Origin of the sequence: Thalassospira sp. MCCC 1A03138 (assembly GCF_002115785.1) — a bacterium.
Lineage (GTDB): Bacteria > Pseudomonadota > Alphaproteobacteria > Rhodospirillales > Thalassospiraceae > Thalassospira.
Genome location: NZ_JFJY01000001.1, coordinates 921852 through 979522, shown reverse-complemented (window position 1 = coordinate 979522; position 57671 = coordinate 921852). Strand labels below are relative to the sequence as shown.

Genomic DNA, 57671 nt, shown 5'->3' with positions numbered 1-57671 from the left:
TCGTTGATCGCGCAGAAACGTAATATTTTCCGTCCGCGCTTCTGGCGGATGGTGCGTGATATTCTGCGATTTTATCGCGAAGCGCCGCTTGCACTTGAAACCGGGCAGGCGGAAACGCAAAGCCTTGGCGATTATCTGACGGCCAATCGTTATTCAAAATCCTTTATCAATGATCATCTGTTGCCGATGGGGGCCGCGATCTGGTCCACCCCCGTTGATACGATGATGGATTATCCGTTGGCGGCGTTTGTCCGGTTCTGTCAGAACCACGGGCTTTTGCAGATCAAGGATCGGCCGCAATGGCGCACTGTTGTTGGCGGGTCGCGCCAGTATGTCGGCAAGATGATCAAGGATATTTCCGGTGGCGTGATCCTTGATAGCGCCATTGCCCAGGTCGGACCGAACGGCAAGGGTGGGGTCTTTATCGAAAACCGTTACGGCGAGCGGACGGACTACGATCATGTTGTTCTGGCCTGTCATGGTGATCAGGCCCTTGCGCTTCAGGACAATCCGGCGCCCGCGGTGCGCGATCTTTTGTCAGCGTTTCAGTATGAACGCAATCTGGCGATCCTGCATGATGATGACAGCCTGATGCCGCAAACGCGCAAAGTCTGGTCAAGCTGGAACTACCTTGCCGAGGAGCATGACGGGGAACAGAAAGTCTGTGTAACTTACTGGATGAACCGGTTGCAGCATCTTGACGAAGGGCAGCCGCTTTTTGTGACCCTGAACCCGGCACGCCCGCCGCGCGAGGGCAGCGTTATTCGATCCTTCCTGTATGACCACCCGGTTTTTGATGCGGCGGCGATGGATGCCCAGAAACGGCTTTGGTCGATCCAGGGGCAGGATAACATCTGGTATTGCGGCAGTTATTTTGGCTATGGCTTCCACGAAGACGGCATTCAGTCGGGCCTTGCGGTGGCAGAAGCACTGGGCAATGTCCGGCGGCCATGGAACGTTGAAAATGAAAGCGGTCGTATTCATCTGGGGCCTATCAATATCGCGCAAAAAGAAGCTGCCGAATGACAGGTATATGGACATCCGCCCTGTTTGAAGGATCGGTGATGCATCATCGCCTTCGCCCGCGCGATCACAAATTGCGCTATCGGGTGTTTTCCTTTTTGTTCGATCTTGATGAAATCGATGGCTTGGCCGGGTCGCTGAAACTGTTTAGCCGCAACCGGTTCAACCTGTTTTCATTCCACGACCGCGACCATGCGGACCGCGATCATGGGGATATCCGCACACGCATCGAAGATATCCTGAATAAGCACGATCTGGGCGATTGTACGCACCGGATCGAATTGCTGTGTTATCCGCGGATTCTGGGCTTCGTTTTCAATCCGCTGTCGGTTTATTTCTGCCATCGTGCCGATGGGTCGGTGGGAGCGGTCCTGTATGAGGTTTCCAATACTTTCGGCGACCGGCACAGCTATCTGATCCCGGTCCGCCCGGATGCCATTGATGAAAAAGGCGTGCTGCGCCAGAGCTGTGCCAAGGGATTTTACGTTTCGCCCTTCATCGATATGCAGGCCGACTATCATTTCCGCATTTGCATGCCAGACGAAAAGGTCGCGGTGGCCATTCGTGAAACTGACAGGGACGGTGCATTTCTGAATGCGGCCTTTGTCGGTGATCGAACCGCGCTTTCTGATCGTAATCTGTTTATGGCTTTTGTTCGCTATCCGCTGATGACGATTAAGGTGGTGGCGGGCATTCATTACGAGGCGCTGCATCTGTGGCGCAAAGGCATGAAGTTCCATAAACGTCCAAAGCCGCCAGCTCATGATGTGACTTACGTGTTGGCAGCCAATAGCCAGACGGCCGAAGCCGCAAAAAGGTAATCAGGAAATGCCGGAACGCAATCGATCCTCTTCGACCATTGTTCGCCCGTTTCGTGACCGGTTCCTGCCCGTTATTGGTGGCATGACCGGAAGTCGCAACGTGCTGAAAATCATGCTGAAACGCATTCTGGCGCATTTGCATTATGGCCGGCTGACGATTGTTTTGCCCGACGGGGATACCTTGCAGTTTACCGGCGAGGAACAGACCGAAATCCGGGCCGTTTTGCATATTCATGACTGGAAGGCGATCCGCAGGCTTGCCACGGGTGGCGATGTTGCCTTTGCCGAGGCCTATATGGATGGCGCCTGGAGCAGCCCGGACCTGACCAAGGTGATGCGGGTGGCGATGCTGAACGAAAATATCGTTCGCGCCCGGCTGGCGGGTGGCATGATTTCGCGCGTGATTGCCCGGATCGGGCATCTTCGGAATGCCAATACGGTCGAAGGATCAAAACGCAATATTGCCTATCACTATGACCTTGGGAACCGGTTCTATCAGGAATGGCTTGATCCGGGGATGACCTATTCATCCGGTCTTTATCGCCGCAAGGACATGACACTTGAAGCCGCACAGGATGCCAAGTACCGCCGGATTTGCGACCTTGCATCCCTGCAACCAGGCGAACGGGTTCTGGAAGTCGGGTGCGGCTGGGGCGGTTTTGCCGAAATGGCGGCAGGCCAGCATCGTTGCCATGTTACGGGTTTGACGCTTTCGCGTGAACAGCATGCCTTTGCACGCAATCGCCTGCTGACACTTGGCCTTTCGGATCGCACCCAGATCGAGCTTCGCGATTATCGTCATCAGGACGGGCAGTTCGACAAGATCGTTTCAATCGAGATGTTCGAGGCCGTCGGTGAAGAACATTGGCCGATCTATTTCGATATGATCCGCAAGCGTTTGAAACCGGGCGGCAAGGCCGTGTTGCAAATCATCACCATCGATCATGACCGGTTCGAGGATTACCGTAAGGGTGCCGATTTTATCCAGCGCTATATCTTTCCGGGTGGTTTGCTGCCCTCGCCAGAGGCGTTGGGCAAGGCCATCGAAAAGGCCGGTCTTTCGCTGCGGCATTCGGAATTTTTCGGCAAATCCTATGCCCGCACACTGGCCGAATGGCAGCGCCGTTTCCAGCATGGCTGGGACAGCATTGCTGAGCAGGGATTTGATATCCGTTTCAAACGGATGTGGGAATATTACTTGTCCTATTGCGAAACCGGGTTTGACGAAGGGTCGATCAATGTCGGGTTCTTTGTGATCGAACATCCCGAAAATGCTGCAACCTGATCGCGCCCGCAAAACCGCCATTTACTATGCGCTACCAGCGATGGCAGCCGCGGTGCCGACGATTCCCGCCTATGTCCTGTTGCCCAGTTATTATGGCGATGACCTTGGCCTTGGGCTTGCCCTTACGGGGGCGATCCTTCTGGCAGTGCGGATCATCGATATGCTGACCGATCCGCTGGCCGGGTGGCTTTCGGATTATACCGGGCGTCGCAAAATCTGGGTCGGGTTCGGGGCGGTGATTGCCGGGATCGGGATCTGGCTGCTTTTTGTGCCGCCCGATCAGCCGGGTGGCTGGCATCTTTTCATGTCGGCAAGCATCCTTTTCCTTGGCTGGACGCTGTTTCAGGTGCCCTATCTGGCGTGGGGGGCGGACCTTTCGGGGGATTACCGGGAACGGACATTGATCACGTCCCTTCGTGAAGGGGCGGGGCTGATCGGTATTGTCATTGCCGGGGCAATCCCGGTCTTGATGATGAATGCATCCCGGGCCGATGAAATCCGGTCCCTTGCGGTCATGACCATCATTGCCGGGGCGGTTTTCGTTACCCTTATGATCATCAAGGTCCCCGATAGTGCGGCCCGTAACGGGCGGCGTGATATCCCAGATCAGACGGGGATTTCCCTTCGCACCCGGTTTGGCCAGTCACTGCGCAGCCTGCGTCAGAACCGGTTGTTCGTGCGGTTGCTTGCGGCATGGATGATCAATGGCCTTGCCGGTGGATTGCCCGCCGTCTGTTTCCCGCTTTTTGTGCGCTATTACCTGAAGCTTGATACCGATGCCGAAAACGCCCTGATCCTTTTGTATTTTGTTGCAGCCATCGTCGCCATTCCGCTTTGGGTGCTGCTGGCAGGGCGAACCAGCAAACACCGTGTCTGGTGCATGGCGATGATCATGGCGGTTTCGGCGTTTGCGTTTGTGCCGTTTCTGTCGACCGGCGACTGGATCGGGTTTGCGGTGATCTGTGTGGTTACCGGCGCGGCCTTGGGGGCGGATCTGGCGCTGCCACCCGCCATTCAGGCCGATGTCGATGACTGGGACCGGTACCGGTTTCATGCCAGCCGGACCGGTGTTCTGTTTGCGCTTTGGAACATGACCAACAAGCTTGCGATGGCGTTGGCGGCGGGCATTGCCCTGCCGATTTTGGGGGCTTTTGGCCTTACCGATGGGGGCACTGAAAATTCCGCGGCTTTGATCGCACTTGTCATGATCTATGCGGTGCTGCCCATCGTATTGAAAGCAGGAGCAATCGGGATGATGTGGCGTTTTCCATTGGATCGCGTGCATCAGGTTGCCATTCGTCGGCGTCTGGCTCGCCGCACCTTCTGATCCTTGTATCCTTTGCGGGAGAAAGCTGATGCTGCGATCTTTTACGGCGCTTGTGATGGTTTTGATACTTACCGGGTGTGGGTCAATGAAACCGCAGGATTTTGCGCAAAAAGAGCCCCGCTTCGATGTGTTTGAATACTTCGAAGGCAATAGTCGGGCCTGGGGAATTTTCGAGGACCGGTTCGGAAAGCTGCGCCGTCAGTTCACGGTCGATATCACCGGGACCATCGATGATGGCGTTCTGACACTGGAAGAGGATTTTCTGTATGACGATGGTGAACAGGACCGCCGTGTATGGACAATCCGGAAAACCGGTGAGCACAGCCTGAGCGGAGAAGCCGATGATATCATTGGCACGGCCGCGGGCGTGCAGTACGGCAATGCGCTGAACTGGAGCTATGAAATGGACCTGAAGGTCGGTGACGGTAGCTGGCGGGTCAGTTTCGATGACTGGATGTTTTTGCAGGGCGACGGGGTTCTTGTGAACCGGGCACGTGTGCGCAAATGGGGGTTCGAGATCGGTGAGGTCACCCTGTTCTTTACGAAGCAGCCATCCGTGCTGCGAGCCGCCGAATAAACCAGCCCAGCACCGGAATGCACGCATAAAAGGCCATCCCGGAATCCCAATGATCGACATGGGACGAAATGCGCGTGCCGTCATCGGAAAATGTCACGGCCGACATGCCGGTGACATCCCAGTTGCCCAGGACCGAAATGCCGGCTGTAAAGCGCCAGCGCAGAAAACCGAGATCGTTATCAACCGCGTGATGGGTGACGATGAATTGCGGATTTTCGGTATCGCGAAACATCTTGTCGAGATATGCGCAAACCCGATCCGGGCCGTTGATGGTGTTGAACGGATCGGTAAAGCTGTAATCGGGCGTGACGTGATGATGCAGGTTTTCAACCGTTTCCGGGCCCAGATTGGCAAAGTAATCGCCATAGGCTTTCAGCGTTTCAAGTTTGGCTGATTGCACATCATCCATCGGATTTTCCCATCACTTTGCGGATCAGTTTGAAGTAAAGCCCATAGGGCAGAATGCGGGCAAGTTTTAGCTGCCGGACGAAGGGCGGCGGAAAGGCGATTTCAAATCCGTTGCCGTGTGTGAGGCCGCGATAAACAAAGCCAGCGGCCTGTTCCGGGGTTTGCAGATAGGGCATGTCGAAATCGTTTTTGTCGGTCAACCGGGTTTTGACAAAGCCCGGATTGATCACCCGAAGGCAGACACCGGTTTCCTCCAGTTCGCCGCGCAGGGTTTCGCACAGATTGATCAGGGCGGCCTTGGTCGGGCCATAGGCCCCGGCCTTTGGCAGGCCGCGATAACCGGCGACCGAGGCGACAACCGCGATTTCGCCCGAACCGCGTTTGCGCATTTTCGGGATCAGGATTTCAAGACAATTGACCGTGCCAAAATAATTGACGTCGAAATGGTCGCGGATGGTTTTGGCCGAAAATTCATCGACCGGCATCGGGGAATAAATTCCGGCGGCCAGAACCACCAGATCAGGCAGGCCAAACCGGTCCTCGATCAGGGCAATTGCATCGCGAACCGCGTCGGGTTTGGTCACATCAAGCGGCACGGCATGGATGTTTTTAGACGATGCCGCCAGATCGGACAGCGCATCGGTAGAACGGGCCGATGCGATAATCGTCGTGTTTCCATCCGCGTCGGATTTGGCGAATTTTGCAACAAGTGCCGCCCCGATCCCGGCGGATGCGCCGACGATCCAGACCGTTTTGAAATGTTTGGTCATCCGCGATGGTCCTTTTGGGCATTGTCGGTCTGGCAGCTGGTGCAGCGATAGGTGATTTCCGAGCCATCCCGCGCCTTGAAGCGCAATCCGACCCAGCGACCATCGGCATCGTACCATGCATTGGTTTGAAGCTCGCCGTCATAGGTGAAGTGGGTCGCGTTGATCATGCCGTTGCCAACAGCCAGACGTTCGCCCCCCGTCTGGGATATGGTGACCGCGTTGGGATTGCCGGTCAGCGTATTAAGGACCTGATCGGTTTGCAAAACACCGCAATGCCAGTGATCGGTGGGGAAAATTCCGGGCGGCAGGGACTTTTGACCATCGGGGCCATCAACAACAAGCTGATCGTTTTCGCGCCGTGCCGAAATGCTGGTCTGATCACCGTCATCATCGACCTTGACCGATAGCGTCGATAATTGGCCATCCTGCCAGATGCTTTCGGATCGGTAGCGGAAGCTATAGGCATTGAAGCCCAGAAACGAGATATCGATATTGCTTTGGGCGACGACCTGAAGACCATCCTGGCCGCGATTGAAGCGCACGATATGCTGCCCGACCGGGGCATCGTTGCGGCGGATCTGAAACACCAGTTCATTGCCGTAACGCGCAATCGGATCGAAGTTTCGGCAGGCCGCACTGCGGTCAAGGCCATCGGATTGTGCGGGGGTAAGGGCCGATAATTCGCCGTTCTGCGCGATGGCAGAACCGGCATTCTGTGCCGCCAGAATGGCAAGAGTGGCAAGCAGATATTTAAAAGGTTTCGGGCGTGGCATGTGATGACGTACCCTGCTTTTGGCCCCGGCGAACAAAGCGCGTCAAAGCCGGATTGCGAAGAATGAATTCTGTGTTTCCTTACGCAGATGATTGCCATCTGGATCAGGTTTGGGGGCGGGGCCGGTTGCTGCGTGATTGCAGCATGTGTGGCTTTGCGGTAAAGCAGGGCCAACAATGAAAGGCCGACCATGCCCCATCCGATAGCCGAAGATCTGATCGCAAGCGTTCTGCATCGCGATTCAAATGTCATCGTTCTGAACAAGCCGCCGGGATTGGCGTCGCATGGCGGACCGAAAACCTATTTTCATGTCGATGCGTATCTGCCCGACCTTAAATTCGGCATTCAGCCCGAACCGACCCTGGCGCACCGGCTTGACCGCGATACGGCCGGGTGCCTGTTGCTGTGCCGGCATCCGAAATCATCGAAAAAGATCACCCGCCTGTTTACCGAAAAACTGATCGGCAAAACCTATTGGGCGGTGGTGCGCGGTGCGGTTGCCGATGATCACGGCTTTATCGATGCACCGATTGGCAAGACCAATGATGAAAGCGGCTGGCGGATGCTGGTCCATGAAGACGGGCAGCCGTCCAGGACCGAATATCAGGTGCTGGGGCGGGGCAAGGACGAAGCGGGCAATGATATCACCTGGCTTGCCTTAACGCCGCATACGGGCCGCACACATCAGCTTCGCGTGCATCTGGACCATATCGGTCATCCGGTTCTGGGCGATCCGTTTTATGGCCGGGGGGATGAACCGCCGATTTTTGGACAGCCGCCGACCCTGATGCTGCTGTCGCGCCAGATTGTTGTACCGTTCCATGCCGACCGCGACCCGGTGGTGGTCGATGCACCGCCGCCGGAGCTGATGCGGCCGGGGCTTTCGGCCTGCGGTTACGTGGGCGACTATGCCCCGCATGCGGCGTCAGTTGATGCTCAGTATGGCGGCGATGGCAGCGATGCTGAAGGCGGACAGGAGAGTTTCGAGGGTGATGATTGAGGCCATGGCTTCGGGGTCGCCATTAAGCTGTCGGGCGAGGATATAGGCGTTCCCCGCGCACGGCATCCCGGCATAAAGCACCCCCATCGCCAGAACCATGCCCTCCACCCCGGCCAGATGCAGCGCAATGCCGGTGATGACCGGCAGGATCGCAAGCTTGATCGTGGTTGAAAGCGCGATGGCACCCAATGCCTGTTTACTGAGGATAAAACGCAGTCCGGCCCCGACCGACAGCAGGCTGAGCGGCAGGGCTGCGGTTTTGAAAAGGGCTGCGGTATTTTCAATCGGCAGCGGCACGTGAATGTTGCTGATATTCAGAACCGCACCGGCCCCGGCGGCGATGATGATCGGGTTTTGCGCAAGCCCGATCATGATACGTTTAAAGCTGCCCTTGCCACCCGCAAAGGCATTCAGGACCACGACGCCCAGCATGTTGGTCGCAATCACCATCACCGCAACAAAGACAATCGCCAGTGCCAGACCTTCGCTACCATAAAGCGCATCGGCAACGGCGAGAAGGACATAGCTGTTATAACGAACCGATCCCTGAAAGATCGAGGTAAAGAGCGGTGTGTTGCTGGTAATCAGCGGCCGCAACAGCAGGAGTGCCGCTGCAAGGAAAAGGGTCGCGCCGAGTGTCACCATGACGGCAGTGCCGGCATGCCCGGAACTGAAATCGGCACGGTAAATTTCCACCATCAGAAGCGATGGTAACAGCAGGTAATAGGTCAGCCGGTCAATCCCGGCCCAGATGTCAGAACCGGTGATCAGATACCGTTTGAGTGCCGCCCCGACCAGAATGGCGGCGAAGATCGGAAAGATGGCGGCGATCAGGTCATAGGCGAGTTGCATGGGGCGGTCGCATCAGTTTGATGTGGGGTGGGCCAAGCCGGGTGGCAGAGCGGGCCGGGAGATGTCTCAAACCTTGCGGTTCTGGTATTCGGCAAAAACCTGTTCGGGGGAATGGCCGCGATATTGTTCGCAGATTTCCTCGAATTTCGGGTTGCTGATCAGAAGGTCGGCGGTGCTGCGGTTACATGCAATCGGCACTTCATACATGTTGGCCAGCCGGATCAGGGCGCGGACATCGACATCGTGGGGCTGGGGCGTCATCGGGTCGGTGAAGAAAAACATCGCCTGCAATTCGCCATGCGCAATCATCGAGCCGAGCTGCTGATCCCCGCCAAACGGGCCGCTTTTAAGGGCCACGATATCAAGATCGGGGAAGCGTTCCTGAAGCACGCGGCCGGTGGTGCCGGTGGCGAAAATCCGGGTGCCGGAAAACTGTGATTTGTGGGTTTCCAGCCAATCGGCCATTTCGCGTTTGCGACGGTCGTGGGCGACAAGTCCGATCGAAAGCGTCATGGGTGGTTTCTCCTGCGTCTTGATCCGGGCAATCCCGGCGGGTGATCTTAGCGGACCGGTCCTTCATAGGGCAATATGATGGCATAATTTATTGAGAATAAACGAGAATTTTTGCCGGAAACGGAAATCAAAGATTTCTGCAAAATGTTCTTGATTTGTTCTTTTATTTGTGGCATAAAGATAAAGTCAACAGGACAAATGGGTCCGGAGACAGAACCCGCCAAGCGTGATGCGCTTTGGCGGGTTTTTGCGTTTCCGGGGTCGGATTGTTTGTCAAAAGGAGGGGATGAAGTGATGAAAAAGCGACGATGTTGACGCGCATGGCGGAAGGTCGTCACCGCCAAGCGCGGAAGATCCGTGTGAAGCAAAGTCATTACAGAGGTGGTGCGTCCGGGCGTTGAAGCGGCCCGGAAACGGACGGCGTAAAGTTTGACGAAACGGAAAGGCAGAACGGGAGAGGTGCGCCTGCCGGGAGGGGCGCGGGCCAGATTTGGGCCGATGCGGAGCCGGATGCGGATCGAGCCGACGATTGGGCAGACCCGCAGCGGAGCAGGGGTGGTTCGGGTGCGATGTCATCACGCCCGTGCCGGGATCGGAGCGTGGGTCAAGACGGGTGAGTTCCGTTCAGGCCGCACCATTTGGCGAGAGTGGCGGCAGGAGTGATCAGCGAGTAGCCCAGTCGCCATCGGTGGGGAAGGTGAGCATCAGCAATAGCATCGGCCCGGTTGCCATCAGTGGCTCCAGCGCAAGGGTTGGCAAGATCGGGCAGCCCGACCTGAAATCCGGGTGGGTGATGCCTTTGGGGGGAAGGCAGGTTTCTGGTTTGGCGGCGCGATAAAGTCGTAGCCAATTTCCGAGCGGGGTGAAATCATCACCAATGCGATGGCCACCAGGCCGTCGAGTAGGTCTTTGAGAGGCGGTTTTCGTGATGGGTTATCTGAGACGGATGGCGATTGTCGGTGGGGTCGGAGCCATCCTCTGCGGTGTCTTTGGCCCGATGGTCAGTGCGGGCGAGGCTGTTTTGCGGCCCTTTCCACAGCATCAGGCGTATCAGCAGGGGGTGACGTTGCCGTCGCGCTGGTCGCCAGCGGAACGGGATGCGGATGTACGTGCCTTTTACCAGCAATGGAAGGCCGACTATCTGCGCAAGGTCGACAGTGGTGGTAACGGCGCGGATGTACAATATCGCGTGACATTCGGGCAGACCCAACCGGAACGCACCGTATCCGAAGGGCAGGGCTACGGGATGATGATGGCGGTCGTGATGGCCGGGGCCGACCCGGAGGCGAGGGCCATCTTTGATGGTTTGTGGCGCTTTGCCCGCCAATGGCCCAGTGACATTGATCCGAGATTGATGGGCTGGCAAATACCGCCATCGGAAGAGGGCAATGACAGTGCGTTTGACGGCGATGCCGATATCGCGTTTGCCCTGTTGATGGCCGCCGATCAGTGGGGGGATGAGGCCTATTTGGCAGCAGCGCGCGAGGTGATTGCCGGGATTGGCGAGAGCATGATCGGTCCGCAAAGCCGGTTGCCGTTGCTGGGCGATTGGGTGGACCCGGCCGGGGCGGAATATGACCAATGGGGCACGCGGCCATCCGATTTCATGCCGGAGCATTTCAGCGCCTTTGCGCGCGCCACCGGTGACCCGTTATGGGAGCAGGTACGCATCCGGGTTCTGGAAGTTGCGGAACGGTTGCAGCGCGATGTATCGCCCAGAACCGGACTGTTGCCCGATTTCGCTATTGTCGAGCCGGACGGAAAGGTCCATACCGCGCCGCCGAACTATCTGGAAGGCTATTACGATACAGCGTTTTATTTCAATGCGGCGCGGGTGCCGTGGCGGATGGCAAGCCATGCGGTGATGTCGGGCGACCCTGAGGCCGCCGCGATAGCCCGAAAAATGGCAGGCTGGATGCGGGGGCGGGCGGGCGGTGACCCGGCCGCGATCCAGTCGGGATATATGTTAAGCGGCCTGCCGTTACCCTATGAGGGCGAAAACAGCACATTGTTTGTTGCCCCGATGGCGGTGGCATCCATGCTGTTGGCCGGGGATGACGGGGGGCAGAAGTGGCTGGATGATCTGTATGCCAATATCCGTGATCGACACATGGATTATTACGAAGATAGCGTGACGTTGCTGTGCATGATGGTGCTGAGCGGGAATTTCTGGTCACCATCGGGTCGATAGGAAGTCCCGCAAAACAAAACGGCCGCCCCATTGGAGCGGCCGTTTCACGGATCGGGTTTTCCCAATCAGGATTACATGTGGATCGCGCGTTTGTCGGCGTCCAGGGCGGCTTCCTTGACGGATTCGCCAAGGGCCGGGTGGGCGTGGCAGGTGCGCGCGATGTCTTCGGCAGAGGCGCCGTATTCCATCGCAAGGACCACTTCGGCAATCAGATCGCCCGCAGCCGGGCCGACAATATGCGCGCCGACAACACGGTGCGTTTTATTGTCTTCGATGATCTTCACAAAGCCCTCGGTGCTTTCCATTGCCTTGGCACGACCGTTGGCGGTGAAGGGGAATTTGCCGACCTTGTAGTCTGCGCCTTCTTCCTTCAGCTGTTCTTCGGTCTTGCCAACAGCGGCAACTTCCGGCCAGGTGTAAACAACACCCGGGACCTTGCCGTAATCGACATGGCCTTCTTCGCCGGCGAGCATTTCAGCAAGGGCGACACCGTCTTCCTCGGCCTTGTGGGCGAGCATCGGACCGGCAATCGCATCGCCAATCGCAAAGATGCCCTGCACGTTGGTCTGGAAGTGTTCGTCGGTTTTAACCCGACCGCGTTCGTCAAGTTCGACGCCTGCCTTGTCAAGGCCAAGGCCGGTGACAAACGGACGGCGACCAATGGCGACCAGAACGACGTCAGCCTTGATTTCCTCGGCATCGCCGCCCTTGGACGGTTCAACCGTGAGGGTCACGCCAGACTTGCCCGATTTCGCACCGGTGACCTTGTGGCCCAGTTTGAAGTCGAGGCCCTGTTTGGCGAAGATGCGCTGGGTCTGTTTGACCAGTTCGCCATCCATGCCCGGCAGGATACGGTCGAGATATTCGATCACGGTGACTTCGGAACCAAGCCGACGCCAGACCGAACCGAGTTCGAGACCGATCACGCCTGCGCCAATGACGACCATCTTTTTCGGCACTTTCGGAAGAACCAGTGCACCGGTCGAGGAGACGATGTTTTTTTCGTCAATTTCGACACCCGGCAACGGGGTGACTTCCGAACCCGTGGCGATCACGATGTTCTTGGCGTTGATGGTTTCTTCGCCGCCATCCAGAAGGGCAACCTTGACCGTGGTCGGCGAAGTGATTTCGCCGGCACCCTTGACGTAGGTGACCTTGTTCTTCTTGAACAGGAATTCAATGCCCTTGACGTTGCTGTCAACGACCTTGTCCTTGCGGGCCATCATCTTTTCGAGATTGACCTTCGGCTTGGAGACTTCGATGCCGTGGGTATCGAAATGCTCGGTCGCCTCTTCGAAGAGGTGGGACGAATGAAGCAGGGCCTTGGACGGGATGCAGCCTACATTGAGGCAGGTACCGCCAAGGGTGCCGCGTTTTTCAACGCAGGCAACCTTGAGACCAAGCTGTGCGGCGCGGATGGCGCAAACGTAACCGCCAGGACCGCCACCGATCACGACAACGTCGTAGTTCTCACTCATGAGTTCTTTGATCCTTTTGTCTGATCAGATGTCGAGCAGGATGCGTTCCGGGTTCTCGATGCATTCCTTGACGCGTACCAGGAAGGAAACGGCTTCGCGGCCGTCAATGATACGGTGGTCATAGGACAGCGCCAGATACATCATCGGACGGATTTCGACTTTGCCGTCGATTGCGACCGGGCGCATCTGGGTTTTGTGCATGCCGAGGATACCGGACTGCGGCGCATTCAGGATCGGCGAGGACAGAAGGGAGCCAAACACGCCACCATTCGAAATGGTGAACGAGCCGCCGGTCATTTCATCCATGCCCAGTTTGCCGTCACGCGCACGTTTGCCGAAATCGACAATGGTGCTTTCGAGGTCGGCAAAGCTTTTCTTTTCAGCCGAACGGATGACCGGAACAACCAGACCCTGCGGGGTACCAACGGCAACGCCGATATCGCAGTAGTTCTTGTAGATGAAGCTGTTGCCATCAATCTCGGCATTGACCGCCGGCCATTCGTTCAGCGCGGTGGTGCAGGCCTTGATGAAGAAGGACATGAAGCCGAGCTTCACGCCGTGTTTCTTTTCAAAGCCGTCCTTGTACTGGTTACGGCAGGCCAGAAGGTTGGTCATGTCCACTTCGTTATAAGTGGTCAGCATGGCCGCGGTGTTCTGGGCTTCTTTCAGGCGGCGCGCGATGGTCTGGCGCAGCTTGGACATCTTGACGCGTTCTTCGCCTTCGCGCAGTTCGCGTTCCGGCTTCGGAGCAGCAGGTGCTGCCGGTGCAGCAGCAGCCGCGCGCGGAGCCGATCCACCACCTTCGAGGAAGTTCAGAACGTCGCCCTTGGTCAGGCGGCCGTCTTTGCCGGTTGCCGGAATTTTCGACGGATCGAGATTTTTGTCTTCGACCAGTTTGCGAACGGCAGGCGGCAGCGGATGATCGGTATTGGCCGAGGTCGAAGCCGCCGGTGCGCTTGCTGCCGGGGCAGCAGCCGGTTTGGCTTCTTCTTTTTTCGGCTCTTCTTTCTTCGGTTCTTCGGCTTTTTCTTCTTTGGCCGGAGCCGGAGCAGCGCCTTCGGCACCTTCCTTGATCATGGCGATCAGGGCGCCGACTTCGACTTCGTCACCTTCCTGGGCGACCAGTTCGGCAATCGCACCAGCGACCGGTGCGTTGACTTCGACGGTGACCTTGTCGGTTTCAAGTTCGACAATCGGTTCATCGGCTGCAACTGCATCACCGACTTTTTTGTACCATTTCGCAATTGTTGCTTCGGTAACAGACTCGCCCAGCGTGGGAACTTTAACTTCAGTCGCCATTTTTTCCTCGACCGTTTTTTCTATCAGACAGTTTGGGCCTGCCCGAATACGAATGAATTCTGAATGTGCGGGTCGGACGGGCGGTTTCCCGCCCGTCCGGTAAAGTTATTTTACGCTCAGCGCGGCATCGACCAGTTCGGCCTGTTCGCGCAGGTGAGCCTTGAGCAAGCCCGTTGCCGGGGACGCGGCAGCCTTGCGACCGACATAGATCGGGCGGCTGGCCTTGTGTTTGATTTCAGACAGCACGCCTTCGATACGACGATCGACGAAGTACCACGAACCCATGTTTTCGGGTTCTTCCTGACACCAGACCACGTCGGCATTCGGATATTTGGCAAGTTCTTCTGCCAGTTCCTTGGCCGGCCACGGATAAAGCTGTTCGACGCGCACCAGGGCAACATCATCAATCCCGCGGTTTTCACGTTCGGCGAGCAGATCATAATAGACCTTGCCCGCAGACAGGACGACGCGTTTGACCTTTTTGGCATCGGTCAGCTTGCCGGTTTCGCCGATCACGGACTGGAAGATGGTCCCCGGTCCGAAGTCGGACAGCGGCGAGACCGCCTGTTTGTGACGCAGAAGCGATTTCGGCGTCATCAGAACCAGTGGCTTGCGGAACGAGCGGCGGATCTGGCGGCGCAGGATGTGGTAATAGTTTGCAGGGGTCGTGACGTTGGCCACCTGCATGTTGTTTTCACCACAAAGCTGCAGATACCGTTCCAGACGGGCGGAACTGTGTTCCGGACCCTGACCTTCGTAACCGTGCGGCAGCAGCATCACCAGACCCGACATGCGCAGCCATTTGGCTTCGCCCGAGCTGATGAACTGGTCGATGATGACCTGTGCACCGTTGGCAAAATCACCGAACTGGGCTTCCCACAGAACCAGCGAATGCGGTTCGGCAAGGGTGATGCCATATTCGAAGCCCAGAACACCGGCTTCGGACAGGGGCGAGTTGAGGACTTCAAGCTCGGCCTGGCCGGTACGGATGTTGTTGAGCGGAGTGTATTTTGCCTCGTTGGTCTGATCGACCAGTTTTGCGTGACGCTGCGAGAAGGTGCCGCGCTGGCAATCCTGACCGGACAGACGCACCGGTGTGCCTTCGCACATCAGGGTGCCGAATGCGAGGGCTTCACCGGTTGCCCAGTCAATGCCTTCGCCGGTTTCGAACATCTTGGCCTTGGCCTTGAGCTGGCGCAGGATTTTCTTGTTGATGTCATAGTCGCTGGGCGGGGTCGAAAGAGCCCGGCCAACTTCCTGCAACAAGTCGTTTTCCACACCAGTCTGACCGGTCCAGTCCGCATCTTCGCCGTGCGAGGAGGCGAGGCCCGACCATTTGCCTTCGAGCCAGTCTGCCTTGTTCGGGCGATAGGCTTCGGATGCCTTGAATTCATCGTCAAGGTGGCTCTGGAATTTCTGATCCAGTTCCTTGACGCGTTCTTCGGTCAGAAGGCCTTCCTTGACCAGTTTCTGCGCATAGATGTCCTTGGTGGTCGGGTGTTTGCCGATCACGTCATACATCTTGGGCTGGGTGAAGGCCGGTTCGTCGCTTTCGTTGTGACCAAAGCGGCGATAGCAGAACATGTCGATCACGACGTCCTGTTTGAATTCCTGACGGAATTCGGTCGCGATGCGTGCGGCGTGAACCACGGCTTCGGGGTCGTCACCATTGACATGGATGATCGGCGCCTGAACGACCTTGGCAATATCCGAGCAGTAAGGCGAGGAACGGCTATCGGACGGCTTGGTGGTGAAACCGATCTGGTTGTTGACGACAAAGTGGATCGTACCGCCGGTACGATAGCCTTTGAGGTGCGACAGATCGAAGGTTTCAGCGACAAGACCCTGACCGGCAAAGGCCGCATCCCCGTGAAGGAGGATACCCATGACCTGTTCGCGTGCCGTGTCCTTGCGCTGTGCCTGTTTGGCGCGGACCTTACCCAGAACGACGGTGTTTACCGCTTCGAGGTGGGACGGGTTCGCGGTCAGCGACAGGTGAACAACGTTGCCGTCAAATTCACGGTCGGCGGATGTCCCAAGGTGATATTTGACGTCACCCGATCCCATCACGTCGTCCGGCTTGGACGGGTTGCCCATGAATTCCGAGAAGATCGCCTGGAATGGTTTGTTCAGAACGTTCGCCAGAACGTTCAGACGACCACGGTGCGGCATGCCGAACACGACCTCGCGGATGCCAAGCTGGCTGCCGCGTTTGAGGATCTGTTCGAGAGCCGGCATCAGGGCTTCGCCACCATCAATACCGAAACGCTTGGTGCCGACATATTTGGTGTGCAGATAGTTTTCGAAACCTTCGGCTTCGACCAGACGTTCAAGGATGGCTTCCTTGCCGCGTGCGGTAAACTGTGTCTGGTTGCCGATGCTTTCGACGCGCTGCTGAATCCAGGATTTCTGTTCAGGTTCCTGGATATGCATGAATTCGATGCCGATCGAGCCGCAATAGGTTTTGCGGGCCAACGATACGATCTGACGAATGGTCGCGGTTTCAAGGCCAAGAACATTGGCGATGTAGATCGGGCGATCCATGTCGGCTTCGGTGAAGCCATAGGTTTTCGGATCGAGTTCCGGGTGCGGATCGCGCGGGGCAAGACCCAGCGGATCAAGATTCGCTTCGAGATGGCCGCGCACGCGATAGGAGCGGATCAGCATCAGGGCGCGAATCGAATCATGTGCCGCGGCACGGATGGCGTCGGAGCTTACCGGCGCACCCTGTGGTGCCGCATGAGCCGCCGGTGCGTAGCCGCCATTGGCGGGACGTTCGGCGTGACCCTGTGAGACGTCGTAACCTTCCATACCGCCAACAACCTTGGTTTCCCGCGGCTGCCAGCTGGGTCCCTGCATTTCGGCAAGGAGATCGGAGGCGTCGTCCTGCAACCCGTCAAAAAACTCGGCCCAGCTCTGATCAACCGCAGACGGGTTGCTCTGATACCGGGCATAAAGTTCAGCGATATAAGTTGCGTTCGACTCGTTCAGAATCGTGTCGATATCTTGAGGTTTCATTTGTGGTCTTGGAAGGCATGGTCCCGAAAGAGACCACGCCTCCCCATGCCTTTCCTCTGACTACCCTGATTACCCGTTCAAAGCCTTGAGCATGGTCGAGCCAAGGCTTGCCGGGGAATCGGCAACAAGAATACCAGCGCTGCGCATGGCTTCCATTTTCGCATCCGCAGTGCCCTTACCGCCGGAGATGATCGCACCGGCATGGCCCATGCGTTTACCCGGAGGCGCGGTTACACCAGCAATAAAGCCGGCAACCGGTTTTTTGACTTTGGAAGCCTGCAGGAATTCACATGCTTCTTCTTCGGCGGAACCACCGATTTCACCGATCATGATGATGCCCTGGGTTTCAGGGTCATTCAGGAACAGTTCAAGGCAATCGATGAAGTTGGTGCCGTTGACCGGGTCACCACCGATACCGATACAGGTCGACTGACCCAGACCAGCGGCCGTGGTCTGTGCGACTGCTTCGTAGGTCAGCGTACCGGAACGGGAAACGATACCGATTTTGCCGCGACGGTGAATGTGGCCCGGCATGATGCCGATCTTGCATTCGTCCGGCGTGATGACGCCCGGGCAGTTCGGACCGATCAGACGGGTGTTCGAACCCGAAAGGGCGCGCTTGACGCGAACCATGTCGGCAACCGGAATGCCTTCGGTGATGCAGACAGCCAGTTCGACCTTGGCGTCGATGGCTTCAAGGATCGCATCAGCCGCGAAGGGCGGCGGAACATAGATGACCGATGCATTGGCACCGGTAACATGGACCGCTTCGTCAACGGTGTTGAAGACCGGCAGGTCAAGGTGCTTGGTGCCGCCTTTACCCGGGGTCACGCCGCCAACCATTTTGGTGCCATAGGCAATTGCCTGTTCGCTGTGGAAGGTACCCTGCGAACCGGTGAAACCCTGGCAGATAACTTTGGTGTTTTTATCGACGAGAACAGCCATAGTTACGCGGCCTCCTTCACAGCTTTGACCACCTTTTCGGCGGCATCGGCAAGGTTATCGGCCGAAACAATCGGCAGACCCGATTCTTCGAGGATTTTCTTGCCAAGTTCGACATTGGTGCCTTCGAGGCGAACGACCAGCGGAACGTTCAGGCTGACTTCGCGGGCTGCTGCCACAACGCCGTCTGCGATCACGTCACAACGCATGATACCGCCAAAGATGTTGACCAGGATGCCTTCGACATTCGGGTCAGACAGGATCAGTTTGAACGCGGTCGTAACGCGTTCCTTGGTGGCCCCGCCGCCAACGTCGAGGAAGTTTGCCGGTGCGCCGCCATAAAGCTTGATGATGTCCATGGTTGCCATGGCAAGGCCAGCGCCGTTGACCATGCAGCCGATGGTGCCATCGAGCTTGATGTAGTTGAGGCTGTGTTTTGCAGCTTCGAGTTCGGCCGGGTTTTCTTCGTCTTCGTCGCGCAGTTCTTCGATGTCCGGATGACGGAACAGCGCGTTGTCGTCGAAGTTCATTTTGCAATCGAGCGCGATGATGTCGCCGTCGCCGGTGACGACCAGCGGGTTGATTTCAACCATGGCAGCATCGGTTTCGAGGAAGCAGTTATACATGGCGGTCATGAATTTGACCGCCTTGGAAACCTGTTTGCCTTCGAGGCCCAGTGCGAATGCGAGTTTACGGCCATGGAAGCCCGAGAAACCGGCAGCCGGATCGATGTCAACGGTGACGATCTTTTCCGGGGTTGCTTCGGCAACTTCTTCGATGTCCATGCCGCCTTCGGTGGAGGCCATGAAGATCACGCGCGAAGTGGCACGGTCAACAAGCAGCGAAAGATAAAGTTCGCGTGCGATGTCGCAGCCTTCTTCGATATAGACGCGTTTGACTTCCTTGCCATCCGGGCCGGTCTGGTGGGTGACCAGGGTCGCGCCGAGCATCTGACCGGCATTGGTGCCGACTTCCTCGACGCTTTTGACGACGCGAACGCCGCCCTTGTCGCCAGCGGTTGCTTCCTTGAAGGTGCCTTTACCGCGGCCGCCTGCATGGATCTGTGATTTCACCACGTAAACCGGGCCAGCCAGGGACTGGGCCGCTTCGGTGGCTTCCGCAGCGGTGTATGCAACCTTGCCGTTCGGCACGGTCACACCGTATTTGCGAAGAATTTCTTTCGCCTGGTACTCATGAATATTCATGTTCGGTCGCTTTCTTGCCTTCCGTACGATTTCCTGTGGGTCAGAAATCGTGGTTTCAATGTCCCTGCTTCATAACGGGACGTTGTTGCGAGGCCCGCGTTCATTGACGTTATAATAACGACAATGAATGAAAAACGGGCCGGTCACTGACCAGCCCGCTTCGCGATCTTAGAGCATGCCCTTGGCAGCTTCGACGAGGCCGCGAACAGCGTTCACGGAATTGTCGAAGTTTGCCTTTTCGGACTCGTCGAGATTGATCTCGACGATGCGTTCAACACCGCCAGCGCCCAGAACGACCGGGACGCCGACATAAAGGCCGTCAACGCCGTATTCGCCGCTAAGGTAAGCAGCAACCGGCATGACGCGTTTCTGGTCTTTGAGGTAGCTTTCGGCCATCGCGATTGCCGAAGCAGCCGGGGCGTAGAAAGCGGAACCGGTTTTCAGAAGAGCGACGATTTCAGCGCCACCGTCACGGGTGCGCTGAACGATCTGGTCGATCTTTTCCTGGGTGGTCCAGCCCATTTTGATCAGGTCGGGAACCGGGATACCGGCAACGGTCGAATAACGGATCGACGGGACCATGGTATCGCCGTGACCACCAAGAACGAAGGCGGTGACATCCTTGACCGAAACATTGAATTCTTCGGCGAGGAAGTAACGGAAGCGGGCAGAGTCCAGAACGCCAGCCATGCCGACAACTTTCTTCGGATCGAAGCCGGTTGCCTGCTGCATCACCCAGACCATCGCATCAAGCGGGTTGGTGATGACGATGACGAATGCGTCCGGGGCATGTTCCTTGATGCCCTGACCAACCTGGGTCATGACCTTGGTATTGATGCCGATGAGGTCATCACGGCTCATACCCGGTTTGCGGGCTACACCGGCAGTCACGATAACGACATCAGCGCCTGCGATGTCCTTATAGTCACTGGTGCCCTTGAGGTCGGCATCAAACATGTCGACGGGGGAGGATTCAGCAATGTCGAGAGACTTGCCCTGTGGCATGCCATCAACGATGTCGAAAAGGACGACGTCGCCAAGCTCTTTCAGGCCGACGAGGTGGGCCAGAGTACCACCAATATTGCCGGCACCGACGAGCGCGATCTTGTTGCGGGCCATTCCGTTACCTTCTTCCCTATTGCGCTTCCGAGGCGTCGAAACTCAACTTGGGAGCGCGATTGAAAATTTAAACCTGCGAACGCGAAAGAATCGTTCGTAAACACCGAGTGTCGTAAACTGATTCGGCCGCTTTTACAAGGGGAAACGCCGCTGTTTTCACGAGGAAAACCGCCGGTTCCCGGTTTGTTGCAACTATTGTCTAAACGCTTAAAAACCAATCATGTTGCAGATGCGAATAAATGCAAATCGGCAGCAAAACCAAAGCCTGTTTGCGCCTTGGCACTGCCTAAAGGAAAGGCAGGTCACGCTTTTGCCGCGAATTGATGCGCATGATCTTATCTTTTGACGTCCAGCCTTGCAGGAAATGGCCATCTGCCATGCGGCAGGCGGTGCATGAGGAAATCGTGCTTCAGGCAGATTCTGCATTTTTGCAAAGACAAATGCACGCCAGACGCAAGAATCGGCATGCCAACCCGCACCTGCTGGTGATTTTTTGTGCCAAAATTAAACCTGTGTGGGTGGAGTCGTTTTTGAGGCGTTCAAATTCGCCCGAAGTGTGCCCGGTTCGGGTGCTACGTCAGATGCGGCATGTCGAGATATTCCTGGCTGCGCATTTCGGTCATGCGTGACACGGTGCGCTGGAATTCAAAGGAATAATCGCCGTCGGTATAGATTTCCGACGGATCGCATTCAATCGCACAGATCAGCTTGGTTTTATGTTCATACATCGCATCGATCAGGGTTCCGAACCGTTTGGCCCAATCACGGCGCGAGTCCGGCAGTTTCGGGATCAGGTCAATGACGATGGTGTGGAAATGGGTGGCAATCGCGATGTAATCGCCCGGTCCGAGCGGTTTGGTGCACAGTTCATCGAATGTGAAGCGCGCCACACCGGCCCCGGCGGCGGAAATTTCGATCTTGCGGCCCTTGTTGGTCAGGCTGTCGGGTGCGACGCGTGCACCTTCGGTGACGGTTGCGAACATCTCGTCAATTTTGGCTTTCGCATCGGGACCTGCCGGGAACAGGAAGACGTCGGCCGCCGTCAGATTGCGCATGCGGTAATCGGTCGGGCTTGCCAGTTCGAGCACATCAAGTTTCTGTTTGATCATGTCGATGAAGGGCAGGAAGTTCTGGCGTTGCAGGCCGTCCTTATAGAGATCATCGGGCATGCGGTTGGATGTCGTGACAATCACCACGCCATGATCGAAAAGCTGTTCGAACAGGCGGCCCAAAATCATCGCATCGGTGATGTCGGTGACCTGCATTTCATCAAAGCATAAAAGCCACGCGTCCTTGGCCAGATCCTTGGCAATTGGCGGGATCGGGTCGGCGTCGTCCTTTGATTTGGTTTTGCGGAAACGGTGCATGCGGTCATGCACATCCTGCATGAAATCGTGGAAATGCACCCGGCGTTTGCGATCCACCGCGACGGTTTCGTAAAACAGATCCATCAGCATGGATTTACCACGCCCGACCTCGCCGTAAATATAAAGGCCCTGGGGCGGTTCGGGTTCTTCGCGGCGGCGCGTCAGGCCAAACCGTTCGCGCCAGCCGCCCGAACCGGTTTGCGGTTCGTAATGGTTCAGCGCCTTGAACAGGCTTTGCAGTTTTTCGGCGCAGAGTTCCTGCATGGGATCATGGGACAATTCGCCCGCGGTGATTTTCGCGCGGTAACGTGAAAGCGGGCCGTCGGTCATCAAGGATCTCGTCATGCAGTGAAAAGGAACAAGGAGGCAAAGTCATAGCGCCAAGCTGCTTTGCAATGCAACATGCCGATGTGACATAGGTGTTTACGCCGTGTTTTGGAATCAGATCAGGCGCATCTTTTTAAACAGCCAGATTTCAAATACCACGATCCCGGCCAGAATGATTGATACGCCCATAAAGCCAAACGGGCTTTGGGCGGCGGGGACCCCGCCGACATTGATGCCCAGAAGCCCGGTCACGAAACTGATCGGCAGGAACAGACCGGCGATCACCGTCAGCCAATACATGGTGCGGTTCATGCGTTCGGTTTCCAGCGCCATCATGTTTTCATTGACGATCTGGATGCGTTCGCGAAGGGAATCAAATTCTTCGACCAGGCGGATGGTTTTATCGGTCAGCGTGCGCGCACGGCGTTTATAACGTTTATCGGTCCAGGCGGTTTTATGTTCGACATACTGGGCCAGCGCATCGCGTTGCGGGGACAGGTGACGGCGCAGACGCAAAAGCTGATTGCGGACATCCGAACAGCGCCGACGCAGCGGCAGGGTTTTGTTTTCAGGCGTGCCTTCCTGATCGTCTTCGATGGTATCGACGTTTTCTTCAAGGCCAAGGACGACATTATCGACGCGAAATACCAGCCGTTCGGCGACGGTGAGGACGAAATCATCGGGATTGCGCGGCGCGTTATTCTGCGCAATCGCGGCCCGGATATCATCAAATGCCTTCAGCGACCGGTTGCGCAGCGTAATCACCAGATTGCCCGATACCCAGAAGCGGGCCGAAATCATATCGGCGGGATCATTTTCGGCGTTCAGATTGACGCCCCGCAAATTCATCGAATAGCCATGATCATAAAAGAATACCGATGGCCGGGTGCCCCGCGTGGACAGGTTATCGGCAATGGTAGGATCAAGCCCGACAATATCGATCAGCCAGCGCCGAACACCATCCGCCATCCAGTCAAGATGCACCCAGAGAAATTCGTGTTCACCGGTTTCGGGAAGGTTTTTGCTGATATCCTGCCATTCAAGGGGGGTTCCGTTGCCGTCGCTATCGAGTTTGAACGCATTGATCAGGGCGGATGAAGGCATATGGGGCTCCGTCTGATATGGGGGCCGTTAAGGGAACGAAACGGGACGTGATTCGTTATCGACGACAGTGTAACCTGTTTGCAAATCAGGAAAAACGGGTTTTGGGCATTTGCCCGCCAGAGGCCAGTATGGAATATCTATCATGACGACAGTTCGACCCATTGTAATGTGGATTATGGCGACAATAATGTCCGCCGTCCTGATCACCGGCAGCGCGCAGGCGCAGGACAAGACGCAGGATAATCCCCAGAAGATCGAACTGGAAAAAGGCCAGCAGCTTATATCTGGCTGGAATGACAGTCTTGACGAGATTGACGCGGCTCTGTCGGATGGGGAGGTCACCGGGCGGCTGTTGAATGAGAGCCGGGCGAAGGTGGAAACCGTCACCGAGGGGGCCGGAACCCTGCAATCGAGTGCGGCGGAGCGCCTGAACCGGCTTAACGCCGCCCTTGGCAAACTGGGCGAACCGCCCGCCGAAGGCCAAAGCGAAGTCCCCGCCGTTGCCGCCGAACGATCCCGGCTGAATGATGCGATTGCCGAAATCAGCGGCGTGATCAAGCAGGTTGAGCTTGTTGATTTCCGCGCGACCGAGGTTTCCGATCATCTGGCGCGGATTTCGCGCGAACGGTTTACCCGCCGTATTCTGGGCCGGGTTGACGTGCCGTGGGACGGGGAAACCTGGGGCCAGGTGTGGTCGGGCGCGATTGAGTTGCCCGATATGGTGCGCAGCCGCTATGCCGATCTTGATCTTGAAGGGCAGATCGGTGACGAACTGGCCGAGGTCGCACCGGGACTGGTGTTGCTGGCGTTTATTGTGATGGCCGCCCTGATTGGGGGCGAGGTCGTGGTGCTGCGCTGGTTGCCGGAACGCTGGCAGAGCGTGCCAAAGGAAGACCGGGTTTCGCTGATATCGGGGACGCGGTTCCTGTTTACGGCGATGGTGCCGGGTATCGCACTTGTCATTGCCTATCAGATTGTCGATCGCCAGCCCGACCTTCTGGCCGGAAGCATGGGTGATTTCATCTATCAGTGCTTTGCGGCTCTTTTGTTCCTGCTGTTTGTCGGGGCGGCGATCCGCAGTATTTATTCTCCGTTCCTGCCGGGGATGCGGCGCGCGGGCACAACCGCGACGGGGGCGCGGGTTGTCGGGCTTTTATCGTTGCTGGCGGCGGTGATTTACGCATCCGATCTGGTGCTTTTGCAGGGTGCGACCACGCTTGGCACGTCGCTTGAAATCGCGCTGGTGCAAAGTGTTTCGAACGTTTTCCTGATTTCGATCATTCTGTTTGTCTGTTCGCTTGGTGTATTCTGGGAACATAGCGGACCGGACCGGCACGAATTATGGGCCAAGGCCGAAAGACGGTCACGCCGTGGGTTGCGGATCGTGGCGGTGCTGCTGCCGATTCTCAGCATCCTTGGTTATGTCGCACTCGCGCGGTTCATCCTTGAAAACCTGATGATGGGGCTTGCCTTTATCACCAGTTACTGGCTGCTGCGTGGTTATGCGCGGGCCCTTGTGCATACCTATCTGGTGAAACCAGACGCGCCCGATGATGACGGGACCAGTGATGCGGTGCATGGCACGCTTTATTTCTGGTTACGGGTCACGATTGATGTCGTGATGTTCACGATTGCCGTGCCGTTGGCGGTTCTGATCTTTACCGATATCGCGTGGGCGGACCTGATTGATGCCGCGGAAAAGGCGTTTATCGGCATACAGGTGGGCGGGATCAATTTCTCGCTCCGCGCCATTCTGATCGCGATTTTGCTGTTCCTTGTGGTTCTGGGCGTCATGCGGTTTTTCCAGCGGATGCTCAATACGCGCGTTCTGCCCAATACCAAGCTTGATGAAGGTTTGCAGCATTCGGTTTCGGCGATTTTCGGTTATGTCGGGATCTGCCTTGCGGTGTTACTGGCGATTTCGGCGGCGGGGATGGATTTGTCCAACCTTGCGATCATTGCCGGTGCGATTTCGGTCGGTATCGGTTTTGGCATGCAAAGTATCGTCAGTAACTTTGTGTCGGGCCTGATCCTTCTGATCGAACGGCCGATCAAGGTTGGCGACTGGATCGTGGTCGGGGCCGATCAGGGGCTGGTCAAGGATATCCGGGTGCGCGCGACCGAGATCGAAACCTTTGACCGGTCATCGGTGGTGATCCCGAACTCCGAACTGATTTCCAACCGGGTGATGAACTGGACATTGAAGGATCGCAGCGGGCGCGGGATTGTCCGGATCGGGGTTTCATACGGATCGGATGCCAACAAGGTGCGTGAAATCCTGCTTGAGATCGCGGATAAGCGCCGCGAGATTCTCAGCTATCCGGCACCACAGGTGGTGTTTATCGATTTCGGCGCCAGCTCGCTTGATTTCGAATTGCGCTATTTCCTGCGCGATATCGGCGATGTTCTGGCGGTGGCCAGTGCCGTGCGCTTCGAGGTGCTTGAACGGTTCCGCGTGGAAGGGATCGAAATCCCGTTCCCGCAGCAGGATCTGCATCTGCGCGATATCGACAAGCTGGCGGATGCCATCCGCAATGCCGGGCGGGGTGACCCCAAACCGGTGATCGAGGCGAAGGATGATGTACCCGAAGTCCGTGATGGCAATGGGGATACGGATGGTGCCGCCACAGACCCGGCCACACCGCCATCGACCGCCAAGGATGAAAACCGCGACAAGGATGCGGCTGCGCGCAGTATCCCCGATGCCGGGGGCGACCCGGACGGGGATGCACCGCGTTAACGCACGGTCGGATCAGATATCAAACAGGGCGGCCGTGATCTTTTGGCCCATCGGGGCCATCAGGTGACGGTCGCGTTGCGAGAGCCAGCGCATTTCGGCGATTTCGCGTGATGGGGTCAGGGTGCCGGTAAAGCGGGCGGCGAAGCATTGCATGCGGACAATCGTGCCGGTCGGCTGGTTATGGCCGCGACCGGCATGGATACCCAGCGGGCGGATCGATTTTTCGATCAGCGTCACGCCCAGTTCTTCGCGGATTTCACGGATCAGGGCTTCGATGGCGGTTTCGTCCGCATCAATCTTGCCACCGGGCAGGTAAAAACGATCCCGCCCGTGACTGCGCACCGAAAGGATTTTGCCGCCGTCGCGGAAAATCCAGTTGGCGGTTTCGACAATCCTTGGGGCTGGTCTGATAGCGTTCATCGTGATCCGCCCTGCTCAGAGGATGGCGACATCCAGCCCGATATCGACCGCCGGGGCCGATTGGGTGATGCGCCCGACCGAGACATAATCCACACCCGTCGCGGCAATCGCCCCGATGGTCTGAAGGTTTACACCACCCGATGCCTCTGTCTTGCAGCGACCCGCGACAATTGCAACCGCCTGACGGAGCATATCAGGGCCCATGTTATCAAGCAGGATGATATCGGCACCGGCGTCGGTGGCTTCACGGACCTGATCGAGCGTGTCGCATTCGACTTCGATCTTGGGCAGGTTGGCCGCACGCGCGGATTTCACGCATTCGGTGATCGAACCGACAACGCCGATATGGTTGTCCTTGATCATCACGCCGTCATAAAGACCCATGCGGTGGTTCTGCGCACCGCCCATGCGGGTGGCGTATTTTTCCATCTTGCGCCAGCCCGGAAGGGTTTTGCGGGTATCAAGCAATCTGGCGGTGGTATCGCCCATCGCCGTGACATAGGTGCGCGTGGTGGTGGCGATGCCAGACAGATGTTGCAGGGTATTAAGGGCTGTGCGTTCCGCAGTCAGGATGCCGCGCGCATTGCCTTCGACAACGGCAAGGACGTCCTTGGCGGCAATCGCATCGCCGTCTTCGCAATGTTTGGTGATTTTGGCGTCGGGGACCAGTTTGCGGAAACATTCAAGGGCGATATCCAGGCCAGCGACGACGATATCCTCGCGCGTTTCAAGGGCGACGCGCAGGCGCGCATCGGCGGGGATGACATTGTCCGATGTGATGTCGCCGGTGCCGATATCCTCGGCAAAGGCGCGGTCGATGAATTCGGAAATTTCAGCCGGGGTCAGGACGGTCATGGTGGGGCCGCATTCTTTGTGGGATGGGGATGGAAAACAGCCCCGCAAGTTGCTGCGGGGCTGCTGATCGGTTTGGCCTAGGCCGCGTTTTCTTTTTTCAGCGGAATGCCCTTTGACATTTCCAGCATCCGTTCAAGCGGCTTGACCGCGGCAACACGCAAATCTTCGGGCATGATGATCTGCGGGCCGTTATTGACCAGACACAGATACAGCTTTTCGAGCGTGTTCAGCTCCATGAACGGGCAGTTGTTGCACGCGCACGATCCATCGGCACCGGGCACGGGAATGAATTCCTTGTGCGGGGCGGCTTTTTCCATCTGGTGGATGATGTGGGGTTCGGTCGCGATCAGGTATTTCTGATCCGGGCCGTTGATCACATATTCCAGAATGGCGCGGGTCGAGCCGATGTGATCGGCATGTTTCAGAATGCCGTTATGGCATTCCGGGTGGGCGGCGATTTTCGCATCCGGGTTCTGGGTTTTAAGGCGGATCAGTTCGCGTTCGGAAAACTGTTCATGCACGATGCACGAGCCGTTCCACAGCGTCATGTCACGGCCGGTTTTTTTCGCCAGATAGGTGCCAAGATGGCGGTCCGGTGCCCACAGGATCGGTTTGTCGAGCGGGATCTGATCGATGATTTCGGCAGCGTTCGACGAGGTCACGATGATATCGGAGGCGGCCTTTACCTCGGCCGAGCAGTTGATATAGGTGACCGATACGTGATCGGGATGCTGTTCGCGAAATTTGCGGAAGGGTTCGGGCTGGCACGAATCTTCGAGCGAGCAGCCGGCCTTTGAGTCGGGCAGCAGCACGGTTTTGTTCGGGCTGAGGATTTTGGCGACCTCGGCCATAAAGCGCACACCGCAGAAGACGATGACATCGGCATCGGTTTCGGCGGCCTTGCGCGAAAGATCAAGGCTGTCACCGACAAAGTCGGCCAGGTCCTGAATTTCGCCGTCCTGATAATAATGGGCCAGAATGATCGCGTTTTTCTCTTTCTTCAGGCGGGCAATTTCCGCCTCAAGATCAAGGGTGGGATCAATCTGCATCTCGGACATTGCGCCGGGCGCAGCCTCGGCGATGGTGGCAATCTGGTTCATGGCGTCGTCTCATCTCGCCTGTTGCAAGCCGGAGATAAGCAGCGGGTCCCGGCATTGCAAGTTAATGACAGTTTGAAACCTCAATATCGCCATTGGGCCGGGATGGCAAGGAATTGGGGGATGACGGTGATCTTTGTTGAAGGGCACTTCACCGTAATATAATCGCCCGGCATATAACCGCGGGGGCAGCCGCGACCTGCTGGTACATATCTGCGTTGCAGAACGGGAAGTGTGCATTTGCCCGGGATGGGGGCATAACACGCGCAGATGATGCAGATGAGAGTCTTTGATATGGATTGGGTCCCTATAGCCTTTGGTACGTTCAAGGGTGTCGCGTTGGGCACGGGCATGTTCTTTGCCATCAAGTGGCATTACGATCAGGGCAAGAAGATCGGCAGGCGGAAGGTGCTGATTGCGAGTGCCAAGATGGTGGCAATCTTCGTGCTGGCGGTTCTGATCCTTGGGCTCGTTACCTTCGGGCTTGGTAGTATGCTTGGGCTTGATCTGAGTTACTGATCATCGCCGGGTTAAAGAACCGGATAAATAAATCGCAAAATAAAATCGGATTGCCGCGCGCTGGATCATTTTCGGTGCGATGGTTTTCTGTATCTATTCAAGGCGATATAAAAATAAAAAATATGTTCGTTGTATAAAATCAAAAAATATTCATATGATCAGACTTGGATATTTATTTCCAAATTTCATGGTCATTTCAATTTTTGTTTGAAATCAAACGTGGCAATGCGGGTTCGATCAGGAATTCGCAAGCGTCGCGCGTGAGGAAAACAAAAGCTGAAAAGCTGGCCACGGGAATGATCCCGTTGATTTTCCCGGATCAACGCGCCCTTGCGCGGTAGGAGCACTTTTTTGACAAACCGTACCACATCGAAAATCCTGAATTTCGCGCGGCCGTTCAGTCTGCGCGGGCTTGCGGAAGTTCTGCCAGCCGGGGCCTATAAGGTGATTACCGAAGAATCGCTTCCGGAAAACGTGACCTATCCGACCTATCAGTGGGTTTCGACCAAGATGCATCTGCATACCAATGCGGACCGTGGGGGCGACATCCGCATGATGAATGTCGATCCGCGTGATCTTGAAGTCGCCCATCTGCGCGATCAGAAAATGATGGATTCCCGCCCGCGGGTCGCGTTCTCCGCGCACAAATCCAACAACCGCGCCAAACGCGTCTTCTGATTCTGGTCCCCGGTCAGGAAAGCCTGACCGGTAAACCGCCCCGCATCAATCAGACCGAAAACCCGTAATATTCCCATTCCGCCGCACTGACCTTGAGTGCCATATGTTCGTATTCTGCCTGCTTTATGCGGGTGAAGGCGGTGTGGAAGCGTTCGCCCAGTGTGCGTTTGTTGAAATCGGACGCACCGAAGCGGTCAATGGCGTCTAGCCAATGGCGCGGCAGGTCGTTCGGGGCTTTGTCATGGCCGATTTCATCGGTGCTTGGTTTGCCGGGATCGGTTTTGTGTTCGATGCCGTCAAGGGCCGCCCCAAGGGTTACGGCGGCGACGAGATAGGGATTGGCATCAACGCCCGCGATGCGGTGTTCGAAATGCCGCGTCTTGCCCGGTGTGCCCGGCACACGAAGCGCCACGGTGCGGTTTTCAACACCCCAGTCATCGGATGCCGGGGAATACATGGCGGATGCAAAGCGGCGCCATGAATTCATGAAGGGGGCGAGGATCAGCATGGTTTCGCCAATCGTGCCGCGAATGCCGCCGATGGCGTTGAGCATAAGGGGGCTTAGTGCCCCGTCGGCCTGATCGGCAAACATGTTATTGCCGTTTTCATCCGCCAATGAGAGATGCAGATGCATGCCAGAACCGGCTTCGTTGCCGAACGGTTTGGGCATGAAGACGGCCTCCATCCCGAAACGGCGTGCTGCGGTGCGGATCAGGCGTTTGGCGATAATGACATCGTCGGCCGCGCGCATCAGATCGCGATAGCGGATGGTCATTTCATACTGGCCCGGACCATATTCGGAAATCAGGGTTTCCAGCGTCAGATCAAGATGTTTGGCACCCTCGTACACCGCATCAAAAAGCGGCGACATTTCATCGATTTCATCGACCGACATGGTGTTGCGCAGCGATGACCGGCGTTTGGTCATCGCATAGGATGCCGGATGATAAAGACCGCCCGCGTCCGCTTCGCGGTCCACCAGATAGAATTCCAGTTCGAACGCACCCATCGGGGCAAAGCCAAAGGCATTGGCGCGGTTGACCTGAGTGAGGAATACATTGCGTGGATCGACATCGTGCGGGGTTGCGTCCTCGTTATACATGCTGATCAGGAGCTGCCCCCGGCCCGTGTGGGGCAGATAGCCAAGCGTTCCGGGTACTGGCCAGCAACGACCATCTCCGCCACCGCCAGTTTGCACCAGCCCGCAATCATCGACATCCTCGCCGGTGACATCCTGCCCGAAGATCGAGGTTGGCAATCCGCGCCCGGATTTATAGATCGAGGCCAGTTCATGACGGCGGATCATCTTGCCGCGTCCGATGCCGTGAAAATCGGTCAGGATGATGTCGATGGCCTCGACATCGGGGTATTTGGCAAGGAATGCCTCGGCCTCAGAAAGGGTTGAACCACTGGGGGACGCGGCGGCCGGGGTGGGTGCATTGGACACGGACGGGATTCCTGATGAGGGGCGGTTTCTGGTTTTAGCCCTGATAACGGCGGAAGAAATAGCGATCCTGCGGGACGCCTTCGGGAAGCGGTTCGGCAATGGTGCCGGGCACGTCGATTTTCTGATCGGAGGCGACAATCGCGCCCTTGATCAGGGACGGCGGCAGGGTTTTGCCGATGAAAGCGGCGATTTTGGCGTTCAGGGCCTCGTCCCCGGTGCCGACATCGGAATGAACCAGTGCGACCTTGCCGGCAAAGCGTTCAACCGCCATCGGCAGGGTTTCGAAAATGTCGCCCAGAAACAGGTGATCATCATCGGGGATGCATTTGGGGTGGGCGGCGATCTGACGGTCAAAGACGAAGATTTCACGATCCGGCATGATTTCACGCAAGTGATCGAAGGTACGGCCATTGCCAAGCCCGATTTCAAGAACAATACCGTCATGGTCCTTGATCATTTCGGCGGCGGCATTCAGGCAGTCGCGCTGGGCCTGCAGGCGGCGGATGACGCTGTTAAGGCGGGACATTTATTCGTGTTCTCCGGACGGTGAATGTGAAATCGCGATGTAATCCGAAAGCGGCCCGGTGCAAGCAGGATTAAGCCGCACCGGGGCATAAGTCCTATCAGCCCTTGAAAACGGTGGCATCAAAGGCCGGAACGCGGGCACGGAAGGCATCAAGCCATGTGACGAGTGCGCCGTAAGTTTCGCGCCATCTGCCATCAAAACGCAGATCAAGATAGCCCAGTGCACAGGCAAGGGCGACATGGCCGATGGTCAGATCACCGGCAAGCGACGGCGGGTTGGCGTCAAGGTGATCCATGGCGCGTTTGACCTTGTCCGACTGATAGGAAAGCCAGTCGGCGGAGCGTTTTTCTTCGGGGCGCATGCGGTGTTCGTAGACCTGCAGGATCGAGGCATCGATGATGCCATCGCCAAGCGCCTGAAGGGTCAATGCCTCCCACCGGGCGTCGCTTTCGGTCGGGTGCAGGGTGACGCCATCGACCTGCGCGTCGAGATATTCGCAGATCACGCGGCTATCGAAAATCTTGCGGCCATCATCAAGGATCAGGATCGGGATTTTGCCCAGCGGGTTTTGTTCGCGGAGGCTGTCAGCCGGATCGTTGGTGTTGGCCAGTTCGATGGTCAATTGGTCGTAAATGCCAAGAATTTTGGCGGCGATTTTGACCTTGCGGCCAAAGGGTGACGGGTCGCTGGAGCGCAGGATCATGGGGTTCCTCCGATGAATTTCAACAAGTTGCCCGCAGTGTAAGGGGGAAATGCCGTTTCGAAGAACCCCAAATTTCGCGATTGTGGAAATCTGGCCCAGAAAGGGGCATCAGTCCCGGCGGTAATCCGGGGAATTGCCTTGTTCTGTGCCGGTTTCGCCCAGCCGGGCAAGGTGCAGTTCACGCGCCAGCCGGATGGAGGGCCGCAGGGCAAAACACACCGACCCGATGATGAAAAGCCACGTTCCGGCCTTCATCAGATCGTCATAGAGGAACATGATGCTGCCGATGGTAAACAGTACCGCAGCCAGCCAGTCGACCGAGGTATAGGCGATTTCATAGGCGCTATAGACCTGGCGGTGGCGTGAGGATGCGTCAAAGCGGCGGCTTCGGAAAAGCTTCATGGCGGACTCCCGTTTATGATGGGTTGCTTTGTCCGTAACGCATGAAGGCGGCAAACGTTCTTGAATATCTGGACTAACGCCGTGCGCGGGGATGAGTGCCGTGATAAACGGCCATCAGGCGTTCGGTATCGACCGAGGTATAGCGTTGGGTGGTCGAGAGCGAGGCGTGGCCGAGCAGATCCTGAATGGTGCGCAGATCACCACCACCGGCCAGAAGATGGGTGGCAAAGGAATGGCGCATGGCGTGCGGGGTGGCGGTATCGGGCAGGTTCAGAAGGGCGCGGATTTTGCGCATTTCGCGTTGGGCGACCTGTGCGACCAGCCGACCGCCGCGTGCGCCGACAAAGAGCGGCTCATTGCCGTTCGGGGCATAGGGACAGGTGTGGACATAATCCTCGATCGCGTCGCGCACGATCGGCAAAACCGGGACAAGGCGCTGTTTGTTGCCCTTGCCGGTGATGATCATCGAATCGCCCGTCGGGCGTTGATTGGCGTTAAGGTCCAGTGCCTCGGATATGCGCAACCCGCAGCCATATAGCAAGGTGAAAAGGGCAAGGTTGCGTTTGGCAAGCCAGGGTTCATCCTGCCACGCGCCGGCATTATCAAGGACGGCGATGGCATCCTGCGGGCTAAGCGGTTTGGGGACGGATTGCGGTAGTTTCGGATTGCGGATCGAATTGACCGCCGCGTTCTGGCCGCGCCCGGTACGATCCAGAAAGCGATAGAAATTACGCAGTGATGATAGGGCGCGCGCGGTGGAGCTTTTGGCCATGCCATCCATGCTGCGCCGGGCAAGCCAGCTTCGGAAGTCGCGCGGATTAAGTGCCAGAAGATCGGCAATACCGGGTGTATCACCGCGATGTTCCCGGACGAAACCAAGGAAGGAATAGAGATCGGCAAGATAATTTTCGGTGGTGTGGTCGGAAGCGCGGCGTTCGGCAGAAAGCCATTGCCGCCAATCGGCAATGGCATCGCGCACGTCATCGGGCAGGGTCAGGGCCATAAGCCCCTTATTCATTGCGCCGGTGTCAGCCATCGGCGGGCACCAAATTCGATCACGGAGGCCAGGAACATGATCAGGTCATGGGCCTGTGCCGGGCTGAAATAGTCAGGTTCGGCCACACCGAATGCCACCAGCCCGACCGGGTCGCCATAAAACGGTGCGAGACGGACAATGGCGGCGGACCGGATGTTATCGGCCTGCGGGCCAAAAATCGCCTCGTCCCCGGCATTGTCGGGCAGAAGCCAGACGTCGTTTTCCTCGCCCAGAACCTGATCAACCGCACCAGTTGTCAGGCGACGGACACGGCCGCCGCAACGCGGCACCGGGGCATCTTCGCTTTCTTCAAAGCACAATGCGATGGCATCAAGGTCAAGCAGTTCGGGCACAAGATCCTGCAGGGCTTCGACGAAAACCTCGAACCCGCGGGCATTGAGCAGGGCCAGAACCGCGCGATGGATGCGGCTTTGGGTTTCGAGGTTGGATTTGGAAATGTTGATCAGCTCGCTTGTGGCGCCGCGCAGCTTTTCGCGTTCATCGCGCAGACGGGCGACGACATATTGCTGCATGTCGGCAACCCCAGAACCCAGTTCGCGGACCGGCATGTCCAGACTATCGAGAAGGTCCGGCCGGTTGGCAAAAAAGTCGGGATGTTCGGCGAGGTAGGCCGCGACGTCGTCGGCGCGCAATGCTGTCTTTTCCATCTGATCCGGTAATTTGCAGTGAAACGAAAAACCCGGCAGCCACAATGCGGGCTGCCGGGTTAAATGCGTGTTAAGGACCGGTGATAAAACCGATCAAAAGCCGGGTTTTCGACCTTAAGGGGTTAACCTTAGAGGATCGACTGGCCGGTTTTCGCCCAATCGGCGACAAAGGTTTCAAGACCCTTGTCGGTCAGCGGGTGCTTGAAGAGCTGGCCAAGAACCTGCGGCGGGATGGTGACGACGTCGGCACCGAGACGGGCCGAATCGACAACATGCTGCGGGCCGCGTGCGGACGCGACGAGGATTTCGGTCTGCCAGTTCGGGTAGTTGTTGTAAACTTCGGCGATGTCGGCAATCAGCTGCATGCCATCGGACGAGATATCGTCAAGGCGGCCAACGAACGGCGAGACATAGGTCGCACCGGCTTTGGCAGCCAGAATGGCCTGACCGACCGAGAAGCAAAGGGTGACGTTGGTCTGGATGCCTTCATCGGTGAAGGTACGGCAGGCTTTGAGCCCATCCGGGGTCAGCGGCAGTTTGACGACGACATTGTCGGCGATTTTCGCAAGTTTGCGGCCTTCGGCAACCATGGTTTCATAGTCGGTCGCAGCAACTTCGGCGCTGACCGGGCCGTCAACCACGTCACAGATTTCCTTGATCAGATCAAGGAACGAACGGCCGGTTTTGGCAACCAGCGACGGGTTGGTGGTCACGCCATCAACGAGGCCGGATTTGGCGATTTCGCGGATTGCGTCGATGTCGGCGGTGTCGATGAAAAACTTCATTGGATTTCCTGCTCAGGAGCTTTTGAAGATCGTTGTTCGATGATGCGGTTAGCTGATAGGGTCCGGTTCCATTCAAATGACGGTACCAGACGCCCAGTGCTGTGGGACCGTTTTCTTTTGTGCCACAAGCCGGTTATGCATAATCATGCGACCAACCCAGAGGCATCCTGACGGGGTTTATAATATATGAGCGCCGCAAAGGCCATATCGGGAAATCTGTTTGATGATGATCCAGCCTTTCAGGTAACGGGTGAAACGATCAGCGTTCTGCCGCCGCTGCCATTGGCGGGCCCGTATGATTATCTTGTCCCCGAAGGCCTGAACGTTCAGCCCGGCGACTTTGTCGAAATTCCACTGGGCCGTCAGACCCAGCGCGGCGTCGTCTGGGGTAAGGCCAGGGGCGACGTCGATCCGGCCAAGCTGCGCGAAATTTATGGCGTTTTGCAGGCACCGCCAATGGCCGATGTGACGCGAAAGTTCGTCGATTGGGTGTCGGCCTATACCATGGCGCCGCAGGGGGCGGTGCTGCGCATGGCGATGAGCGTTTCTGATGCGCTGGAGCCGCCCAAGCCGATTTTCCGATTTACCCTTGCCGATGACAAAGACGGTGCCGCCGAAAGCGGCCTTCGCATGACGCCGCCGCGAAAGCGGGTGATGGCGTTTTTGCGCGACCATCCGCCGATGGAACAGGCCGATATCATGCGCGAAACCGGTGCCGGGGCGAGTGTGATCAAGGGGCTGGTCGAGGCAGGTGTCGTGCGGCGTTTGATGGTCACCCCGCCATCTCCGTTTGACGACCCCGACCTTGATATTGCGCGCCCGCATTTGTCGGATGCGCAGGAACGCGCGGCGGACATGCTGTGTGCCAAGGTGGCGGGGGATGGTTTTTCGGTCACGTTACTTGATGGTGTGACCGGGTCGGGCAAGACCGAGGTATATTTCGAGGCGATCCGCACCGCGTTGGAAAGCGGGAAGCAGGTGGTGGTCCTGTTGCCGGAAATCGCCCTTTCGGCGCAGTGGTTGCAGCGGTTCCGTGACCGATTCGGCGTTGAGCCGGCGCTTTGGCATTCCGAAGTCGGGCAGGCACGGCGGCGCGATACATGGCGGTCGGTGGCCGATGGGTCGGCAAAGCTGGTGGTCGGGGCACGGTCGGCGCTGTTTCTGCCCTATGCCAATCTCGGCCTGATCGTGGTGGATGAAGAACACGAACATGCCTTCAAGCAGGAAGACGGCGTGATTTATCATGCGCGGGATATGGCGGTGGCACGCGCGCATCTGGGCGGGATACCGGCCATTCTGGCGTCCGCCACCCCGTCGCTGGAGACTTTGGCGAATGTCGAAGCCGGTCGGTATGAGCGGGTCGAGCTTTCAGAACGGCACGGTATGGCGGTTTTGCCAAGTGTCGAGATTGTCGATATCCGGCAGGACAGGCCGGAACGGCAACGCTGGATCACGCCGACCCTGAAAAAGCGGCTGGCGGAGACATTTGCCGCCGGGGAACAGGCGATGCTGTTCCTGAACCGGCGGGGTTATGCGCCGCTGACCCTTTGCCGGGCCTGCGGGCATCGGTTCCAATGCCCGAATTGTACGGCGTGGCTGGTGGAGCACCGGGCATGGGGCAAATTGCAATGTCACCATTGCGGCTATCAGGCCAAGGCACCCGATAGCTGCCCGGCCTGCGGGGCGGAGGAAAAGCTTGCTGCATGCGGGCCGGGGGTGGAACGGCTTTATGAGGAAGCGGTCGAGACATTCCCGCAAATTCGCATCGAGGTCGCGACATCGGACAATATCGCCGGGCCAAAGGCCGCGGCCGAGCTTGTCAACCGGGTGCATAACCATGAAGTTGATCTGCTGATCGGCACGCAGATATTGGCCAAGGGCTATCATTTCCCGATGCTGACCCTTGTGGGGGTTGTTGACGCCGATCTTGGCCTTGCGGGCGGGGATTTGCGCGCGGCTGAACGCAGTTATCAGTTGATGACCCAGGTGGCAGGACGTGCAGGGCGAGGTGAGCGGCCCGGCACGGTATTGCTGCAAACCGCCGATCCGTCAAACCGGGTGATCAAGGCGATTGCAGCGGGGGATCGCGATGCGTTTAACGAGGTTGAATTATCCCAGCGCATGACACATGGCATGCCGCCGCATGGAAGGTTGGCGGCCCTGATCATTTCGGGGAAAAAGGAAAACGAGGTCGATGAAGCCGCATGGCGGATTGGCCGGGCAGCCCCAAGGGGTGATGGCATTGTCGTTCTGGGACCGGCCCCGGCCCCGTTATCGTTGCTGCGCGGGCGGTATCGCCGCCGTTTCCTGATCCGGGCGGATAAACAGGTGCGGTTGCAGGCGATGATCCATGACTGGTTATCAAAGGTGAAAACACCGGGCAGTGTCCGGGTGCAGATCGATATTGATCCTTACAGCTTCATGTAGGATCAGTTCTGATTCAGTTCTGATATTGGGACTGCCACCAGTCGAGCCCGTCCGGGCCGAGGTAATCCTGAAAGATGGTGGCGAGGCGGCCGTCATTGCGCATTTCGCGGATGATCTGGTCATAGCGTTCGAGAAAACCGTCCTTGTCCGGATAGTCGGAGGCGGTTGTGAAGACGTTATAATAGGGCGCACGGCGAAGCGGCGGATAGATGAAGGCAATTTTTTCGCGCTGTCCGCTGCGCAGGGTTTCGTAAAGCGTGCTGAGGTAATTGACCGGCACGACATCAAAGCGGTTCTGAAGCAGCATCGGGATCAGCAGATCGTTCTTGGCGACGACTTCGATATCAAGCCCGGATTGCCAGAAGGTATCGGTATAGGAATATTCCGCCGCCGCCCCGACGCGGTGGCGCGCCAGATCGGAAAAATCATTAAAGGTGATTCGGTCGCGGTCTTCGGCGCGCACGGCAAAGCGCCAATCGAGCAGAAGATGGGCTTCCTGGGGATATTGCAGATACTGGCTGCGTTCGGCGTTTTGCGACAGGGTCAGGACGATATCGCTGCTGCCGGTCTGGGCATTATGCAGAAGGCGGCGGCCATTATCGACAAGCTGAAAACGGTAATCGGTGATGCCCATGTCGTTCAGGACTTCGGTCATGATGTCGATATCAATCCCGCGCGGATCGCCATCGACCATCCATTTCAGCGGGGCTTCGGACAGACCTTCGATGATCAGGGTGCGGGCGGAGACGGTCGTTGAAAAGGCCGCGATCAGCATGGCCGCAATCAGGGCGCACATGCCCGGCAGGTGATATCGCAATGATCCCGCCATCGGCATAAAGTCCCGGCATCGCAGCATATATTGTCTCCCGTCGTGAATGCGGGTTATGGATATCGGTAACTTTTTAAATCCCATGGATAAGATTTGATGACGAATGTTAAAAATTCAACAAACGTGACCGAAAGTCAGCAAAGCATATGTGACTGGGCCGAGGGTATTTTTGGCCCGGTGGCCGATCCCCGGGCGCTTGTTACGCGTGCGATGATGGAAATGAAGGAACTTGATGAAGCCGTGGCGGACCGCGATCTTTCGGAAATCGGGCGCGAGGCGGCGGATGTGATGATTTTGCTGTATCGGCTGGTGGATCAGTTCGGTCTGGACCTTGATCGTGAAGTGCAGGCAAAGATGGCGATCAACCGTGCACGCAAATGGTCGGCCAAGGGGGATGGCACCGGATCGCATATCTAGAGATATCCGGAATATCTGGGGATCATAACGTGAGCTATACGCTGTTTTATGCGCCGGGGGCCGCCAGCATGGCGGTGCACTGGATGCTGATCGAGCTTGGTGTGCCGTTTGAGACGGTGCTGGTTGATATCGAGAGCAGCGCGCCGCGTGATCCGCAATATCTTCGGCTTAATCCATCGGGCCGGGTGCCGACACTGGTAATGGATGGTGTGGCGTACGGCGAATCAGTTGCCCATATCATGATGCTTGCCGAACGGCATCCGGGATCGGGGCTTGTGCCCGATGCGGGAAGTCCGGGGCGGGACGAGTGGCTGCAATTGACGATCTATATCGCCAATACCCTGATGCCGGCGATGCGTGACTGGCTTTATGCCGCCAAGGATGGCGACCCGGAAGGAGCGCAAGCGGTCAAGGCATTGGCGGAAAGGCGAATCCGGTCCGTGTGGGATGATTTCGAAAAGCGCCTTTCGGGTGGTGGCGATTACCTTTTGGGGGATCGGTTCGGCACGGTGGATATGCTGGCCGTGATGCTGATGCGCTGGTCACGCCATATGGAATGTGCCGCGACCGGGCGGCCGATCCTGCGGCGCTATATTGATCGGATCATCACGCGCCCGTCCTATATCGAGCTTAACATGCGCGAAGGATTGTCCGGCTGGCAGCTGTGACGGGCCAGCCGGACCGGTGATCGAGGGGGCTGCCAGCCAATATCAGTTGGCGCTGTAGACCTTGCTGGACTTGCTGGTGAGCCACGCCGGGATCGATTGCTTGTTCGGGCCGATGGTGGCGCTGCTGAAACTGTCGGCTTCGAGATAGACGTGGGTGGGGTTGATGCCCTCCGGGCTCATCCAGCTATCGGATGGCACATCTTCGGCCGGGGTTTCGGAAAGCGGGCCGGTGACCGCATCGCAGGCGATTTTGTAAACCGTGGTTTTACCGCCGAATGCATTGAGGCGGCTATCAGCCATGGCCTTGTAATCCGCCGATGTCAGATCGACGAAAACCGAAAGGGCGGTTCCGGCCTGATCCTGATCATCGTAATAGGCGCGCGAGGCGGATGGCACGAAGGGGCTTGCAGTACCGGTTTCGACAAAACGGAAATAGCCGGTGCTACATGCGAAGGCGTTTATCGGCAGCAAAAGGGCAAGCCCGGCTATCAGTAGACCGGTCAGGCCGGACATTTGGGACAGTTTCATTTAAATCTCCTTGGCGATGATATGACTGTCCAGAAGTGACGTTTGATGCGGTCAGATGTGATGTCGATTACAGTATTGGCGGGCAAAAGCCGGTTATCGATCAGCGGTTGCACGGGCAGCTTTGAACGAAAAAACGGGGATTCGTTCCCAAAAGGTGATTTTTGCGCGCTACAATCCGCGGAGAGCGTGAGAGGCGGCATTATAAAATAGTTGTAAAACGCCTCGAAACGCGAGCGATCCGGGGCTGTTTTGTCCCAACTTCAGTAAAGAATGAAAAAGACCGCCCAAATGGCGTTGCGCGGGGGTTGCCCCTGTCATGGACATGTGATACCAAACGCTCGCTTCTCGGCGGGAACACCTTCCGAGAGACCATTTTTTTATACGTATCCGAGTCGTTCTCATAACCAGAATTGAGGGCTTTCACCGGTGTCCCAAAATACTGCCGCGACCGGGCTTCAAGGGCGTTACGCCACAGCATTATTCGAATTGGCCCAGTCGGCCGATGCGCTTGATGCTGTCAAAAGCGATCTTGAATTGCTCGACCAGGCCATCGTCGAAAGCGATGACCTGCGGAATGTGCTCCGTAGTCCCGTGATTTCCCGGGATGTGCAGGCCAAGGCAATGGCGGCCCTTCTGGACAAGCTTGGCGTTTCCGAGTTGACCAAGAAGACCGTTGGCGTTCTGTGTCAGAAACGCCGCCTTTTCGTTCTGCCGGATGTTATCAGTTCCTACCTTTCCATGCTCTCAGCTTTCAAAGGCGAAGTGACCGCACAGGTGACGTCGGCTTCCGAGCTGAAGAAAGAGCAAATCGAAGCCGTTACCGGCGCTCTTAAAGAAGTTGTCGGTGCCACTGTCAAAGTGGACCTGAATGTCGATCCGGCGGTTCTTGGCGGCCTTGTCGTCAAGGTCGGTTCCCGGGTTTTTGATGCCTCGCTTCGTACCAAATTGCAGAAGCTCGAGCTCGCTATGAAAGGGGTTGCGTGATGGAAATCCGCGCCGCGGAAATCTCCGCTATTCTTAAGGATCAGATCGCCAATTTTGGCGCTGAAGCCGAAGTTGCCGAAGTCGGTCAGGTTCTGTCTGTCGGTGACGGTATCGCCCGTGTTCATGGTCTTGACAATGTTCAGGCCGGTGAACTGGTCGACTTCCCGGGTGGCATCAAGGGCATGGCCCTGAACCTTGAGGAAGACAACGTCGGTATCGTTATTTTCGGTTCTGACCGTACCATCAAGGAAGGCGACCAGGTCAAGCGTACCGGTGCCATCGTTGACGTGCCGGTTGGCAAGGAGCTGCTGGGCCGTGTTGTTGACGCGCTTGGCAATCCGATCGACGGTAAAGGTGAACTGGGTGCGAAAGAACGTCGCCTTGCTGACGTCAAGGCACCGGGCATCATCCCGCGTAAATCGGTTCATGAGCCGGTTCAGACCGGTATCAAGTCGATTGACTCGCTGATCCCGATTGGCCGTGGCCAGCGCGAGCTGATCATTGGTGACCGTCAGACCGGTAAAACCGCGATCATCATCGATACCATTCTGAACCAGAAGCCGGTGAACGATGCCGCGAAATCCGACAGCGACAAGATGTTCTGCATCTATGTTGCGGTTGGCCAGAAACGTTCGACCGTTGCACAGGTTGTCAAGGTTCTTGAAGAACGTGGCGCGATGGAAAACACCATCGTTGTTGCCGCGACCGCTTCGGACCCGGCGCCGATGCAGTTCCTGGCACCGTTCGTTGCCTGCGCAATGGGTGAATATTTCCGCGACAATGGCATGCATGCCACCATCTTCTATGATGATCTGTCGAAACAGGCTGTTGCCTATCGCCAGATGTCGCTGCTGCTGCGCCGCCCGCCGGGACGTGAAGCTTTCCCGGGCGACGTTTTCTATCTGCACTCCCGTCTGCTGGAACGTGCTGCGAAAATGAATGACGAAAACGGCGCTGGCTCGCTGACCGCTCTGCCGGTTATCGAAACCCAGGGTAACGACGTTTCGGCGTTTATTCCGACCAACGTGATTTCGATCACCGACGGTCAGATCTTCCTTGAAACCGACCTGTTCTATAAGGGCGTTCGCCCGGCTGTGAACGTTGGTCTGTCAGTTTCGCGTGTGGGTTCGTCCGCTCAGATCAAGGCAATGAAACAGGTTGCCGGTTCGATCAAGCTGGAACTTGCCCAGTATCGTGAAATGGAAGCTTTCGCACAGTTCGCATCGGATCTTGATCCGGCGACCCAGAAACTGCTGGCACGTGGCGCACGTCTGACGGAACTGCTCAAGCAGCCGCAGTATTCGCCGCTTAAAGTGGAAGAACAGGTTGTTGTGATCTATGCCGGTGTTAAGGGTTACCTTGACGGTGTGGAAGTTGGCAAAATTCGTGCTTTCGAAGAACAGTTCCTGAACGATATCCGTTCGACCGGTTCTGACATTCTTGATGCGATCCGCACCGAGAAGGTTCTTTCGGAAGCCACCGAAACGAAGCTCAAAGCGTTCCTCGACAAGTTCGCGAAAACCTTCGCGTAAGTCTGAAATTTAGGCGAAGGAGGAAACGCAATGGCTAGTTTGAAGGATCTGCGCTCGCGCATTGCCAGCGTCAAATCGACGAAGAAAATTACTTCGGCGATGAAGATGGTGGCAGCCTCCAAGCTCCGCCGTTCGCAGGATGCAGCGGAAGCAGCCCGTCCCTATGCGGATCGCATGGGGACGATGCTGGGACGGCTTGCAGCCGCGGTTGGTGGTGCACAGGGGGCACCGAAGCTTCTGGCAGGTACCGGCAAGGATGATGTGCATCTGCTCGTCGTCTTTACCGCGGACCGTGGCCTTTGCGGTGGTTTCAACGCATCGATCATCAAAGCGACCCGTATCAAGGTCCGCGCCCTTCGCGCGGCTGGCAAAACGGTGAAGCTGATCTGTGTTGGCCGCAAGGGTGCCGATGCGCTCAAGCGTGAATTTGGTGACGCGATTGTCGCCCGGTATACTGGCGTCGAGGGCAAGAAGGGGATTGATTTCTCTGCTGCTACCGACGTTGCTGACAAAGTTCTGGCGCTGTACGAAGAAGGCGAATTTGACGTCTGCTCGATCTTCTATAACAAGTTCGTGTCAGCAATTTCGCAAGTCGTGACCGAACAGCAGCTGGTACCGTTCGCGGTGCCGGAAGCCGACGGGCAGGAAGAAGCTACCGGTTCTTCTGCGGTTTATGAATATGAGCCGTCTGAAGAAGCCATTCTGGCTGATCTGCTGCCGCGTAATGTCGGGGTCCAGATTTTCGGTGCGATGCTGGAAAGCAGTGCATCCGAGCACGGTGCGCGTATGTCCGCGATGGATAACGCAACCCGCAATGCCGGCGATATGATCGACCGACTGAGCATCCAGTACAACCGCTCACGTCAGGCCCAGATCACCAACGAACTGATTGAAATCATTTCCGGCGCCGAGGCTTTGTAAGCGGGTCGCAGGAACTAACGGATAGTTTTGTCCGAGCAGGAGACAATACCTATGGCGAACAAGAAGGCGGGGAAAATTTCCCAGGTTATGGGCGCCGTCGTCGACGTTAAATTCGACGGCGATCTGCCTCCCATTCTGAACGCGCTGCATGTTGACAACAACGGCCAGCGTCTGGTTCTTGAAGTTGCACAGCACCTTGGTGAGAATGCCGTCCGTACCATCGCGATGGACACCACCGAAGGTCTGCGTCGCGGTCAGGAAGTCATTGATACCGGTGACGCGATCCTGGTTCCGGTTGGTCCAGAAACCCTTGGTCGTATCCTGAACGTCATCGGCGAGCCGGTCGACGAACGTGGTCCGGTCAACGCGAAAATGACCTCCCCGATCCACCGTGAAGCACCGTCCTTCACCGATCAGTCAACCGACACCGAAATCCTGGTTACCGGCATCAAGGTCATCGACCTGATCGCGCCGTACACCAAGGGTGGTAAAATCGGTCTGTTCGGCGGTGCTGGCGTGGGTAAAACCGTTCTCATCATGGAACTGATCAACAACGTGGCAAAAGGCCACGGCGGTTATTCGGTTTTCGCAGGTGTTGGTGAACGTACCCGTGAAGGTAACGACCTCTATCACGAGATGATGGATTCGGGCGTTATCAACCCGGAAGGTGCATCCAAAGCCGCACTGGTTTATGGCCAGATGAACGAACCCCCGGGAGCACGTGCACGTGTCGCCCTGACCGGTCTGACGATTGCGGAATATTTCCGTGATGAAGAAGGCCAGGACGTTCTGTTCTTCGTCGATAACATCTTCCGCTTTACCCAGGCGGGTTCGGAAGTGTCGGCACTTCTGGGTCGTATCCCGTCTGCCGTGGGTTATCAGCCCACACTGGCAACCGACATGGGTGCGCTTCAGGAACGTATCACCTCGACCAAAAAAGGTTCCATTACCTCGGTCCAGGCCATTTACGTCCCTGCCGATGACTTGACCGACCCGGCACCGGCAACCTCGTTTGCCCACCTTGATGCGACCACGACGCTCAACCGTCAGATTGCCGAGCTTGGCATCTATCCGGCTGTTGATCCGCTCGACAGTACCTCGCGTGCGCTTGATCCGGGCGTTATCGGCAAGGAACACTACGAGACTGCCCGTGAAGTGCAGCGTATCCTCCAGACCTATAAGGGTCTTCAGGACATCATCGCAATTCTCGGCATGGACGAGCTTTCGGAAGAAGACAAACTGGTCGTGGCCCGTGCCCGTAAGATCCAGCGTTTCCTTTCGCAGCCGTTCCACGTTGCAGAAGTCTTTACCGGTACTCCGGGCGTGTTCGTTCAGCTCGAAGACACCATCAAGGCATTCAAGGCCATCTGCGCTGGTGAATATGACCACATGCCTGAACAGGCATTCTACATGGTCGGCACCATCGAAGAAGCCATCGAGAAAGCCAAGAAGATGGCCGAAGCTGCCTAAGGCAGCTTCGGTCCCCCTTCCCATACGGGAGAGAGGACTGTCATGACTGATACGACTGTATTGGAACTTGTTTCGCCGTCTGCCCTGCTCAAATCCGAGCCGGTCGAGATGGTCGTTGTTCCGGGCACGGACGGGAATTTTGGCGTGCTGCCGAAGCATTCGCCGATGATCTCGACCATTCGCCCCGGTGTCATCGACATCTATGCAGGTGGCAAGGTTTCCGAACGTATCTTCGTTGCCGGTGGCGTCGCCGAGGTTAACCCCGAGCGTTGCACCATTCTGGCCGAAGAAGCGGTTCCGGTTTCCGATATCAAGGCCGATGAAGCCCAGGCACGTCTTGAGACCGCGCAGGCGGACCTGAAGGCGGCAACCACGGCGCATGACAAGGCGAATGCCGAACGTGCGCTTGAGGTTGCCCGTGCGCAGATTGCCGCACTGTCCAACTGATCATCGATCTTCGACTTTGTTAAAAAGGCCGCTGTTGTGCAGACAGCGGCCTTTCTGCTTTTGGCATGTCAGAAGGGTTTATCGGTGCAGCGTGATGGTGGGGGGAGCCGTGACCGGCGGCGGGATCAGGGGGACGGGGTCAGGGCAAGACCGAGCCAGAAAGATTCGATCATCTTCATCAGTTCGATGAATTCCGTGACATCGACCGGTTTGCGCAGATAGCAGTTCGCCCCCGCCGCATAGCACAGATCCACATCATGTTCTGCCCCCGACGTGGTCAGCACGATCACAGGGATCGAGGCGGATGATGGATCATTCCGGATTTCGCGCAGCATTTCGCGGCCATCCTTGCGGGGCATGTTCAGGTCCAGCAGGATCAGGCGGGGCCTTGGCGCATTGCGATAGGGGCCATCCTGTTGCAGGAACTGGCGCGCAGTCATCGCATCCTTGACGTGATGCAGCGTAACCGGGTGGGTGAATTCACGGAGCGCTTCCTGAACCAATCGGGCGTCGCCCGGATTGTCTTCTATCAGCAGCAAATTGCTTACGGCCCCGCTTGCACCGGCGATCATGCGACGTCCTTATTCTTTTGGATGGGGAATGTCCGAAACACCCCCTTTTGATAGATGAGAATTATAGTCAATCTTTCCGGGGAATTGAAGAAAAAGACAGAATAAATTCAACCTTGTAGGCAAAAAGTTTGAAATTTCTGAATCTGGTTCACTTTTTGAACGAGTCAAATTTGATGAAACAGAACGCCAAATCAATAGGATACAGGCGAAAGTTTGATCAAAACACTATCCTTACGTATTGCTCGGTCGGCTGCATTCGTATGGGTGTAAACAGAAAAAACGCACCGCGATTTTTCACGGTGCGTTCGATTCTGGGTGATGAATGACGGTGGCCGTTTGGGGCCGGTCAATTCGCAGGGATGCCCAGTTCATCGGCCAACCCGGCAAAGCGGGTCAGGAGATCGGGATCATCGGAAAATACCTGTCGGGCATTGTCATAGGCCTGCTTTGCCTGATCGGGTTGACCGATCACCATATAGGCGCGGATCAGACGGGCCCAGCCTTCGGGATTTTCCGGGTTTTCCGCCAGTTTGTCAGCCAGCTGGGACACCATGCCAAGGATCATTTCCTGACGTTCTTCGGACGACATTTCGGCGGCGGCTTCCATGTCTTCGCGCGAGGGACCCCCGGGCCCGGCAGGGGCGTTTGAGGCCATGGGCGGGGTGATCTTGATCCGGCCGGTAATGTCGATCCCCTGGGCGAGGGCGGCCTCGTCGATCCGGGCCAGCACCATCGGAAGCCATCCGGCATCGGACGGCGCACCATTCACCAGCACGATCCAGCGATCAATCGCGGCAGCGACATTGCCGTTCTGCGCATCGGCAAGACCGAGGAAATACTGGATACGGGGATCCCTGCTGCCGGATTGGGCGGCTTCTTCGAGCGCGCCGCGGGCGATTGTGTTGACCTGGCCGTTATTCGCCCGGATGACGCTTTCGGCATACATCGCCAGATAATCACCATCGCGACCGGATTGCTTGACCGCTTCGAGGAAGGCGGTTTGGGCTTCTTCGGCGCGCCCAAGCGCCATCAGACTGGCGCCAAGCAGTTCCCAGCCCTTGAGGTCATCGGGATTTTCAAGCAGGCGGTTTGACAGGTCCTGTACGGCGCGGTTCAGCGCGTCATTGCGGCTGGCGTCATTTTCGCTGGCCTGCCGGGCGGCCATGATTTCGTCAGTACGGCTGGCAATGGGGCGATCACGAAGGTCGGGGCGGCCAAGGTCGAGATAAAGGCCGATACCGCCGACAAACAGAAGCAGGGTAAAGATCGCAACAGCCGGGCGCAGGCGGGAGATGCGCGTTGCGGCCTCGCCGGATTTCTGGCGGGTGCTGATGCGCTGATCGGTGGCAAGGATGCGGCGCTGGACTTCGGTGCGGGCGGCGTCGGCCTGTTCGCCGGTCAGAACGCCGCGTTCGATGTCGCGGCCGATTTCGGCAAGCTGGTCGCGGTAAACCGCAAGATCGCGTTGCAGTTCATCTTCATCCATGTCGGCAAGGTGATCATCACCCGCATCGGCACTGGCGGAACGCGCATTTCGCAAGATCGGCCAGAGGACATAACCCGCCACCAGAGCCGTCAAGGCGCCAAGAACAATCCAGATGGTCATTGAGAATCCTATTCGGCGGGTACGGTGTGAACCGTTTTGGTGGAGCGGGCAGGGGCACCGACGCGATAACGACGATCGGAGAGCGACATCAGACCGCCGAGCACCATGATGATGCCACCGGCCCACATCCACGGGATCATCGGTTTGACATAGAAGCGCGTCACCCATTTGCCGCTGGCGTCTTCATCACCGATGACCGCATAGATATCGCCGGTGAAACCGGACCGGATTCCGGCCTCGGTCGTGGGCATGCCTTCGACGGTGTAGACGCGCTTTTCCGGGGTAAGCGTTATGGTGCGTTCGCCCGGGGTTGCGATGGTGATGGTGGCCTCGCGGGCAAAGAAGTTCGGCCCCTGATATTCGCGAAGGCCGCTGAGTGTGAAGGTATGGCCCGAAACAACCGTGCTTTCACCGATGGCAAGCGATTGAACCGATTCTTCGGTCCATGCCTGTGATCCGGTGATCCCGGCAATGACAATCGCCATCCCGGCATGGGCCAGCATGGTGCCGTGTGCCGAGCGTGGCAGATTGCGCATCCGGCGGAAGCTGGTCGTGAGCGGTTCGCGGAAAAGCTTGATCCGTCCGGCCCATTCCAGCATCGTTCCAACAAACAGCCAGATCGCCAGCCCCATGCCAAACAGGGCAAAGGCCGGACCACCGGCAAGCCAGTAGGTGACGATCAGAACGAGGATCACCGCGGCGATGGCGATTTTGAGCTTGCCCAGAACCGCAAACAGATCGGCACGTTTCCACGGCATCATCGGCCCGAATGCCATGGCAATGATCAGGGGCGTCATGATTGGAACGAAGGTGGAATTGAAGAACGGCGCGCCGACCGAAATCTTTTCACCGGTCAGGGTTTCAAGCAGCAGCGGATAAAGGGTGCCGAGCAGCACCATGGCCGCGGCAATCGAGAGCAGCACGTTGTTGAAAACAAGTGCGCCTTCGCGCGAGATCGGCTGAAACAGACCGCCGCCCTTCAGGGTCGGGGCGCGCCACGCATAAAGGGCGAGAGACCCGCCCACCGTCAGGCACAGCAGGAACAGGATAAACACCCCGCGCGTCGGATCGGTGGCAAAGGCATGAACCGATGTCAGTGCGCCCGACCGCACAAGGAAGGTGCCGAGCAGCGAGAAGGAAAAGGCAAGAATCGACAGGAAGATCGTCCAGCTTTTGAGCGCGTCGCGTTTTTCAACGACAATAGCCGAATGCAAAAGCGCGGTTCCCGCCAGCCACGGCATGAAGGATGCGTTTTCAACCGGGTCCCAGAACCACCAGCCGCCCCAGCCGAGTTCGTAATAGGCCCACCAGGAGCCAAGCCCGATCCCGGCGGTCAGGAACATCCATGCGGCCAGGGTCCAGGGACGAACCCAGCGTGCCCATGCCGGATCAACCCGGCCTTCGATGAGTGCGGCAACCGCAAAGGCAAAGGCCACCGAGAAACCGACATAGCCGAGATAAAGGAACGGCGGATGAATGGCGATGCCAGGGTCCTGAAGCAGCGGGTTCATGCCTTCGCCGTTGAGCGGCGGATTAATCACGCGCTCGAACGGGTTAGACGTCAGAAGGATGAACAGCAGAAAGCCGAGCGCAATCAGCCCCATGACGCCAACGACGCGCGCCAGAAGGCTTGGCGGCAGGTTCTGGCCAAAGCCCGCGACCGCGGCCGAAAACAGGGTCAGGATCATCACCCAGAGCAGCATCGAGCCTTCGTGGTTGGCCCAGACACCGGTGATTTTATAGATCAGCGGTTTTGAGGTATGGCTGTTGGCGACCACGTTCAGGACCGAGAAATCGGATGTGACATAGGCATATGTCAGGGCGGCAAAGCTTGCGCCGACAAGGAGGAAACAGGCAATCGACAGCCGGGGTGCGATTTTCAGAAGCGCGGCATCACGCCGGGACGCAGCCAGAAACGGGATAGTCGACTGTGCCATTGCCACCACCAGTGACAGCACCAAGGCATAATGTCCGATTTCAACAATCATAAGTGGGCCTGTTGTTTGCTCTTATCCGCCTGCCGGGCTGATATAGTCGCTTCGGTCTGGTTTGAAAACCTTGCGGAATATCAAATATGCGCTATTTGCTGCACAGGCGAAGGTCAAAATATGGCAATAGTCATTACATATTACGCCAATTCACGATATAAAACCGCAATCAGCGAGCGGAAAATTGAAGACCAAGGGTCTGTAGAACATGAGTCAATGTCCTGTCATTGACATCGCGCAAAGGGAAATATGGGCACGTCGGGCAACCACGGCCTCTATTGTCATTGCTGCGACGCTGATTGCGATCAAGGCCGCTGGCTGGTTCATGACCGATTCCGTCAGTCTTCTGTCTTCGATGATTGATAGCATGCTTGATGTCGGGACGTCTGTGATCAACTTCATGGCGGTCCGCAGTGCCTGGCGCCCGGCCGATCATGATCACCGTTTTGGCCATGGCAAGGCCGAACCGCTGGCGGGACTTTTCCAGTCCGCCTTCATGATCGGCGCGGCCATTCTGGTTCTGGCGGAGGCCGGATCACGGCTTGCCGAACCACAGCCGATCCGGTTTGCGGTTGAAGGCGTGTGGATCATGTCGATCTCGCTTGTCATGACCGTCGGGCTTGTGTTGCTGCAACGAAAAGCGGTGCGGATGTCCGGGTCGTTGGCGGTTGACGCCGATTCGATGCATTACACCAGCGACATCCTGTCCAATCTGGCGGTGATTGTTGCCCTTGTTGCCGGTTTTTCCGGCCTGAACTGGGCCGATCCGGCGATAGGCGGCATGGTGGCGCTTTTCCTGCTTTATTCCGCGGTCAAGGTCGGGCGCAATTCGGTTTCGGTCCTGATGGATCAGGAATTGCCGGAATCCGATAGCCAGCGGATCATCGAACTGACGATGAAAAACGCGTCCGTGATCGGCATTCACCGTCTGCGCACCCGGTCATCGGGCGTGCATCGCTTTGCCGAGATCGAACTGATCATGGATGGCGGGATGCTGATGCGGGAATCGCACACCATCTGCCATCAGGTGATGGACAGCATCCGGGCGGAATATCCCGATCTGGATATCACGATCCATCCCGAACCGCCCGAAGACATCCATCTTGATGAATTCAGTGGTTATACCGAAGACCCGGAATTCTGGCATACGGGCCGGGCACGCAAGGCCGGTCAGGACAGTATTCCGGCGTCAAATGGCGAGCTTGCAACGGGGCGTTGATCTTTTGGCACGTCGGGCCGCGCCCGCCGATTGACATCCCCCGCATAACTTGTAACCCTGCAATCGATCACCTGGGGAGCCCCGACAAGGGGCTGAGAAACTGCTGGCTTTGCAGCGCAGTGACCCTTTGAACCTGATCCAGTTCATACTGGCGTAGGGATGGTGCGGATGCCGACATATTTAGCTGTTTTGACATATGGGGTGCGCCCTTTTTGTCATGGCGGTCTACTCATTCCCGGTCGGCATTTTTCATCAGCAGCCTCTCGCAGAACTGGGTCTCCATTGCCTTGATTGCAAAGGGGCCTTTTATGTCTGTTCCATCTACCAAAACCGATATCACTAGCGATGTCACAACCGGGGCATTGCCCGCATCGCGCAAAATCCACATTGCCGGATCGCACTTTCCCGATATTCGCGTGCCGATGCGCGAAGTTGCGGTTCATCCCACGGCGGGCGAACCGCCGATCAGGGTTTATGACCCGTCGGGGCCTTATACTGACCCGGATGTCACGATTGATATTGCCAAGGGTCTGCCAAGACTGCGCCGAAGCTGGATCGCGGCGCGTTCCGATACCGAACGATATGCCGGGCGCGATATCAAACCCGAAGATAACGGCTTTGTCGGAAGTGAAAGTCATGCGGTTCCGGCATTTCCGCAACGTCATGCACCGTTGCGCGCGATTGGCGGGCGGGCGGTGACACAGCTGGCCTATGCCCGGGCCGGGATCATTACCGCGGAAATGGAATATGCCGCGATCCGTGAAAATCTGGGTCGGGTGGAAATGCGGGCCAATGCCGAACGCGACGGCGAGGCATTCGGGGCGGTGATCCCCGATAATGTAACGCCCGAATTTGTGCGGGATGAAATTGCACGGGGGCGCGCGATCATCCCGGCCAATATCAACCATCCCGAAGCCGAACCGATGATCATCGGGCGGAACTTTCTGGTCAAGATCAACGCCAATATCGGCAATTCGGCGGTGACGTCATCAATGGCCGAAGAGGTTGAAAAGATGGTCTGGGCGACGCGATGGGGGGCAGATACGGTCATGGATCTGTCGACCGGGCGCAATATCCACAATATCCGCGACTGGATCATCCGCAATTCGCCCGTGCCCATCGGGACGGTGCCGATCTATCAGGCGCTGGAAAAGGTCGGCGGGATTGCCGAGGACCTGACATGGGAAATATTCCGTGACACATTGATCGAGCAGGCCGAACAGGGCGTGGATTATTTCACCATCCATGCCGGATTGCGGTTGCATCACATCCCGTTAACCGTCGACCGGGTGACCGGCATCGTATCGCGGGGTGGGTCGATCATGGCGAAATGGTGCCTGCATCATCATCGGGAAAGTTTCCTGTATGAGAATTTCGCCGAGATTTGCGACATCTGCCGGGCCTATGACGTTTCCTTTTCGCTGGGCGATGGATTGCGACCGGGATCGATTGCCGATGCCAATGATGCCGCCCAGTTTGCCGAACTCGAAACGCTTGGCGAGCTGACGCGCATCGCATGGGATCACGATTGCCAGGTGATGATCGAGGGGCCGGGCCATGTACCGATGCATAAAATCCGCGAAAACATGGACAAGCAGTTGTCGATCTGCGGCGAAGCACCGTTTTATACGCTTGGGCCGCTAACCACCGATATTGCGCCGGGTTATGATCACATTACATCGGGGATCGGGGCGGCGATGATCGGCTGGTACGGGACGGCGATGCTCTGTTACGTGACGCCGAAGGAACATCTGGGTCTGCCGGACCGGGATGATGTGAAGACCGGGGTGATTACCTATAAGATCGCGGCCCACGCCGCCGATCTTGCCAAGGGGCACCCGGCGGCAAAGGCACGCGATGATGCGCTTTCGCGTGCGCGGTTCGAATTCCGCTGGGAAGATCAGTTCAACCTGTCGCTGGACCCGGAAACGGCGCGATCCTTCCACGATGAAACCCTGCCGAAAGAGGCGCACAAGGTCGCGCATTTCTGTTCGATGTGCGGACCGAAATTCTGTTCGATGCGGATATCGCATGAAATCCGGGCCGATGTGCAGAAGGAAGGCATGGCGGCGATGGCGGAGAAATACCGTGATGGCGGTGATCTTTACATGACGCTTGATCAAGGCGACTAAACCACGAAAATGGCGGGCCCGGTGACGGACCCGCCTTCTTCTTTTAGTTTGCCGTGCCGAAAGGTTAAAGGACGGTCAGCATGCTTGCGACCAGCGGATGACGGACGATGTCCTTGTCCGCGAGTTTGACGCAGGCGATGTCTTCGACATTTTCAAGACGGTCCGACATTTCAGACAGACCGGACATTTCCGGCAGAAGGTCGGTCTGATCCGGGTCGCCGGTCAGGATCATGGTGGAATTCCAGCCAAGGCGGGTGACCAGCATCTTGAGCTGCCCATAGGTGCAGTTCTGGGCCTCGTCGATCACGACGAAGGCATTGTTGAGCGTGCGGCCACGCATATAGCCGATTGGTGCGATTTCAATCGTGCCGTCCGACAGATACTGCCGCAGGCGTTTGGCGCCGAGGCGGTCATTGAGCGCGTCATAAAGCGGGCGAAGGTAGGGGGCCATTTTGGCTTCGACGTCGCCGGGCAGGAAGCCGATATTTTCCCCCGCCTCGACCGCGGGACGGGCCAGGACGATGCGGCCGATTTCGCCGTTATCAAGGGCTTCGACGGCTTTGGAAACAGCGATAAAGGTTTTCCCGGTTCCAGCCGGGCCGAGTGCAAGGATGAGGTTGAAGGCGTCGATTGCTTCCATCAGGGCCGCCTGATTTTCGCTTTTGGGGCGAATGTGGCGGCGGAAGCTTTGATCGCGTTGGCCGTTCTGGGGGGCGTCACCCTGACCGTTCAGGGGATGCCAGTTTGACTTGTCACCGTCAAACAGCTCGTGAACGTTGGTATCTGCCTGCTGCGGACGGCTACGACGGCGTGCTGCGCGCTTACCCATAAGTCACCTCATCAATTGTGCCAATAAAGCAAAACGCGCCATTCCATCATGGAAAGGCGCGCATTCAATTTTCATCTTGCGATGGAAGTGGCGGGTGGGTTCACCGCCGTTCGCAGCAACATGTTGCATCTGCGATCCGGGGGGCGAAAAATTCCGTTTTACAACGTGCTCTCGCGTCACTCGGGAACCCCTCCTTCGGTCCAGTTCTTGACCGTACAACAGAATCGTACCCCTACATCCTGTGTTTTGTCACTGTTTTTTATCTGATGAAATTTAAATGAAATCGGAAAGTGAGTCTTTTCAGAGATTTATGCCGCATCTGCGAGATAACTTTTTTCTAATGCAGCCGCTCGGAAGCCGACAAGATGCCACCAGACAGCATATCGGGCATGGCAATCTGCCGATTACATGCCCGATATGACGATTTCACGGTGGCATGCGCGCCAAAAATCAGTACAGTGCGCGCCAACCCGAAATCATGATCAATGGATGAACCATGCCGACGATCGACGAGCAGGTATCGCGCCGCCGTACCTTTGCCATCATTGCCCACCCGGATGCGGGTAAAACGACGCTGACCGAGAAGCTGCTGCTTTTCGGGGGTGCCATTCAGATGGCCGGTGCGGTGAAGGCAAAAAAGGAACAGCGTGGCGCGCGTTCGGACTTTATGAAGATCGAACAGGACCGCGGTATTTCGGTTTCGTCCGCGGTCATGACGTTCGAGTTTGAAAAGAACATCTTCAACCTGCTTGACACGCCGGGCCACGAAGACTTTTCCGAAGATACATACCGCGTTCTGACCGCAGTTGATTCCGCCGTCATGGTGATTGATGGTGCCAAGGGGATCGAGGCCCAGACGCGCAAGCTGTTTGAGGTCTGCCGTCTGCGCGATGTGCCGATCACGACCTTTGTTAACAAGCTTGACCGTGAATCACGTGATTTCTTTGAGCTGATCGATCAGATCGAACGTGACCTTGCGCTTGATGTGTCGCCGGTGACATGGCCGATTGGATCGGGCCGGGATTTCCATGGCTGTTACGATCTGGTCAATGATCAGCTTCTGTTCATGGAAAAAGGCGGCAATGTCGTCAAGGAAGCCATTCCGATCAAGGGGCTTGATGATCCGAAGCTTGATGAACTGATCCCGGATTATCTTCTGGAGAAATTGCGCGAAGAAGTCGAAATGGTGCGCGAAATCTGCCCGCCATTTGATTTGCAAAGCTATCGCGAGGGGCATCTGACGCCGGTATTTTTTGGCTCGGCGGTCAATAACTTTGGGGTGCGTGAATTGCTGCGCGGACTTGGCGATATCGCACCGACCCCGCGCCCGCAGGAAGCGGCAACGCGGCTGGTTGAGGCCAACGAGACAAAGGTTTCGGGCTTTGTGTTCAAGGTGCAGGCCAATATCGACCCGAACCATCGTGACCGTATCGCGTTCATCCGCCTGTGTTCCGGCCATTTCAAACGCGGCATGAAATTGAAGCACGTGCGCGCGGGCAAACAGATGGCGGTGCATAACCCGATGCTGTTCTTTGCCAATGAACGTGACATTGCCGAAGAAGCATGGCCGGGCGATATCATCGGCATTCCGAACCACGGCACATTGCGCATCGGCGATACCCTGACCGAGGGCGAAGACCTTCGTTTCCGGGGGGTTCCGGCCTTTGCCCCGGAATTGTTGCAGAAGGTGCGCCTTGATGATCCGCTGAAGGGCAAACATCTTCAGCGCGCGCTTGAACAGCTTGCCGAAGAAGGCGCATCACAGGTGTTCAAGCCGATGATGGGTGCGGACTGGATCGTTGGTGTGGTCGGGCAGCTTCAGTTCGAGGTTCTGAAAGAACGCATCGCGGCCGAATACGGCATCAAGGTCCATTTCGAACCGACACCGGCCTATGCCGCGCGCTGGGTGATGGGCAGCGATCCGCTGGAAATCAAGAAATTCCGCGATGCCAACCAGTCAGCCCTGTTCGAGGATCACGACGAAACGCTGGTCTTTATCGCGCGCAATGCCTGGCATCTTGAAACCACGCAACGCGATTGGCCGAACCTGAAATTCGAAGCCACGCGCGAGCAGAATATGGTTGCGGCGTAAAGCCAACCACGATCACGAAAAAGGCCGCCCGGAATTTTCGGGGCGGCCTTTTTGCATGTTTGCGTGTTGTGTCTTTAGCCGAGGAAATACCGCCCCGCCGCGACAAGAACCATGCCCGCGACCATCGCGGCAAACAGGTTGCGCACGACAATCATCGTAATCACGGTGGCGGCGGCACCGGCGATGCCGATGGGCCCGGCGGACAGGGCGCTTGGCACCCAGACGGAAATCAGGACCGCACCCGGAAGGCGTTCAAGTACATGCGCCCAGCGGCCCTGTTGCGGCAGGCGGTCGGCCATCAGAAGACCGCCAAGGCGCATACCGTAAGTCACGGCGGCCATGCCAAGAATGGTTAGGACCGAGGCGGTGCTGAAGGTGGTCAGATCAGGGAAACTCATCATTTGCCGGCCTCCGTCGAATAGGTGCCTTCGGGGGCGCCATAAGCATCTGCTGCTATTTCAGTTTCGGGTGCGGTGTCGTCCATGTCCTCGCGCCATGTCAGGGCGGCAACAATCACCCCGGCCCCGGCCCCGGCAAGGATCGACCATGTGCCAGGCAGGGTGTAATGTCCGATCAATGATCCGATGGCGGCGGCCAGCCACGGCAGAAGATCAACCCGGCCCTTCCACATGCCGACGGTGAGTGCGGCAAAGACCGCGGTAAAGGCGAAATCAAGCGCATAGACATTCGGGTCGGGTATGCCCCCGCCCAGCAGATAGCCGATGGTGTTGCCCGTCGCCCAGACAATGCCAAGGAAAATCCCGCCACCCAGCAGGAAGCCCGGATTGGCAAGGTTTTCCTGTGTCATGGTGACGGCCCAGTTTTCATCGGCCACCATATGCATGCCGCAGATTTTGACCCAGAGCGGACGGCCACGAAACACCGGGCGCAGGGATGCGCCGATCAGGACATAGCGCAGATTGATCACCGCGGTTGCGACAATGATGGTGGCAGCAGGGATGGTTTCGCGCCACAGATCGACGGACACAAACTGTGCCGATCCGGCAAAGACCGTGAGGCTCATGAACAGAAGTTCACCCAGCGACAGGCCGCGCTGGGTGGCGAGCACGCCCAGCACTGCACCAAAGATCATGGTGCTGGGCAACAGGGGCAGACAGGCGATGGCACCGCGTCTTATGGTGTCGGCATCAAAATGCCGGGTAGGGGCGGATTGGGGGCGAGACATCTTGTGCGTTTCCGTTTCAGCCGTTTGATTTTTGTATTTTGACTGGTGGTGAGCGAGGAGCCTGCCCGTAATTTAAGACAGTTCCAAACAGGAATATTGGACGATATTGCTATTTCGCAATCGTGGCTGGGTCGGTTCCGGGGTGAAGCAGGGCCTAGCGGGATTTTTTGGCTGCTGGGGCGAGGCCCGCGATAAAGGCACCGGGGCTGACACCCCACATGGTTTTGAAATGCCGGTTCAGGTGGCTTTGATCGGCATAGCCGGTGGCAGCCGCGACATCGGCAATGCCAAAGCCGTCAAACAGCATGCGTTTTGCCCGGCGCAGGCGCATGTGATTGAAATAGGTGTGCGGTGGCAATCCGGTGGCGTGACGGAAAACGCGCAGCAGGTGAAAGCGGCTGAGCCCGGTCAGGCTTGCCAGTTCATCAAGCGATATATTGGCATCAAGATGGTCGGCCATATAGTCGATGACGGCGCGCACACGTTTGTCTTCGGAGCCCGGTTGATAGGAAAAGGGCGGTGCATCGGCATGGCGGAGCGCAAGCCGCGC

The 57671-nt window shown here is 57.3% G+C and carries 54 protein-coding genes and 1 riboswitch (2 of these 55 cut by a window edge); of the genes, 21 read left to right on the top strand and 33 right to left on the bottom strand.

Features of this window, described 5'->3' with window-relative positions:
- The 5 genes in view from TH468_RS04555 to TH468_RS04535 are tightly spaced (at most 28 nt apart) and all read left to right on the top strand, a layout consistent with a single transcriptional unit that may run on beyond the window.
- Positions 1–1026, top strand: the 3' portion of a protein-coding gene (locus tag TH468_RS04555; RefSeq protein ID WP_085642355.1) for an NAD(P)/FAD-dependent oxidoreductase. Its footprint begins 318 nt before the window's first position; only the last 1026 of its 1344 coding nucleotides appear in the window; the start codon falls outside the window, past its left edge; its stop codon occupies positions 1024–1026.
- Positions 1023–1844: a DUF1365 domain-containing protein gene (locus TH468_RS04550; protein ID WP_085642354.1), complete on the top strand. Its 822-nt coding sequence runs from the start codon at positions 1023–1025 to the stop codon at positions 1842–1844. Before TH468_RS04555 ends, TH468_RS04550 begins: the two co-directional genes overlap by 4 nt.
- A 7-nt stretch (positions 1845–1851) precedes the next feature.
- Positions 1852–3129, top strand: coding sequence for a cyclopropane-fatty-acyl-phospholipid synthase family protein (locus tag TH468_RS04545; RefSeq protein ID WP_085642353.1), 1278 nt, complete (start codon positions 1852–1854; stop codon positions 3127–3129).
- The gene (locus TH468_RS04540) at positions 3116–4456 is read left to right on the top strand and encodes an MFS transporter (protein ID WP_085642352.1); all 1341 of its coding nucleotides are present in this window, start codon (positions 3116–3118) and stop codon (positions 4454–4456) included. The genes TH468_RS04545 and TH468_RS04540 overlap by 14 nt, the downstream gene beginning before the upstream one ends.
- A 28-nt stretch (positions 4457–4484) precedes the next feature.
- Positions 4485–5033 carry a DUF3833 domain-containing protein gene (locus tag TH468_RS04535; RefSeq protein WP_082824857.1) on the top strand — a complete coding sequence of 183 codons (549 nt, stop codon included), beginning with the start codon at positions 4485–4487 and terminating at the stop codon, positions 5031–5033.
- On the opposite strand, the gene TH468_RS04530 is transcribed toward TH468_RS04535, so the two are convergent.
- From TH468_RS04530 to TH468_RS04520, 3 genes are read right to left on the bottom strand one after another with little or no spacing between them, the layout of a single operon-like run.
- Entirely contained in the window at positions 4996–5442 is a 447-nt protein-coding gene (locus TH468_RS04530; RefSeq protein WP_085642351.1) for a nuclear transport factor 2 family protein, read from the bottom strand. The two genes, TH468_RS04535 and TH468_RS04530, sit on opposite strands and share 38 nt — an antisense overlap.
- A complete protein-coding gene (locus tag TH468_RS04525) occupies positions 5435–6211 on the bottom strand; it encodes an SDR family oxidoreductase (protein WP_085642350.1) in 777 nt (258 codons plus the stop codon). Before TH468_RS04525 ends, TH468_RS04530 begins: the two co-directional genes overlap by 8 nt.
- The gene (locus tag TH468_RS04520) at positions 6208–6984 is read right to left on the bottom strand and encodes a DUF6134 family protein (RefSeq protein WP_085642349.1); all 777 of its coding nucleotides are present in this window, start codon (positions 6982–6984) and stop codon (positions 6208–6210) included. The genes TH468_RS04525 and TH468_RS04520 overlap by 4 nt, the downstream gene beginning before the upstream one ends.
- Positions 6985–7173: 189 nt before the next feature.
- Here TH468_RS04520 and TH468_RS04515 point away from each other — a divergent pair, with 189 nt between their 5' ends.
- Positions 7174–7983: an RluA family pseudouridine synthase gene (locus TH468_RS04515; protein ID WP_085642348.1), complete on the top strand. Its 810-nt coding sequence runs from the start codon at positions 7174–7176 to the stop codon at positions 7981–7983.
- Here TH468_RS04515 and TH468_RS04510 read toward each other — a convergent pair.
- From TH468_RS04510 to TH468_RS21150, 3 genes are all read right to left on the bottom strand, one after another.
- Positions 7909–8835, bottom strand: coding sequence for an AEC family transporter (locus TH468_RS04510; RefSeq protein ID WP_062959366.1), 927 nt, complete (start codon positions 8833–8835; stop codon positions 7909–7911). The two genes, TH468_RS04515 and TH468_RS04510, sit on opposite strands and share 75 nt — an antisense overlap.
- Before the next feature lie 66 nt (positions 8836–8901).
- Positions 8902–9348, bottom strand: a complete 447-nt coding sequence (locus TH468_RS04505; RefSeq protein WP_007089211.1) for a methylglyoxal synthase — start codon at positions 9346–9348, stop codon at positions 8902–8904.
- A gap of 47 nt (positions 9349–9395) precedes the next feature.
- Entirely contained in the window at positions 9396–9692 is a 297-nt protein-coding gene (locus TH468_RS21150; protein ID WP_139834629.1) for a hypothetical protein, read from the bottom strand.
- 584 nt (positions 9693–10276) lie between these two features.
- On the opposite strand from TH468_RS21150, the gene TH468_RS04500 reads away from it, so the two are divergent.
- Positions 10277–11539 (top strand): glycosyl hydrolase family 8, encoded by a 1263-nt coding sequence (locus TH468_RS04500; RefSeq protein ID WP_085642347.1) that lies wholly within the window; start codon positions 10277–10279, stop codon positions 11537–11539.
- Positions 11540–11610: 71 nt separating this feature from the next.
- Here TH468_RS04500 and lpdA read toward each other — a convergent pair whose 3' ends face one another.
- From lpdA to TH468_RS04460, 8 genes are all read right to left on the bottom strand, one after another.
- Positions 11611–13017 carry a dihydrolipoyl dehydrogenase gene (lpdA, locus tag TH468_RS04495; RefSeq protein ID WP_085642346.1) on the bottom strand — a complete coding sequence of 469 codons (1407 nt, stop codon included), beginning with the start codon at positions 13015–13017 and terminating at the stop codon, positions 11611–11613.
- Positions 13018–13041: 24 nt separating this feature from the next.
- A complete protein-coding gene (gene odhB / locus TH468_RS04490; protein ID WP_085642345.1) occupies positions 13042–14316 on the bottom strand; it encodes a 2-oxoglutarate dehydrogenase complex dihydrolipoyllysine-residue succinyltransferase in 1275 nt (424 codons plus the stop codon).
- 105 nt (positions 14317–14421) lie between these two features.
- On the bottom strand, positions 14422–17334 hold the full coding sequence (locus TH468_RS04485) for a 2-oxoglutarate dehydrogenase E1 component (RefSeq protein WP_085642344.1): 2913 nt from the start codon (positions 17332–17334) through the stop codon (positions 14422–14424).
- A gap of 69 nt (positions 17335–17403) precedes the next feature.
- On the bottom strand, positions 17404–18279 hold the full coding sequence (gene sucD / locus TH468_RS04480) for a succinate--CoA ligase subunit alpha (protein ID WP_085642343.1): 876 nt from the start codon (positions 18277–18279) through the stop codon (positions 17404–17406).
- Positions 18280–18281: 2 nt separating this feature from the next.
- Complete coding sequence (gene sucC, locus TH468_RS04475) at positions 18282–19511, bottom strand: ADP-forming succinate--CoA ligase subunit beta (protein ID WP_223305232.1); 1230 nt, start codon at positions 19509–19511, stop codon at positions 18282–18284.
- A 138-nt stretch (positions 19512–19649) separates the two neighbouring features.
- Positions 19650–20600 carry a malate dehydrogenase gene (gene mdh, locus TH468_RS04470; RefSeq protein WP_007089203.1) on the bottom strand — a complete coding sequence of 317 codons (951 nt, stop codon included), beginning with the start codon at positions 20598–20600 and terminating at the stop codon, positions 19650–19652.
- A gap of 572 nt (positions 20601–21172) precedes the next feature.
- Positions 21173–22297: a cell division protein ZapE gene (gene zapE, locus TH468_RS04465; RefSeq protein ID WP_085642342.1), complete on the bottom strand. Its 1125-nt coding sequence runs from the start codon at positions 22295–22297 to the stop codon at positions 21173–21175.
- A gap of 111 nt (positions 22298–22408) precedes the next feature.
- Positions 22409–23398 (bottom strand): zinc transporter ZntB, encoded by a 990-nt coding sequence (locus TH468_RS04460; protein WP_085642341.1) that lies wholly within the window; start codon positions 23396–23398, stop codon positions 22409–22411.
- A gap of 187 nt (positions 23399–23585) precedes the next feature.
- On the opposite strand from TH468_RS04460, the gene TH468_RS04455 reads away from it, so the two are divergent.
- A complete protein-coding gene (locus tag TH468_RS04455) occupies positions 23586–26138 on the top strand; it encodes a mechanosensitive ion channel domain-containing protein (RefSeq protein WP_085642340.1) in 2553 nt (850 codons plus the stop codon).
- 12 nt (positions 26139–26150) lie between these two features.
- Here TH468_RS04455 and TH468_RS04450 read toward each other — a convergent pair whose 3' ends face one another.
- From TH468_RS04450 to nadA, 3 genes are all read right to left on the bottom strand, one after another.
- The gene (locus tag TH468_RS04450; protein ID WP_085642339.1) at positions 26151–26558 is read right to left on the bottom strand and encodes an NUDIX domain-containing protein; all 408 of its coding nucleotides are present in this window, start codon (positions 26556–26558) and stop codon (positions 26151–26153) included.
- A gap of 15 nt (positions 26559–26573) precedes the next feature.
- Positions 26574–27413, bottom strand: coding sequence for a carboxylating nicotinate-nucleotide diphosphorylase (gene nadC, locus TH468_RS04445; RefSeq protein WP_085642338.1), 840 nt, complete (start codon positions 27411–27413; stop codon positions 26574–26576).
- Between the two features lie 77 nt (positions 27414–27490).
- Positions 27491–28513 (bottom strand): quinolinate synthase NadA, encoded by a 1023-nt coding sequence (nadA, locus tag TH468_RS04440; protein WP_139834628.1) that lies wholly within the window; start codon positions 28511–28513, stop codon positions 27491–27493.
- Positions 28514–28804: 291 nt separating this feature from the next.
- On the opposite strand from nadA, the gene TH468_RS04435 reads away from it, so the two are divergent.
- Together TH468_RS04435 and TH468_RS04430 are read left to right on the top strand one after the other, a co-directional pair.
- The gene (locus TH468_RS04435) at positions 28805–29029 is read left to right on the top strand and encodes a hypothetical protein (protein ID WP_168177066.1); all 225 of its coding nucleotides are present in this window, start codon (positions 28805–28807) and stop codon (positions 29027–29029) included.
- A 351-nt stretch (positions 29030–29380) separates the two neighbouring features.
- Positions 29381–29707 carry a hypothetical protein gene (locus TH468_RS04430; protein WP_085642336.1) on the top strand — a complete coding sequence of 109 codons (327 nt, stop codon included), beginning with the start codon at positions 29381–29383 and terminating at the stop codon, positions 29705–29707.
- Between the two features lie 49 nt (positions 29708–29756).
- Here TH468_RS04430 and TH468_RS04425 read toward each other — a convergent pair whose 3' ends face one another.
- The 7 genes from TH468_RS04425 to fsa form a co-directional block, all read right to left on the bottom strand.
- Positions 29757–31154, bottom strand: coding sequence for a glutamine synthetase family protein (locus TH468_RS04425; protein WP_085642335.1), 1398 nt, complete (start codon positions 31152–31154; stop codon positions 29757–29759).
- Positions 31155–31188: 34 nt separating this feature from the next.
- On the bottom strand, positions 31189–31680 hold the full coding sequence (locus TH468_RS04420) for a class I SAM-dependent methyltransferase (RefSeq protein WP_085642334.1): 492 nt from the start codon (positions 31678–31680) through the stop codon (positions 31189–31191).
- Between the two features lie 97 nt (positions 31681–31777).
- Positions 31778–32383: a glutathione S-transferase N-terminal domain-containing protein gene (locus TH468_RS04415; RefSeq protein WP_085642333.1), complete on the bottom strand. Its 606-nt coding sequence runs from the start codon at positions 32381–32383 to the stop codon at positions 31778–31780.
- Between the two features lie 108 nt (positions 32384–32491).
- The gene (locus tag TH468_RS04410; RefSeq protein ID WP_085642332.1) at positions 32492–32785 is read right to left on the bottom strand and encodes a YrhK family protein; all 294 of its coding nucleotides are present in this window, start codon (positions 32783–32785) and stop codon (positions 32492–32494) included.
- A gap of 73 nt (positions 32786–32858) precedes the next feature.
- Positions 32859–33821: a tyrosine recombinase XerC gene (locus TH468_RS04405; protein ID WP_085642331.1), complete on the bottom strand. Its 963-nt coding sequence runs from the start codon at positions 33819–33821 to the stop codon at positions 32859–32861.
- Positions 33800–34489: a DUF484 family protein gene (locus TH468_RS04400; protein ID WP_085642330.1), complete on the bottom strand. Its 690-nt coding sequence runs from the start codon at positions 34487–34489 to the stop codon at positions 33800–33802. The genes TH468_RS04405 and TH468_RS04400 overlap by 22 nt, the downstream gene beginning before the upstream one ends.
- 128 nt (positions 34490–34617) lie before the next feature.
- Positions 34618–35274, bottom strand: a complete 657-nt coding sequence (fsa, locus tag TH468_RS04395) for a fructose-6-phosphate aldolase (RefSeq protein WP_037990470.1) — start codon at positions 35272–35274, stop codon at positions 34618–34620.
- 186 nt (positions 35275–35460) lie between these two features.
- Between fsa and TH468_RS04390 the strand changes: the two genes are divergently transcribed.
- Positions 35461–37701: a primosomal protein N' gene (locus TH468_RS04390; protein WP_085642329.1), complete on the top strand. Its 2241-nt coding sequence runs from the start codon at positions 35461–35463 to the stop codon at positions 37699–37701.
- A gap of 13 nt (positions 37702–37714) precedes the next feature.
- On the opposite strand, the gene TH468_RS04385 is transcribed toward TH468_RS04390, so the two are convergent.
- A complete protein-coding gene (locus TH468_RS04385; RefSeq protein WP_085642328.1) occupies positions 37715–38557 on the bottom strand; it encodes an ABC transporter substrate-binding protein in 843 nt (280 codons plus the stop codon).
- Positions 38558–38626: 69 nt separating this feature from the next.
- On the opposite strand from TH468_RS04385, the gene TH468_RS04380 reads away from it, so the two are divergent.
- Positions 38627–38947: a nucleotide pyrophosphohydrolase gene (locus TH468_RS04380; RefSeq protein ID WP_210402205.1), complete on the top strand. Its 321-nt coding sequence runs from the start codon at positions 38627–38629 to the stop codon at positions 38945–38947.
- Between the two features lie 29 nt (positions 38948–38976).
- Positions 38977–39615, top strand: a complete 639-nt coding sequence (locus tag TH468_RS04375; RefSeq protein WP_085642327.1) for a glutathione S-transferase family protein — start codon at positions 38977–38979, stop codon at positions 39613–39615.
- Between the two features lie 42 nt (positions 39616–39657).
- Here the strand turns inward: TH468_RS04375 and TH468_RS04370 are convergent, their stop codons facing one another.
- Entirely contained in the window at positions 39658–40143 is a 486-nt protein-coding gene (locus TH468_RS04370) for a hypothetical protein (RefSeq protein ID WP_085642326.1), read from the bottom strand.
- Between the two features lie 426 nt (positions 40144–40569).
- Between TH468_RS04370 and TH468_RS04365 the strand changes: the two genes are divergently transcribed.
- Genes TH468_RS04365 through atpC form a run of 5 tightly spaced genes read left to right on the top strand, consistent with a single transcriptional unit; the run spans position 40570 to position 45497 of the window.
- Complete coding sequence (locus TH468_RS04365; protein ID WP_007089181.1) at positions 40570–41127, top strand: F0F1 ATP synthase subunit delta; 558 nt, start codon at positions 40570–40572, stop codon at positions 41125–41127.
- On the top strand, positions 41127–42659 hold the full coding sequence (gene atpA / locus TH468_RS04360; RefSeq protein ID WP_007089180.1) for a F0F1 ATP synthase subunit alpha: 1533 nt from the start codon (positions 41127–41129) through the stop codon (positions 42657–42659). The genes TH468_RS04365 and atpA overlap by 1 nt, the downstream gene beginning before the upstream one ends.
- A gap of 30 nt (positions 42660–42689) precedes the next feature.
- Positions 42690–43580 (top strand): F0F1 ATP synthase subunit gamma, encoded by an 891-nt coding sequence (locus TH468_RS04355; protein ID WP_007089179.1) that lies wholly within the window; start codon positions 42690–42692, stop codon positions 43578–43580.
- Between the two features lie 51 nt (positions 43581–43631).
- Positions 43632–45050 (top strand): F0F1 ATP synthase subunit beta, encoded by a 1419-nt coding sequence (gene atpD, locus TH468_RS04350; RefSeq protein ID WP_007089178.1) that lies wholly within the window; start codon positions 43632–43634, stop codon positions 45048–45050.
- Between the two features lie 42 nt (positions 45051–45092).
- Positions 45093–45497, top strand: a complete 405-nt coding sequence (gene atpC, locus TH468_RS04345) for an ATP synthase F1 subunit epsilon (RefSeq protein WP_007089177.1) — start codon at positions 45093–45095, stop codon at positions 45495–45497.
- Positions 45498–45622: 125 nt separating this feature from the next.
- Here the strand turns inward: atpC and TH468_RS04340 are convergent, their stop codons facing one another.
- The 3 genes from TH468_RS04340 to TH468_RS04330 form a co-directional block, all read right to left on the bottom strand.
- Positions 45623–46069 carry a response regulator gene (locus tag TH468_RS04340; RefSeq protein ID WP_007089176.1) on the bottom strand — a complete coding sequence of 149 codons (447 nt, stop codon included), beginning with the start codon at positions 46067–46069 and terminating at the stop codon, positions 45623–45625.
- Between the two features lie 346 nt (positions 46070–46415).
- Positions 46416–47675, bottom strand: a complete 1260-nt coding sequence (gene ccmI, locus TH468_RS04335) for a c-type cytochrome biogenesis protein CcmI (RefSeq protein ID WP_085642325.1) — start codon at positions 47673–47675, stop codon at positions 46416–46418.
- Positions 47676–47683: 8 nt separating this feature from the next.
- Positions 47684–49663 (bottom strand): heme lyase CcmF/NrfE family subunit, encoded by a 1980-nt coding sequence (locus TH468_RS04330; protein ID WP_085642324.1) that lies wholly within the window; start codon positions 49661–49663, stop codon positions 47684–47686.
- 208 nt (positions 49664–49871) lie between these two features.
- Here TH468_RS04330 and TH468_RS04325 point away from each other — a divergent pair, with 208 nt between their 5' ends.
- Both TH468_RS04325 and thiC read left to right on the top strand, forming a co-directional pair.
- Positions 49872–50882, top strand: coding sequence for a cation diffusion facilitator family transporter (locus TH468_RS04325; protein WP_007089173.1), 1011 nt, complete (start codon positions 49872–49874; stop codon positions 50880–50882).
- Positions 50883–50944: 62 nt separating this feature from the next.
- A riboswitch (TPP riboswitch) is annotated at positions 50945–51060 on the top strand.
- A gap of 130 nt (positions 51061–51190) precedes the next feature.
- Positions 51191–53014, top strand: a complete 1824-nt coding sequence (gene thiC, locus TH468_RS04320; RefSeq protein ID WP_085642323.1) for a phosphomethylpyrimidine synthase ThiC — start codon at positions 51191–51193, stop codon at positions 53012–53014.
- A 64-nt stretch (positions 53015–53078) separates the two neighbouring features.
- Here thiC and TH468_RS04315 read toward each other — a convergent pair whose 3' ends face one another.
- Positions 53079–53843 (bottom strand): PhoH family protein, encoded by a 765-nt coding sequence (locus TH468_RS04315; protein WP_062953226.1) that lies wholly within the window; start codon positions 53841–53843, stop codon positions 53079–53081.
- 496 nt (positions 53844–54339) lie between these two features.
- Here TH468_RS04315 and TH468_RS04310 point away from each other — a divergent pair, with 496 nt between their 5' ends.
- Positions 54340–55935 (top strand): peptide chain release factor 3, encoded by a 1596-nt coding sequence (locus TH468_RS04310; protein WP_007089166.1) that lies wholly within the window; start codon positions 54340–54342, stop codon positions 55933–55935.
- 74 nt (positions 55936–56009) lie between these two features.
- On the opposite strand, the gene TH468_RS04305 is transcribed toward TH468_RS04310, so the two are convergent.
- From TH468_RS04305 to TH468_RS04295, 3 genes are all read right to left on the bottom strand, one after another.
- A complete protein-coding gene (locus tag TH468_RS04305; RefSeq protein ID WP_085642322.1) occupies positions 56010–56336 on the bottom strand; it encodes an AzlD family protein in 327 nt (108 codons plus the stop codon).
- Positions 56333–57121, bottom strand: coding sequence for an AzlC family ABC transporter permease (locus TH468_RS04300; RefSeq protein ID WP_085642321.1), 789 nt, complete (start codon positions 57119–57121; stop codon positions 56333–56335). Before TH468_RS04300 ends, TH468_RS04305 begins: the two co-directional genes overlap by 4 nt.
- A gap of 154 nt (positions 57122–57275) precedes the next feature.
- Positions 57276–57671, bottom strand: partial view of an AraC family transcriptional regulator gene (locus tag TH468_RS04295; protein WP_085642320.1) — the final stretch only. It continues 738 nt past the right edge of the window; 396 of the gene's 1134 nt are visible here — the last part of the coding sequence; its start codon lies off the right edge, out of view; it ends in the stop codon at positions 57276–57278.

Excerpts from the sequence above, each read along its gene's own strand:
- TH468_RS04550 (WP_085642354.1), top strand. The coding sequence starts at position 1,023 with ATGACAGGTATATGGACATCCGCCCTGTTTGAAGGATCGGTGATGCAT.
- TH468_RS04545 (WP_085642353.1), top strand. The coding sequence starts at position 1,852 with ATGCCGGAACGCAATCGATCCTCTTCGACCATTGTTCGCCCGTTTCGT.
- TH468_RS04540 (WP_085642352.1), top strand. The coding sequence starts at position 3,116 with ATGCTGCAACCTGATCGCGCCCGCAAAACCGCCATTTACTATGCGCTA.
- TH468_RS04535 (WP_082824857.1), top strand. The coding sequence starts at position 4,485 with ATGCTGCGATCTTTTACGGCGCTTGTGATGGTTTTGATACTTACCGGG.
- TH468_RS04530 (WP_085642351.1), bottom strand. The coding sequence starts at position 5,442 with ATGGATGATGTGCAATCAGCCAAACTTGAAACGCTGAAAGCCTATGGC.
- TH468_RS04525 (WP_085642350.1), bottom strand. The coding sequence starts at position 6,211 with ATGACCAAACATTTCAAAACGGTCTGGATCGTCGGCGCATCCGCCGGG.
- TH468_RS04520 (WP_085642349.1), bottom strand. The coding sequence starts at position 6,984 with ATGCCACGCCCGAAACCTTTTAAATATCTGCTTGCCACTCTTGCCATT.
- TH468_RS04515 (WP_085642348.1), top strand. The coding sequence starts at position 7,174 with ATGCCCCATCCGATAGCCGAAGATCTGATCGCAAGCGTTCTGCATCGC.
- TH468_RS04510 (WP_062959366.1), bottom strand. The coding sequence starts at position 8,835 with ATGCAACTCGCCTATGACCTGATCGCCGCCATCTTTCCGATCTTCGCC.
- TH468_RS04505 (WP_007089211.1), bottom strand. The coding sequence starts at position 9,348 with ATGACGCTTTCGATCGGACTTGTCGCCCACGACCGTCGCAAACGCGAA.
- TH468_RS04500 (WP_085642347.1), top strand. The coding sequence starts at position 10,277 with ATGGGTTATCTGAGACGGATGGCGATTGTCGGTGGGGTCGGAGCCATC.
- lpdA (WP_085642346.1), bottom strand. The coding sequence starts at position 13,017 with ATGAGTGAGAACTACGACGTTGTCGTGATCGGTGGCGGTCCTGGCGGT.
- odhB (WP_085642345.1), bottom strand. The coding sequence starts at position 14,316 with ATGGCGACTGAAGTTAAAGTTCCCACGCTGGGCGAGTCTGTTACCGAA.
- TH468_RS04485 (WP_085642344.1), bottom strand. The coding sequence starts at position 17,334 with ATGAAACCTCAAGATATCGACACGATTCTGAACGAGTCGAACGCAACT.
- sucD (WP_085642343.1), bottom strand. The coding sequence starts at position 18,279 with ATGGCTGTTCTCGTCGATAAAAACACCAAAGTTATCTGCCAGGGTTTC.
- mdh (WP_007089203.1), bottom strand. The coding sequence starts at position 20,600 with ATGGCCCGCAACAAGATCGCGCTCGTCGGTGCCGGCAATATTGGTGGT.
- zapE (WP_085642342.1), bottom strand. The coding sequence starts at position 22,297 with ATGACCGACGGCCCGCTTTCACGTTACCGCGCGAAAATCACCGCGGGC.
- TH468_RS04460 (WP_085642341.1), bottom strand. The coding sequence starts at position 23,398 with ATGCCTTCATCCGCCCTGATCAATGCGTTCAAACTCGATAGCGACGGC.
- TH468_RS04455 (WP_085642340.1), top strand. The coding sequence starts at position 23,586 with ATGTCCGCCGTCCTGATCACCGGCAGCGCGCAGGCGCAGGACAAGACG.
- TH468_RS04450 (WP_085642339.1), bottom strand. The coding sequence starts at position 26,558 with ATGAACGCTATCAGACCAGCCCCAAGGATTGTCGAAACCGCCAACTGG.
- nadC (WP_085642338.1), bottom strand. The coding sequence starts at position 27,413 with ATGACCGTCCTGACCCCGGCTGAAATTTCCGAATTCATCGACCGCGCC.
- nadA (WP_139834628.1), bottom strand. The coding sequence starts at position 28,513 with ATGAACCAGATTGCCACCATCGCCGAGGCTGCGCCCGGCGCAATGTCC.
- TH468_RS04435 (WP_168177066.1), top strand. The coding sequence starts at position 28,805 with ATGGATTGGGTCCCTATAGCCTTTGGTACGTTCAAGGGTGTCGCGTTG.
- TH468_RS04420 (WP_085642334.1), bottom strand. The coding sequence starts at position 31,680 with ATGTCCCGCCTTAACAGCGTCATCCGCCGCCTGCAGGCCCAGCGCGAC.
- TH468_RS04415 (WP_085642333.1), bottom strand. The coding sequence starts at position 32,383 with ATGATCCTGCGCTCCAGCGACCCGTCACCCTTTGGCCGCAAGGTCAAA.
- TH468_RS04410 (WP_085642332.1), bottom strand. The coding sequence starts at position 32,785 with ATGAAGCTTTTCCGAAGCCGCCGCTTTGACGCATCCTCACGCCACCGC.
- TH468_RS04405 (WP_085642331.1), bottom strand. The coding sequence starts at position 33,821 with ATGGCTGACACCGGCGCAATGAATAAGGGGCTTATGGCCCTGACCCTG.
- TH468_RS04400 (WP_085642330.1), bottom strand. The coding sequence starts at position 34,489 with ATGGAAAAGACAGCATTGCGCGCCGACGACGTCGCGGCCTACCTCGCC.
- fsa (WP_037990470.1), bottom strand. The coding sequence starts at position 35,274 with ATGAAGTTTTTCATCGACACCGCCGACATCGACGCAATCCGCGAAATC.
- TH468_RS04390 (WP_085642329.1), top strand. The coding sequence starts at position 35,461 with ATGAGCGCCGCAAAGGCCATATCGGGAAATCTGTTTGATGATGATCCA.
- TH468_RS04385 (WP_085642328.1), bottom strand. The coding sequence starts at position 38,557 with ATGCTGCGATGCCGGGACTTTATGCCGATGGCGGGATCATTGCGATAT.
- TH468_RS04380 (WP_210402205.1), top strand. The coding sequence starts at position 38,627 with ATGACGAATGTTAAAAATTCAACAAACGTGACCGAAAGTCAGCAAAGC.
- TH468_RS04370 (WP_085642326.1), bottom strand. The coding sequence starts at position 40,143 with ATGAAACTGTCCCAAATGTCCGGCCTGACCGGTCTACTGATAGCCGGG.
- atpA (WP_007089180.1), top strand. The coding sequence starts at position 41,127 with ATGGAAATCCGCGCCGCGGAAATCTCCGCTATTCTTAAGGATCAGATC.
- TH468_RS04355 (WP_007089179.1), top strand. The coding sequence starts at position 42,690 with ATGGCTAGTTTGAAGGATCTGCGCTCGCGCATTGCCAGCGTCAAATCG.
- atpD (WP_007089178.1), top strand. The coding sequence starts at position 43,632 with ATGGCGAACAAGAAGGCGGGGAAAATTTCCCAGGTTATGGGCGCCGTC.
- atpC (WP_007089177.1), top strand. The coding sequence starts at position 45,093 with ATGACTGATACGACTGTATTGGAACTTGTTTCGCCGTCTGCCCTGCTC.
- TH468_RS04340 (WP_007089176.1), bottom strand. The coding sequence starts at position 46,069 with ATGATCGCCGGTGCAAGCGGGGCCGTAAGCAATTTGCTGCTGATAGAA.
- ccmI (WP_085642325.1), bottom strand. The coding sequence starts at position 47,675 with ATGACCATCTGGATTGTTCTTGGCGCCTTGACGGCTCTGGTGGCGGGT.
- TH468_RS04330 (WP_085642324.1), bottom strand. The coding sequence starts at position 49,663 with ATGATTGTTGAAATCGGACATTATGCCTTGGTGCTGTCACTGGTGGTG.
- TH468_RS04325 (WP_007089173.1), top strand. The coding sequence starts at position 49,872 with ATGAGTCAATGTCCTGTCATTGACATCGCGCAAAGGGAAATATGGGCA.
- thiC (WP_085642323.1), top strand. The coding sequence starts at position 51,191 with ATGTCTGTTCCATCTACCAAAACCGATATCACTAGCGATGTCACAACC.
- TH468_RS04315 (WP_062953226.1), bottom strand. The coding sequence starts at position 53,843 with ATGGGTAAGCGCGCAGCACGCCGTCGTAGCCGTCCGCAGCAGGCAGAT.
- TH468_RS04310 (WP_007089166.1), top strand. The coding sequence starts at position 54,340 with ATGCCGACGATCGACGAGCAGGTATCGCGCCGCCGTACCTTTGCCATC.
- TH468_RS04305 (WP_085642322.1), bottom strand. The coding sequence starts at position 56,336 with ATGATGAGTTTCCCTGATCTGACCACCTTCAGCACCGCCTCGGTCCTA.
- TH468_RS04300 (WP_085642321.1), bottom strand. The coding sequence starts at position 57,121 with ATGTCTCGCCCCCAATCCGCCCCTACCCGGCATTTTGATGCCGACACC.